Source organism: Actinoplanes oblitus, assembly GCF_030252345.1.
GTDB classification, from domain to species: domain Bacteria; phylum Actinomycetota; class Actinomycetes; order Mycobacteriales; family Micromonosporaceae; genus Actinoplanes; species Actinoplanes oblitus.
Map to the genome: position 1 here is coordinate 2229770 of NZ_CP126980.1, position 56897 is coordinate 2286666.

52 protein-coding genes (2 of these 52 running past the window's edge) are annotated in these 56897 nt (G+C 72.6%); 26 read left to right on the forward strand and 26 right to left on the reverse strand.

Features of this window, described 5'->3' with window-relative positions; translation table 11 throughout:
* From Actob_RS10215 to Actob_RS10235, 5 genes are all read left to right on the forward strand, one after another.
* Nucleotides 1–162: the final stretch of an ABC transporter permease gene (locus Actob_RS10215; RefSeq protein ID WP_284922288.1), read on the forward strand. It extends 816 nt beyond the left edge of the window; 162 of the gene's 978 nt are visible here — the last part of the coding sequence; its start codon lies beyond the left edge, outside the window; it ends in the stop codon at nt 160–162.
* A gap of 121 nt (nt 163–283) precedes the next feature.
* Nucleotides 284–1156 carry an alpha/beta hydrolase family protein gene (locus tag Actob_RS10220; protein WP_284919825.1) on the forward strand — a complete coding sequence of 291 codons (873 nt, stop codon included), beginning with the start codon at nt 284–286 and terminating at the stop codon, nt 1154–1156.
* 4 nt (nt 1157–1160) lie between these two features.
* The gene (locus Actob_RS10225) at nt 1161–1586 is read left to right on the forward strand and encodes a MarR family winged helix-turn-helix transcriptional regulator (RefSeq protein WP_284919826.1); all 426 of its coding nucleotides are present in this window, start codon (nt 1161–1163) and stop codon (nt 1584–1586) included.
* Nucleotides 1587–1693: 107 nt separating this feature from the next.
* Nucleotides 1694–2221, forward strand: coding sequence for a pyruvoyl-dependent arginine decarboxylase (locus tag Actob_RS10230; protein ID WP_284919827.1), 528 nt, complete (start codon nt 1694–1696; stop codon nt 2219–2221).
* A 172-nt stretch (nt 2222–2393) separates the two neighbouring features.
* Nucleotides 2394–2687, forward strand: coding sequence for a SelT/SelW/SelH family protein (locus Actob_RS10235; RefSeq protein WP_407653595.1), 294 nt, complete (start codon nt 2394–2396; stop codon nt 2685–2687).
* Between the two features lie 82 nt (nt 2688–2769).
* Here Actob_RS10235 and Actob_RS10240 read toward each other — a convergent pair whose 3' ends face one another.
* On the reverse strand, nt 2770–3699 hold the full coding sequence (locus Actob_RS10240; protein ID WP_284919829.1) for a diacylglycerol/lipid kinase family protein: 930 nt from the start codon (nt 3697–3699) through the stop codon (nt 2770–2772).
* Between the two features lie 157 nt (nt 3700–3856).
* A complete protein-coding gene (locus Actob_RS10245) occupies nt 3857–5014 on the reverse strand; it encodes an LCP family protein (RefSeq protein WP_284919830.1) in 1158 nt (385 codons plus the stop codon).
* A 181-nt stretch (nt 5015–5195) separates the two neighbouring features.
* Between Actob_RS10245 and Actob_RS10250 the strand changes: the two genes are divergently transcribed.
* From Actob_RS10250 to Actob_RS10260, 3 genes are all read left to right on the forward strand, one after another.
* The gene (locus Actob_RS10250; RefSeq protein ID WP_284919831.1) at nt 5196–6179 is read left to right on the forward strand and encodes a glycosyltransferase family 2 protein; all 984 of its coding nucleotides are present in this window, start codon (nt 5196–5198) and stop codon (nt 6177–6179) included.
* Nucleotides 6169–7290, forward strand: coding sequence for a glycosyltransferase (locus Actob_RS10255; RefSeq protein WP_284919832.1), 1122 nt, complete (start codon nt 6169–6171; stop codon nt 7288–7290). Before Actob_RS10250 ends, Actob_RS10255 begins: the two co-directional genes overlap by 11 nt.
* A 151-nt stretch (nt 7291–7441) precedes the next feature.
* The gene (locus Actob_RS10260; RefSeq protein WP_284919833.1) at nt 7442–8389 is read left to right on the forward strand and encodes a hypothetical protein; all 948 of its coding nucleotides are present in this window, start codon (nt 7442–7444) and stop codon (nt 8387–8389) included.
* A 24-nt stretch (nt 8390–8413) separates the two neighbouring features.
* On the opposite strand, the gene Actob_RS10265 is transcribed toward Actob_RS10260, so the two are convergent.
* The 4 genes from Actob_RS10265 to Actob_RS10280 form a co-directional block, all read right to left on the reverse strand.
* On the reverse strand, nt 8414–10072 hold the full coding sequence (locus Actob_RS10265; protein WP_284919834.1) for a hypothetical protein: 1659 nt from the start codon (nt 10070–10072) through the stop codon (nt 8414–8416).
* Nucleotides 10069–10923: a hypothetical protein gene (locus Actob_RS10270; RefSeq protein ID WP_284919835.1), complete on the reverse strand. Its 855-nt coding sequence runs from the start codon at nt 10921–10923 to the stop codon at nt 10069–10071. The genes Actob_RS10265 and Actob_RS10270 overlap by 4 nt, the downstream gene beginning before the upstream one ends.
* Nucleotides 10924–11014: 91 nt before the next feature.
* Nucleotides 11015–11185, reverse strand: a complete 171-nt coding sequence (locus Actob_RS10275; RefSeq protein WP_284919836.1) for a hypothetical protein — start codon at nt 11183–11185, stop codon at nt 11015–11017.
* Between the two features lie 109 nt (nt 11186–11294).
* The gene (locus tag Actob_RS10280) at nt 11295–12014 is read right to left on the reverse strand and encodes a cytosine permease (RefSeq protein WP_284919837.1); all 720 of its coding nucleotides are present in this window, start codon (nt 12012–12014) and stop codon (nt 11295–11297) included.
* Between the two features lie 72 nt (nt 12015–12086).
* On the opposite strand from Actob_RS10280, the gene Actob_RS10285 reads away from it, so the two are divergent.
* The 3 genes from Actob_RS10285 to lpdA all read left to right on the forward strand — a co-directional run bounded on the left by Actob_RS10285 (nt 12087) and on the right by lpdA (nt 15877).
* Complete coding sequence (locus tag Actob_RS10285) at nt 12087–12695, forward strand: TetR family transcriptional regulator C-terminal domain-containing protein (protein ID WP_284919838.1); 609 nt, start codon at nt 12087–12089, stop codon at nt 12693–12695.
* Between the two features lie 8 nt (nt 12696–12703).
* Nucleotides 12704–14272: an amidohydrolase gene (locus tag Actob_RS10290; protein WP_284919839.1), complete on the forward strand. Its 1569-nt coding sequence runs from the start codon at nt 12704–12706 to the stop codon at nt 14270–14272.
* Nucleotides 14273–14497: 225 nt separating this feature from the next.
* Nucleotides 14498–15877 carry a dihydrolipoyl dehydrogenase gene (gene lpdA, locus Actob_RS10295; RefSeq protein ID WP_284919840.1) on the forward strand — a complete coding sequence of 460 codons (1380 nt, stop codon included), beginning with the start codon at nt 14498–14500 and terminating at the stop codon, nt 15875–15877.
* 165 nt (nt 15878–16042) lie between these two features.
* On the opposite strand, the gene Actob_RS10300 is transcribed toward lpdA, so the two are convergent.
* Complete coding sequence (locus tag Actob_RS10300) at nt 16043–16657, reverse strand: hypothetical protein (RefSeq protein ID WP_284919841.1); 615 nt, start codon at nt 16655–16657, stop codon at nt 16043–16045.
* Nucleotides 16658–16821: 164 nt separating this feature from the next.
* Nucleotides 16822–19329 (reverse strand): HAD-IC family P-type ATPase, encoded by a 2508-nt coding sequence (locus Actob_RS10305; protein ID WP_284919842.1) that lies wholly within the window; start codon nt 19327–19329, stop codon nt 16822–16824.
* Between the two features lie 1455 nt (nt 19330–20784).
* Between Actob_RS10305 and Actob_RS10310 the strand changes: the two genes are divergently transcribed.
* The gene (locus Actob_RS10310; protein WP_284919843.1) at nt 20785–22044 is read left to right on the forward strand and encodes a hypothetical protein; all 1260 of its coding nucleotides are present in this window, start codon (nt 20785–20787) and stop codon (nt 22042–22044) included.
* Between the two features lie 26 nt (nt 22045–22070).
* Here Actob_RS10310 and Actob_RS10315 read toward each other — a convergent pair whose 3' ends face one another.
* On the reverse strand, nt 22071–22772 hold the full coding sequence (locus Actob_RS10315; RefSeq protein ID WP_284919844.1) for an MBL fold metallo-hydrolase: 702 nt from the start codon (nt 22770–22772) through the stop codon (nt 22071–22073).
* Nucleotides 22773–22896: 124 nt separating this feature from the next.
* On the opposite strand from Actob_RS10315, the gene Actob_RS10320 reads away from it, so the two are divergent.
* Both Actob_RS10320 and Actob_RS10325 read left to right on the forward strand, forming a co-directional pair.
* On the forward strand, nt 22897–23214 hold the full coding sequence (locus tag Actob_RS10320) for a TrmB family transcriptional regulator (protein WP_284919845.1): 318 nt from the start codon (nt 22897–22899) through the stop codon (nt 23212–23214).
* An 11-nt stretch (nt 23215–23225) separates the two neighbouring features.
* Nucleotides 23226–23828: a DUF998 domain-containing protein gene (locus Actob_RS10325; RefSeq protein ID WP_284919846.1), complete on the forward strand. Its 603-nt coding sequence runs from the start codon at nt 23226–23228 to the stop codon at nt 23826–23828.
* 60 nt (nt 23829–23888) lie between these two features.
* On the opposite strand, the gene Actob_RS10330 is transcribed toward Actob_RS10325, so the two are convergent.
* Nucleotides 23889–24287: a VOC family protein gene (locus tag Actob_RS10330; RefSeq protein WP_284919847.1), complete on the reverse strand. Its 399-nt coding sequence runs from the start codon at nt 24285–24287 to the stop codon at nt 23889–23891.
* 54 nt (nt 24288–24341) lie between these two features.
* Nucleotides 24342–25172 carry a M15 family metallopeptidase gene (locus Actob_RS10335; RefSeq protein ID WP_284919848.1) on the reverse strand — a complete coding sequence of 277 codons (831 nt, stop codon included), beginning with the start codon at nt 25170–25172 and terminating at the stop codon, nt 24342–24344.
* 195 nt (nt 25173–25367) lie between these two features.
* Here Actob_RS10335 and Actob_RS10340 point away from each other — a divergent pair, with 195 nt between their 5' ends.
* From Actob_RS10340 to Actob_RS10360, 5 genes are all read left to right on the forward strand, one after another.
* Nucleotides 25368–30551, forward strand: coding sequence for a diguanylate cyclase (locus tag Actob_RS10340; protein WP_284919849.1), 5184 nt, complete (start codon nt 25368–25370; stop codon nt 30549–30551).
* Nucleotides 30552–30633: 82 nt separating this feature from the next.
* Nucleotides 30634–31044, forward strand: coding sequence for a DUF2752 domain-containing protein (locus Actob_RS10345; protein WP_284919850.1), 411 nt, complete (start codon nt 30634–30636; stop codon nt 31042–31044).
* A 15-nt stretch (nt 31045–31059) separates the two neighbouring features.
* Nucleotides 31060–31695 (forward strand): RDD family protein, encoded by a 636-nt coding sequence (locus Actob_RS10350; protein ID WP_284919851.1) that lies wholly within the window; start codon nt 31060–31062, stop codon nt 31693–31695.
* Between the two features lie 72 nt (nt 31696–31767).
* Nucleotides 31768–32772, forward strand: a complete 1005-nt coding sequence (locus tag Actob_RS10355; protein WP_284919852.1) for a nitronate monooxygenase — start codon at nt 31768–31770, stop codon at nt 32770–32772.
* 429 nt (nt 32773–33201) lie between these two features.
* On the forward strand, nt 33202–33588 hold the full coding sequence (locus tag Actob_RS10360) for a hypothetical protein (RefSeq protein ID WP_284919853.1): 387 nt from the start codon (nt 33202–33204) through the stop codon (nt 33586–33588).
* 572 nt (nt 33589–34160) lie between these two features.
* On the opposite strand, the gene fahA is transcribed toward Actob_RS10360, so the two are convergent.
* The 3 genes from fahA to Actob_RS10375 are packed head-to-tail and all read right to left on the reverse strand — an operon-like array spanning nt 34161 to nt 37401.
* The gene (fahA, locus tag Actob_RS10365; protein ID WP_284919854.1) at nt 34161–35372 is read right to left on the reverse strand and encodes a fumarylacetoacetase; all 1212 of its coding nucleotides are present in this window, start codon (nt 35370–35372) and stop codon (nt 34161–34163) included.
* Complete coding sequence (locus Actob_RS10370) at nt 35369–36229, reverse strand: hypothetical protein (RefSeq protein WP_284919855.1); 861 nt, start codon at nt 36227–36229, stop codon at nt 35369–35371. The genes fahA and Actob_RS10370 overlap by 4 nt, the downstream gene beginning before the upstream one ends.
* Nucleotides 36226–37401 (reverse strand): homogentisate 1,2-dioxygenase, encoded by a 1176-nt coding sequence (locus Actob_RS10375; RefSeq protein ID WP_284919856.1) that lies wholly within the window; start codon nt 37399–37401, stop codon nt 36226–36228. Before Actob_RS10375 ends, Actob_RS10370 begins: the two co-directional genes overlap by 4 nt.
* Before the next feature lie 257 nt (nt 37402–37658).
* Here Actob_RS10375 and Actob_RS10380 point away from each other — a divergent pair, with 257 nt between their 5' ends.
* Nucleotides 37659–38249, forward strand: a complete 591-nt coding sequence (locus tag Actob_RS10380) for a TetR/AcrR family transcriptional regulator (protein ID WP_284919857.1) — start codon at nt 37659–37661, stop codon at nt 38247–38249.
* 504 nt (nt 38250–38753) lie between these two features.
* Here the strand turns inward: Actob_RS10380 and Actob_RS10385 are convergent.
* From Actob_RS10385 to Actob_RS10405, 5 genes are all read right to left on the reverse strand, one after another.
* Complete coding sequence (locus tag Actob_RS10385) at nt 38754–39935, reverse strand: aminotransferase class I/II-fold pyridoxal phosphate-dependent enzyme (RefSeq protein WP_284919858.1); 1182 nt, start codon at nt 39933–39935, stop codon at nt 38754–38756.
* A 143-nt stretch (nt 39936–40078) separates the two neighbouring features.
* Complete coding sequence (locus Actob_RS10390; RefSeq protein WP_284919859.1) at nt 40079–41092, reverse strand: LacI family DNA-binding transcriptional regulator; 1014 nt, start codon at nt 41090–41092, stop codon at nt 40079–40081.
* 51 nt (nt 41093–41143) lie between these two features.
* Nucleotides 41144–42262: an AI-2E family transporter gene (locus tag Actob_RS10395; RefSeq protein WP_284919860.1), complete on the reverse strand. Its 1119-nt coding sequence runs from the start codon at nt 42260–42262 to the stop codon at nt 41144–41146.
* A gap of 5 nt (nt 42263–42267) precedes the next feature.
* The gene (locus Actob_RS10400) at nt 42268–42471 is read right to left on the reverse strand and encodes a hypothetical protein (protein WP_284919861.1); all 204 of its coding nucleotides are present in this window, start codon (nt 42469–42471) and stop codon (nt 42268–42270) included.
* 317 nt (nt 42472–42788) lie between these two features.
* Nucleotides 42789–43232 (reverse strand): hypothetical protein, encoded by a 444-nt coding sequence (locus Actob_RS10405; protein ID WP_284919862.1) that lies wholly within the window; start codon nt 43230–43232, stop codon nt 42789–42791.
* Nucleotides 43233–43480: 248 nt separating this feature from the next.
* On the opposite strand from Actob_RS10405, the gene Actob_RS10410 reads away from it, so the two are divergent.
* Nucleotides 43481–45019, forward strand: a complete 1539-nt coding sequence (locus tag Actob_RS10410) for a M1 family metallopeptidase (protein WP_284919863.1) — start codon at nt 43481–43483, stop codon at nt 45017–45019.
* Here the strand turns inward: Actob_RS10410 and Actob_RS10415 are convergent.
* Nucleotides 45016–47073, reverse strand: coding sequence for a methyl-accepting chemotaxis protein (locus tag Actob_RS10415; protein WP_284919864.1), 2058 nt, complete (start codon nt 47071–47073; stop codon nt 45016–45018). The genes Actob_RS10410 and Actob_RS10415 overlap by 4 nt on opposite strands.
* A 118-nt stretch (nt 47074–47191) precedes the next feature.
* Here Actob_RS10415 and Actob_RS10420 point away from each other — a divergent pair, with 118 nt between their 5' ends.
* Entirely contained in the window at nt 47192–47725 is a 534-nt protein-coding gene (locus Actob_RS10420) for an SDR family NAD(P)-dependent oxidoreductase (RefSeq protein ID WP_284919865.1), read from the forward strand.
* On the opposite strand, the gene Actob_RS10425 is transcribed toward Actob_RS10420, so the two are convergent.
* Nucleotides 47697–48176, reverse strand: coding sequence for a DUF1707 and DUF4190 domain-containing protein (locus Actob_RS10425; RefSeq protein ID WP_284919866.1), 480 nt, complete (start codon nt 48174–48176; stop codon nt 47697–47699). The two genes, Actob_RS10420 and Actob_RS10425, sit on opposite strands and share 29 nt — an antisense overlap.
* Nucleotides 48177–48388: 212 nt before the next feature.
* On the opposite strand from Actob_RS10425, the gene Actob_RS10430 reads away from it, so the two are divergent.
* On the forward strand, nt 48389–49186 hold the full coding sequence (locus Actob_RS10430) for a polysaccharide deacetylase family protein (protein WP_284919867.1): 798 nt from the start codon (nt 48389–48391) through the stop codon (nt 49184–49186).
* Here Actob_RS10430 and Actob_RS10435 read toward each other — a convergent pair.
* On the reverse strand, nt 49183–49926 hold the full coding sequence (locus Actob_RS10435) for an alpha/beta fold hydrolase (RefSeq protein WP_284919868.1): 744 nt from the start codon (nt 49924–49926) through the stop codon (nt 49183–49185). The two genes, Actob_RS10430 and Actob_RS10435, sit on opposite strands and share 4 nt — an antisense overlap.
* The gene (locus Actob_RS10440) at nt 49923–50927 is read right to left on the reverse strand and encodes an aldo/keto reductase (RefSeq protein ID WP_284919869.1); all 1005 of its coding nucleotides are present in this window, start codon (nt 50925–50927) and stop codon (nt 49923–49925) included. The genes Actob_RS10435 and Actob_RS10440 overlap by 4 nt, the downstream gene beginning before the upstream one ends.
* An 86-nt stretch (nt 50928–51013) precedes the next feature.
* Here Actob_RS10440 and Actob_RS10445 point away from each other — a divergent pair, with 86 nt between their 5' ends.
* A complete protein-coding gene (locus Actob_RS10445; RefSeq protein WP_284919870.1) occupies nt 51014–51859 on the forward strand; it encodes a helix-turn-helix transcriptional regulator in 846 nt (281 codons plus the stop codon).
* 266 nt (nt 51860–52125) lie between these two features.
* Here Actob_RS10445 and Actob_RS10450 read toward each other — a convergent pair whose 3' ends face one another.
* Entirely contained in the window at nt 52126–52935 is an 810-nt protein-coding gene (locus Actob_RS10450) for a Midasin (protein ID WP_284919871.1), read from the reverse strand.
* 107 nt (nt 52936–53042) lie between these two features.
* Complete coding sequence (locus Actob_RS10455; RefSeq protein ID WP_284919872.1) at nt 53043–53990, reverse strand: sigma-70 family RNA polymerase sigma factor; 948 nt, start codon at nt 53988–53990, stop codon at nt 53043–53045.
* Nucleotides 53991–54078: 88 nt separating this feature from the next.
* Here Actob_RS10455 and Actob_RS10460 point away from each other — a divergent pair, with 88 nt between their 5' ends.
* Nucleotides 54079–54897 (forward strand): alpha/beta fold hydrolase, encoded by an 819-nt coding sequence (locus tag Actob_RS10460; protein ID WP_284919873.1) that lies wholly within the window; start codon nt 54079–54081, stop codon nt 54895–54897.
* 45 nt (nt 54898–54942) lie between these two features.
* On the opposite strand, the gene Actob_RS10465 is transcribed toward Actob_RS10460, so the two are convergent.
* Nucleotides 54943–55845 carry an alpha/beta hydrolase gene (locus Actob_RS10465; RefSeq protein ID WP_284919874.1) on the reverse strand — a complete coding sequence of 301 codons (903 nt, stop codon included), beginning with the start codon at nt 55843–55845 and terminating at the stop codon, nt 54943–54945.
* A gap of 306 nt (nt 55846–56151) precedes the next feature.
* Between Actob_RS10465 and Actob_RS10470 the strand changes: the two genes are divergently transcribed.
* Nucleotides 56152–56897, forward strand: partial view of a sulfotransferase gene (locus Actob_RS10470; RefSeq protein ID WP_284919875.1) — the 5' portion only. The gene runs 253 nt beyond the window's last position; only the first 746 of its 999 coding nucleotides appear in the window; the start codon lies at nt 56152–56154; the stop codon falls past the right edge of the window.

The following is a 56897-nucleotide window of genomic DNA, read 5'->3' on the forward strand; positions in this document are numbered from 1 at the left end:
ACTGTCGCCGGTGTGTTGCTGCTCGGTGTCCTCCAGAACCTGATCAACCAGAACGGCGACGTGAACAGCAACTGGCAACAGGTGATCAGCGGCGCCTTCCTCGCCGCGGTGGTGGTGGCGCAGACCTATCTGGCCCGGGCCCGGCGCACCCGATCCCCCTGAGGCGCCGGCGGCGCCTGGACCTGATCCCGGCGGCGAGCGGCCGGTGGTCGCCCGCCGCCGGGTGTGGCGGTCGACACAGCGGCGCGGAGGAGCGGCGGCGGTTGATGTTATCTTATTTCGCATGCGAAATAACGAGACGGTGCGGATCCCGGTCGCGACCGGGGGTGCCATCGTGGCCACGGTGTTCGAGCCGTCCGTCGCGGACGCCGTCCTCGTGCTGCATCCGGCGACCGCCACCCCGCAGGGTTTCTACGCCTCGTTCGCCGGCTATCTCGCGGACAACGGGATCGCCACGGTCACCTACGACTACCGCGGCACCGGTCTGTCCGGCCACCCCCGCGACCACCGCGACCTGGGCATGCGTGACTGGATCGGGGTGGACGCGCCGGCCGTCGCGGCCTGGGCCGGGCAGCGCTTCCCCGGCCTGCCCCGGCTCGCCCTCGGGCACAGCCTCGGTGGGCACGTGATCGCGCTGGGCGCGGCCGGCACCGACCTGGCCGCCTCGGTGATCGTCGCCTCGCACATCGCCGCGATCCACACCATCCCGAGCCGGATGGAACGGTTCCGGGTGCGCCTGCTGCTGCACCTGCTGGGCCCGCTCGCCGGCCGGTTCTACGGTTACGTCCCGGCCCGCCGGCTCGGCCTCGGGGAGAACCTGCCGTCCGCCGCGATGGCCGAGTGGGGCGGCTGGGCGCGGATGGACAACTACTTCTTCGACGATCCGTCGATGCGCGCCCGGGAGCGGGCCGCGAGCCTCACCGGGCCGGTCCTGGCCGTCGGCACCTCTGACGACCCGTGGTCCACACCCCGCCAGATGGACGCGCTCACCACCCACCTGACCAGCGCCGACGTGGAGCGGCGGACCTACACGCCGGCCGCCGCCGGGGTGCCGATGATCGGGCATCACGGGCTGCTGCGCCGCTCGATGCGGGAGGCGGTCTGGCCGGAACTGCTGGCCTGGTTGCACACGCACGCGGCGAAGGCGACAAGATGACCGCGTGCGCCTGCCTCGCCTGATCTTCCTGCTCTTCAACGCCGACCGCGCGGTCCGGCGCTGGATCGACGCCCGCTCCGGGGACACCGGCATCGGCGCGTCCGGCGCCGGCGTGCTCTTCTACCTCGCCGGCCACGAGAACGCCCTGATCGGGGACGTCACCGCGGCCCTCGGAGCGTCACCGTCCGGAATGAGCGGCCTGGTGAACCGCCTGGAGCGGGGCGGCTGCGTGACCCGCTCACCGGACCCGGCCGACGCCCGCGCCGTGCGGCTCGCCCTGACCCCGCGCGGGCACCAGGCGGTGAGCCGGGCCCGGGAGCTTGTCGACGACCTGAACGAGCAGCTGACAGACGGTTTCGACGAGGCCGAGGTGGCGGTGGTCCAGCGCTGGCTGGAGCACGTGACGCGGGTCTCGCTGCACCGCGGGTGACTTCCCGGTGATTCGCTAAACCCCGGCCGGGGCTCGCCGAAGGAACACGGCGTGGGCGCCCACCGGGTGCCCGCGCCGCTGTCTTACGAGCCCGTCTGAGGAGACCCATGGCTGACTCCGTCGTCTACGACCAGATCCCCGTCGTTCGCGCCATCGGGCGGGGCACCACGTCGCTCGCCGCGTTCCACGACGCACTGGTGACCATGGAGTGCGGTTTCTACAACCTGGTCCGGCTCTCCAGCGTCATCCCGCCCGGCACCACCGTCGACGCCAGCGGCAAGGCGCCGGTCCCGGTCGGCGCCTGGGGCGACAAGCTGTACTGCGTCTACGCCGAGCAGCACGCCACCCAGGTCGGCGAGGAGGCGTGGGCCGGCATCGGCTGGGTGCAGCGGCGCGACGGCAAGGGCGGCCTCTTCGTCGAGCACGAGGGCACCAGCGAGTCGTTCGTCCGCGAGGCCATCAAGGCCAGCCTCGGTGACCTGGTCAAGGGGCACGAGGACGAGTTCGACGGGCCGGACTTCGTGGTGCACGGCGTGGTCTGCGACGGGGAGCCGGTGTGCGCGCTGGTGCTGGCGCCGTACGAGACCGCCTCGTGGCGCGGCATCCGTGCCACCGACCCGCCCGGCATGAACTGACCCCGGTCCTCCGCCGCGGCTCCTCCTGCCTCGGCTGGTCCTAGTTCTCCCGTTCCACGGAAGGCCCCGCTCCCCGGCGGGGCCTTCCGGCTTTCCCGTCCGGGGTCGCTTCCCGCCCGCTCGCGGGGGCTCGGCGGTCGCGCCTCGCCGAGGGCTGGGCATACTCGTGATGGTGAGTGAGCGGACGCCTCGACTTGAGATCGAATACTGCACGCAGTGCCGCTGGCTGCTGCGGGCCGCGTGGCTGGCGCAGGAGTTGTTGACCACGTTCCCGCGGGATCTGGGTGAGGTGGCGCTGGTTCCGGGGATCGGCGGGGTGTTCGAGGTGCGGCTGGACGGCGAGGTCCTGTGGAACCGGAAGCCTGACGGGTTCCCGGACCTGCCTCAGCTCAAGCGGATGGTGCGTGATCGCGTCGCGCCCGGCCGCGACCTGGGTCACTCCGACCGCTCAGCCTCCTCCGAGTAAGAGTTAACCGAGCTAATAACCCTTACGGCGACCGATCGCCCCTGGTGGGCGTGGGCGGCTCGGGCCGTGACGGGTGACCGGGTCAGAGGTCGGGACTGTCCGGCGGGGCCATGATGCGCAGGGCGTTCGGGTCGACGGCGATCCGCATCGGGGTGCTGCCGCACGGTTCGCCGTCGACCTCGACCGCGGCCGGGCGGTCGGTCTCCAGCCAGAGCTCGCGGACTGCCAGGAACGGGCATTCGCGCAGGGTGCGGCGGTGGCCGGTGGCGGCGTTGCGGGCCGTCTCGCGCAGCAGCTCGCGGCGGGACGGGCCGCCGACCGGGTACGCCACCAGCAACCGATCGTCGGCATGCGCGTCAGCGGTGATCGGGCGCCCGGCGTGGAAGCCGCCGTTCGCCACGTACACCTGGTGGGTGTCGAACCGCAGCTCCCGGCCCTCGGCGCGGATCGTGGCGCGCAGCGGCCGGTGCCGGGCCAGCAGGCCGAGCGCGGTGATCGGGTAGGCGACCCGCCCGGCCAGCCGTTTCAGCGGCGCCGGCACGCTGGTCATCACCTCGGCGGAGAGGCCGATCCCGACGTGGTTGGTGAACGGCCGGTCCCCGGCGAGCCCCAGGTCCACGTCGATCACCTTGCCGTCGACGAGGGTGGCGATGGCGGCGTCCAGGCCGGTCGCGATCCGCACGGTCCGGGCGAAGTTGTTGGTGGTGCCCAGCGGCAGCAGCCCGAGTGCCACGTCGCGGTGCGCGAGCAGCCGCCCGGCGGTGCTGATCGTCCCGTCGCCACCGCCGGCGATCAGCAGGTCGGGGCCTTTGGCGAGAGCGTCCTCGAGCAGCGCCTCCAGGTCGTCGGACTCCTCCATGGCATACGTGCCGAGCAGCTCGAACCCGGCCGCGAGCAGCCGGCGCCGCGCGTCCTCGTAGAGCTGCCGCCCACGCCGCGACCGCGTGTTGACGACCAGGGCCGCCCGGCGCTCCCGGCGGATGTCCTCGGTGAGTCGCTGCTTGCTCCGCACTCGCCGACCCTATCCGCCCCCGGCCGCCGAACGAGCCCGGCCAACCGCCGGGCGGGTTCCGGCCAACCGCCGGGCGGGTCCCGGCCAACCGCCGGGCGGGTCCGGGCCAACCGCCGGGCGGGTCCGGGCCGGCCGCCCGGCCCGGACCCGCCCGGGATCAGTTCGCCGCGATGAACTCCGGGTGGCCCAGCAGGAAGCTGTCGATGCTGTCCTTCTTGATCGCCTGCAGCAGCTGCAGGCTGTCGCTGGTGAGCAGCTCGACACTGCCCACCCCGGGCACCGTCTTAGAGTTCAGCTTGCCGGCGTTGGTCTTGATGGTGACCAGCCGGTCCGGCTTGAGGCCGCGCATCCCCAGCGCCCAGTCGGCCAGGTCGATGCCGCCCTTGTCCACCGTCATCGACTTGCCGAACGCACTGAGCAGCGCCGGCAGCTTGGTCGGCGAGTCCAGCCCGTCCGACACCGCCTGGTTGATGATCGCCTTGAAGAACTGCTGCTGGTGCCGCTGCCGTCCGTAGTCCAGGGACTTGTCGCCGAGCAGGTCACGCTGCCGGACGAAATCGAGCGCGTCGGCCGGGCTGAAGCAGTGGTCGCCCTTCGTATAGACCTTCGGCTTGACCCCGGAGATCGACGACCGCAGCGTGCCGTCCTTGTTGATCACGAAGGGGGCCGCGGGCTTGCCGTTGGCGTCGGTGCCCCGGTGGATCGAGGTGGTCGTGGTGTCCACATACATACAGACCCTGCCGAGCACCTTGACCACGTCGCGGAAGCCCTGGAAGTCGATGATCGCCCCGGCGTCCGGGGTGATCCCGGTCAGCTCCTTCACCGTCATGGTGAGCAGCTCGAAGCCGTGTTTCAGCGCCTCCTTGCCCTTCAGCCCGCGGGTACCGAAGGCGAACGCCGCATTGATCTTCAGCTTGCCGCCGGCGAAGGACTGCGCGCCGTTGTCATAGGCCGGGATGTCGACATAGGTGTCCCGGGGCAGCGAGATCAAATAGCCGCTCGAATGATCTTTGTTGATGTGCAGCAGGATGATCGAGTCGGATCGCAGCGGTTCGCCGTTGATCTGGTCGGGACGCTGATCGATGCCGACGAGCAGCACATTCTTCGCGCCGTCGACGTTGGCGTTCTTCTTCTCCTCGATCGGTTTGGCGCCGCCGAGCAGCTCGTCCTGGCCGACCTCGGCGGTGGCCGCGGCGACCGCGAAGCGCACACCCACCGCGCCGCCGCCACCGACCACCAGCAGGGCTGATCCCAGGACCAGGGTCCAGAAAGCCCAGCGGGGGGTGCGGCGTCGACGTCTGCTGATCCTGCGCAAGAGAATCTCCTCCGGTCGGCGGTCCTTCCACCCATGAAGACGGGCTCGGCCCTCCGAAAGATTGCCGCCGGCCCATGGAATTTTTCCGAGCGACCCGGTTACCGCTCAACTTCCGTTCACTGTCGCGCCTCCGGACGTCCCTACCGTCCAGATCACCATCCCCCGCCGTTAGTGAGCTGAAATGTCCTCTCAGCCGGATGTCAGTGTCGTCATACCGACGTGTGACCGGCCCGAGCTGGCCGTCCGCGCCGCGCGCAGCGCGCTCGGCCAGACGCATCGCAACCTCGAAGTGATCGTCGTGGTCGACGGCCCCGACGACGCCACCGTGCGGGCCCTCGCCGAGATCGGCGACCGCCGGCTGGAGGTGCTGGTGCTCCCCGCGCGGGGCAAGGCGCCGAACGCCCGGAACACCGGCGCCCGGCACGCCCGCGGCCGGTTCACCGCGATGCTCGACGACGACGACGAGTGGCTGCCCACCAAGCTCTCCGTGCAGCTGGAGCTGGCCGGCCGGGCCCGGTCCGGGTCGCCGGTGGTGGCCTGCCGGATGGTCAACCGCACGCCGCGCGCCGACTCGATCATGCCGCGCCGGCTGCCCGCGCCGGACGAGCCGATCAGCGAGTACTTCACCGTCCGCAAGGGACTCTTCTACGGCGACGGCTTCATCCAGACCTCCACGCTCATGGCGCCCACCGAGTTGTGGCGCAGAGTGCCGTTCACCGTGGGGCTGCGCCGCCAGCAGGAGCTGGACTGGGCGCTGCGGGCGCTGCGCGAGCCGGGCACCGAGCTGATCTACGCGGCCGAGCCGCTGGTCCTCTGGCACCAGGACGAGAACCGGGAGCGGATCAGCCTGGAGAACCCGTGGCAGGAGCAGCTGGACTGGTTGCGCGCCAGCCGGGAGCTGTTCACCCCGCGCGCCTACGCCGCGTTCACGCTCAGCGTGCTCAGCTCGATGGCCGCGCCGACCCGGGACGGTGCGTTGTTCCGTGAGCTGCTGGCCGAGGCCCGCCGGCACGGCCGTCCCGGTGCCCTCGACTATCTCACCCACCTGCAGATCTGGGCGCTTCCGCCGGGCCTGCGGCACCGCCTGCGGGACCTGGTGGTGGGCCGCCGGTCCGCGACCCGGCCGGCCGAGACGGTCGAACAGGTCCCCGCCGATGTCGACTGAGCGCCGGGTGGCGATCTGGCGCAGCGCGATGCTGCTCGGATCCGAGACGTTCATCCGCAACCAGGGTGACGCGCTGTCCCGCTGGACCCCGGCCTACGTGGGCGCCACCCGGATCGAGTCGGCGCTGTCCCGCCCGGACGACGTGATCGCCTTCCCGGACGGCAACGGTTTCCTGCGGCTGCGGCTGACCGGGGCTTCGCCCCGGCTGCACCAGACCCTCGCTTCGGTACGCCCGGACCTGGTGCACGCCCACTTCGGCGGGGACGGCTGGCTGGTCAGCCACACGGCCGCCCGGCTCGGCGTGCCCCTCGTGGTGACCCTGCACGGACACGACGTCACCCGGCAGCCGGCCAGTCCCGGTGCCAAAGGCGTACGGTATCGCCGCAATCTGCGCACCGTCTTCCGTCGCGCGGCCCTGGTCGTCGCGGTCTCCGAGGTGATCCGGGAGCGGGCGATCCACTGGGGCGCCGACCCGGCGAAGGTAGTGGTGCACTACACCGGCGTGCCGGTCCCGGCGGCCGTCCCGATGGTCCCGAAGCGCTGGGACGTGGCGTTCGTCGGCCGGTTCGTCGCCAAGAAGGGCGTCGACGACCTGCTCACGGCGCTCGCCCGGATCGCGACGCCCCGCCCGCGCGCGCTGTTCATCGGTGACGGCGAGCTGATGCCGGCGATGCGCGCCCGCGCCGAGGAGTTGCGGGTGGACGCCACGTTCGTGGGCAGCGAGTCACCCGCGGCGGTGACCCGGCACCTGTCCGAGTCCCGGATCCTGGCCTGCCCGTCGAAGACCGCCCCGGACGGCGACACCGAAGGCCTGCCCACCACGGTCATGGAGGCCGGCGCGCTGGGTCTGCCGGTCGTCGCCACCCGGCACAGCGGCATCCCGGAAGCGGTCCTCGACGGCGAGACCGGCCTGCTCACCCCGGAGGCCGACCCGGTCGCGCTGGCCGCCGCGCTGACCCGCCTGCTCGGCGACGCGGAGCTGCGCCACCGCCTCGGCGCCCAGGCCCGCCGCCGCATCGGCACCCGGTTCGACCTGGTGGAGCAGAACCGCCGCCTGGAGGATCGCTATGACCAGGTGACCGCTGACGCCACGCTGACCAGCCAGCACTGACACCCGCTGGGCCGGCCCGCCGCCCGGTCCCGGTCGCGCTTCCGGCTTGTGGGTACGCCCGGAGTGGCGCCCATCCCACCCGCCTCCCGGGACCTCAGATCAACTCGCCTCATGCCGATACGCTGCCCCAACGGGAGCATGGGAGAGCGGCATGATCTGTACACACTGCGGTTCCACGGCGGTTCCGCCGACCGGCGTCTGCCCGGCCTGCGGTCACGCCAACCCGCCGGCCACCAGCCAGACCGACCCGCGGTACCCACCGACGACGGCGATGCCCACCGCCCCGTACGGAGTGCCCGCCGACCCGTTCACCGGCCCCACCACCGGCGATCCGTTCGCCGCCCCGCCGGTCACGGCGGACCCGCTGAGCGCCAACCCGCTCCCGCCGCTCGGCACGCCGCCGGCCGCCGCCCCGCCGTTCGGTACGCCGTCCAGTGCCCCGCCGGCCCCGCCGTTCGGCGCGGCGCCGCAGGCCGCGCCTTATGGCAACCCGGCACCGGGCTATCCGCCCGCGCCCCACAGCCCGCCGCCGGCCTATGACCCGTCCGCTTCCTCCGGCGCGCCCGCCCAGCCCTATGGCACGTCGGGGACTCCGCCGCAGCCTTATGGGGTTTCGGGGACTCCGCCGCAGCCCTATGGCGCGCCGGGGACCCCGCCGCAGCCCTACGGCGCTCCACCGCAGCCCTACGCCGCGCCCGGCCAGCCGTATCCGCCGGCTCAGGCCTACCCGGGCCAGCCGCCATACGCCGGCCAGCCCTACCCGGGCCAGCAGCCCTATCCCGGCCAGCCCTATCCCGGCCAGCAGCCTTACCCGGGTCAGCAGCCTTACCCGGGTCAGCCCTATCCCGGTGTGCAGCCCTACGGTCAGGGCTACCCGCCCTACGCGGCGTCCCAGGGCAACACCCTCAGCGTGATCGCGTTCGTCCTCAGCGGCATCGCGGTCTTCCTGCTCCCGCCGGTCTTCGGCGGCGTCGCCCTGATCCTGGCCCACCGCGCCAAGCGCCGCGGCGAGCGCCTGGCCCAGACCGCCACCAAGGTTGCCATCGTCTGCCTGATCGTGGGCATCATCTTCGGCATCTACGTCCGCACCTCCAGCTGACCTCCGCCCCGCCGAGGGCGGTGGTCAGTCGTCGGTGCGAAGGCGGCGAAGCGCGGCCCGGGCCACCCGCTTGCCGGTGCGCAGGCCACCGGCGACAGCGGTGGCGGCCCGGCCGGGAGCGGTCACCTTCAACGCGGTGATGATCCGGTTGGCCCGGATCAGCTCCGCGTCCCGCTGGGCCACCCGCCGCTCACACCAGTCGACCTGAGCCCGGGCCTCGGCCAGTTCCCGCCGCAGCCTGTCCCGCTCGGCCACCGTCTCGCACAGTGTCGGCACCTCGGCGGGAGGGGAGCCAGCGGGTCGTCCGTTCGGACTGGGCCCGGGGTGTTGACCGGCGGGGCCGGTCGGTGCCGGCAGCCCGGCCAGGTCGGCGAGCAGGCCGGTGACCTCCGACTCGTCGGCGGGCGTCGGCCAGAGATGACCGAGTCCCTCGTCGAACATGGCCCTGGCCAGCCGCCGCAGGGCCCCGGCAGGCGTCCCCGAGTCGGGATAGCCCAGCTTGTCCCCCGGATCGGGGTATTCGCCGGATCCGGGTGTTCCGGTCGAATCGCGCGGATCCGTCGGGGCGGGCGAACTCATCGAAGCGGCATCGCCTATCGATCCCGCCGGTCCGGTGGGCAGGGCGTGCAGGCTCCCGTCCGGACTCACGACGATCTCATCGGCGCCGATATCGGCCAACGCGCTGCTCTGCCAGGCCGCGAGCAAGTGGCGCATGGCGGGCCGGTCGTGGCCCCGGCACGCGGTGACGAGCGCATCGTGCAGACACCGACCGGCCGGCAGCGTCGCCGCAGCGCCGGAGTGCACCCACCCGCGAGCTGGGTCGTGAAACACCCGGACCGCCGGCGATCGCCCGGCCGGCGGGGTGATCAGCGCGTGGGGGAGATCCGGGGTGGGACTGGAACTCGCAGCGGGGGCCGGGCGGGTGGCGACCACGAACCACGCCGGGGCGGTGCCCATGGCCAGGCCGGACCGGAGCAGGCGGACGGCGATCGGGCGCGGGTCGGCCAGCAGCGGCGACCTCGGGACCAGCGCCCGGCGCATCGTCGACTGGAGGAACCCGAGCATCGCCGGATCGTCCAGCAGTTCGGTGCTGAGCAGGGCGGACGGTGCGGCCGGTTCCGGGAGGGCGGCGTAGCCGCGGTCCACCTCCAGGCCGGCGGAGCGCAGCGACTCGGCGAGCCCCGGCAGGCTGACCGGGCGGGTCGGGTCGTCCTCGGCCGGGGCGGACCAGTCGGCCGGGCCCGGCTCGGCCGGGAGGGCGACCAGCCGGTGCAGGCCGGCCGGGTTCGCCAGGCCGAGCAGCAGACGACCGCCGGGGCGCAGCACGCCCAGCACCCGGGACAGCGCCTCCGCCCAGGGCAGGTCGCCGGATTCGGTGGTGCCGGCCGCGTCGAGCCCGCCGAGGGCCAGGACGGTGTCGAACTCCGGCTCGGCGGCCAGCGTGGCGAGGCTGCCACACCAGACCCGGTGGTGGGCGAGGGGCTCGGCGTCGCGCGTACCCCGTACCAGAAAGGTCAGCTCGCGGGCCGTGAGCTGAGCGACGATCTCGGGTGCGTGCGGCCCGATGACAAGCGTCCTGCCGTGCGTCGCGGCAGCGAGCGCGGCCAGTGCCGGGCCGTGCGCACCGGAGCCCGGTGGCTCGGCCCAGTGCGGCATCTCGCCGCCGATCAACCGCACGCTCATCGCGCGACTCCTTCCGGTGTGGACACGCGGGCGCCGGGATCCGGCCAGTGGAAGAGGTGGCGCAGTTCGGCGGGGGAGAGCAGCCGGTCGGCGCCCAGCTCCGCGACGGCGATCGGGCGCGCCACCTCCGGATCGATCCGCGGGCCGTGCAGCGCCGCCCACTGACGTTCGACGCGGGTCTGGCCGCCGAACGAGGACCGCTCGCCCTCCAGCCGCATCGGGTCGCCGTAGACCGCCGGCTCGCAGCCCGCCAGGATGCCGTAGAAGATCGCGCTGCACAGCCGGTTCGACGCCACCCGGCGATGGCGGCGCTGCTCGGCGAGCTGCCGGGCGAGGAAGCGCGGGTCGAGATCCCGGTACCAGCCGCCGCGGTAGCCGTGGCAGACCACCCGGAAACCGGCCCGCTCATATCGGCGGCGCAGGCGCGGCGAGCGGTACTCCTGCCAGTAGAGGCAGACCGTGACCGGGCCGTCCTCGGTCGCCCGGATCTCCTCGATCAGCCCGTCGTGGTCCCCGACGACGTGCTGCCCTTCCCAGCCGTGGAACGGGTAGTAGATGGTGCCCTCGCGCGGCCCGGTGTCCGTGATCGGGTCCATGGCCAGCAGGTACGCCCACGGCGCCCCGATCACGTGCACCGGCCGCCGCCCCAGGGACCAGGCCCGGCGGCGGGTCGGCTCGCTCCAGACGAACAGCGGGATGCCGGGAGTGAACTCGTGGTCCGGGGCCATCCCGTCGCCGATGTTCCAGCCGTGCTGCAGGTATCCGCGGATCTCGTGGACCTCGGCCGGGTCGAGTCCGCAGTACCGGGCCAGCACGTGGGAGTGACCGTAGTAGTGGTTCGCGTGGTGCACGGTCGCCGATCACACACCGTCCGGGCATACAGCCGGCGAACTCGCCGTGACCACGGAGCTACGCGGGCCGGGAATTCCTGGGTGGCGGCGCCTACGCGGCCCGCGAACCCCGGGGGAACCCGACTCGGCCGCGCATCAGCAGCGGGTACAGCACGCCGGTGACCAGGATGCCGACCGGCAGCGACAGGTCGACGCCGGCCAGGGCGCGGGCGACCGGCCCCAGGTAGAGGTCGGTGTCCGCGCAGAGGGCGGCCGCGCCCATGCCGGCGACCAGCGCGACGGCGCCGTGCCAGTTGACACCGGCGGAGTACCAGAACGGCGAGCCGGGCGTCTCGTCGCCGAGCTGTACGCGGTCATCGCGTTGTTGGCGATCAGCCCGAGCACCACCGCGAGCAGGAAGACCGGGTAGAACCAGGCCGGCAGGACGCGATCCCGGCCATCCAGGCGGCGGTCAGGGCGCTGCCCGACAACTGCTCGGCCGGCCGCCAGTCCCAGTTGGTGTGCGCCACCACGAAGCCGCCGAGGATCGCGAACGCGGCCGCCAGGATCGCCGAGAACGGCTGGTAGAGCCGGGTGATGGTGGCGTGCCCGTAGACACTCAGGGCCAGCGTCACGGCGGCGATCACGATCACCAGCACCACCTGGCCGGCGGTGCCCGGCTCCCAGCCCAGCACGCCGGACAGGGCGAACGCGGCGAGCGCGGCGGCCGCCAGGTTCAGCGCGATGTACGAGACGCAGAGCAGCCACCCGGTGACCGCGATGTTCACCCGGTTGCCGCGTACCCCGAACATGGTCCGCGAGACCACCTCGCTCGGCGTGCCGGACGACGTGCCGCTGACCGCCAGGATGCCGATCAGCACCCAGAACAGGTTGCCGAGCACCGTGATGACCAGGCCGCTCTGCCAGCTCAGCCCGAGCAGCCCGGTCAGCATCCCGCCCAGGGTGAGCGAGACGTAGCTGACGTTCGGTGCGGCCCAGAGCGCGAACAGCTCGCGGGGCCGGCCATGCCGTTCGGCGTCGGGGACGAACTCGATGCCGCGTTGTTCGATCTGCCCCGCGCGGTCACCCGGCAGCGTATCGGTGGACGTCATGGGACCTCCGCAGGAAGCTATTGGTCAAGCGCTCAATTGCTTATTGGTCACACACCCAATAGCCTGTGGTGCATGACGTCAAGCCCCTCTCCGGCACGGACCCGTAAAACCGCTGAAGATCGGCGCGCCGAGATCGTCCGCGCGGCCGGTGGGGTGGCGCTGGCCGAGGGCCTGGAGAGCGTCACCCTCCGGCGCGTCGCCGACGAGCTCGGCGTCCGTCCCGGCCTGATCAGCCACTACTTCCCGGCCGCCGAGGAGCTGGTCGCCACGGCGTTCGGCGCCACCGCCTCGGCCGAGCTCGACGAACTCCTCCCGCCCTCGGACGCCGCGCCGCTGGAGCGTTTCCGGCGGTTCTTCGGAGCCGCTATCGGCGAGATGTTCGACGACGTGAGCCGTCTGTGGCTCAACGCTCGTCACCTCAGCCGCTATCGCCCGGTGCTGTCCGCCGAGGTGAACCGTCAGCAGGACAACTGGCACGGGCGGCTGACCGCGGTGATCGCCGACGGGATCGCCGCCGGGGAGTTCGGCGCCGGGGACGCCGCGGTGGCCGCCACCCGCATTCTGGTCGCGGTGGACGGTGTCAGCACGTACGTCAATGTCGGCGAGATCCCCCCGGAAGCCGCCGCCTTCGCCGTGATGACCGCCGAGCGTGAGCTCGGCCTGCCCCCCGGATCGCTCTAGGGGTCGTGGTGACCGACCTCGTCCTGCTCAACGGCCGTCTGCTCGACCCGGTGACCGGCCTTGCCACGAGGTCCGCGATCGCCGTCGCGGGCGGCGACATCGTCGCGGTGGGCGACGATCTTTCGGTACGCCCCTCGATCGGTCCCACCACGACCGTCCTCGACCTGCGCGGCGCCGTCGTCACGCCGGGCCTGATCGACGGGCACTGCCACCCGGTCTCCGGCGCCGACCTGACCCGCGGCGCCGACCTCTCGCACTGCACCGACCTGGCCGCCTTGCGCGCCGAGCTGGACCGCGCCCGGCGCGCCCTGGCCCCCGGCGAGTGGCTGCACGGCTGGGGCCTCGACCCGAACATCTTCGGCGACCTGCCGATCAGCGCCGCGACGGTGGGCCCGGTCCTGGACGGGGTGCCCGCCGTGCTGCGCCTGTTCGACGCGCACTCCACGCTCGCCAGCCACCGTGCCCTGGAGCTGGCCGGCGTCACCGGGCCGCGCCGGTTCGACGAGGCCGCCGAGGTGGTCTGCGACGAGCACGGCCGCCCGACCGGGCTGCTCCTCGAGGAGCCGGCCAGCATGCTGGTCGAGGAGGCCGCGCCCAAGCCGACCGACGAGCAGTTCCGGGCCCGGGTGGCCGAGGTGCTGCGCGGGATGGCGGCGTCCGGGCTCACCGGCGGCCACATGATGGAGGGCGACGAGGCCGAGCGGGCGGTGCTGCGGGCGCTGGACGAACGCGGCGAGCTGCCGCTGCGGTTGCGTCTCGCGCCCTGGTGCCGGCCCGGTGACGAGCCCGGCGCGCTGATCGCGGCGCAGGGCGAGGGCGACGCGCTGTGGCGGGTCGACGGGGTCAAGCTCTTCATGGACGGGACCATCGACAACGGCACCGCGTGGCTGGACCGCCCCGACTGCCACGGCGAGTCGGTGCACGCGTACTGGCCGGATCCCGCCGTCTACACCAAGACCGTCGCGGCTTTCGATCAGGCCGGGGTGCCGACCGCGACCCACGCGATCGGCGACGCGGCGGTGCGGCACGTGCTCGACTCCCTGGCGGGCTCACGACGGATCGGGCATCGGATCGAGCACCTCGAAACGCTGCCCGACGACCTGCTGCCGCGGTTCGCCGAGCTGGGCGTGACAGCGTCCATGCAGCCCACCCACTGCTGCGAGTTCACCCGCGCCGACCACACCGACAACTGGTCACGCCGCCTCGGCGAGGACCGTGCCGCGCGGGCCTGGCGCTGCCGCGACCTGTGGGAGGCCGGTGCCACCGTGGTGCTCGGCTCGGACTGGCCGATCGCGCCGTACCCGCCGCTCGGCGTGATGGCCGGCGCCCGGCACCGCCGCCCGGCCCGCGACCTCAGCCGGCCGCCGCACGGGCCGGACCAGGCGCTCACCCCGCTTCAGGCGTTGCGGGGGATGACTGTCAACGCGGGCTCGGGCCGGCTGTCGGTCGGCGACCGCGCCGATCTGACAGTGCTCGCCGACGACCCGTTGCGGGTGCCGGATCAGGACCTCGCCGCGCTGCCGGTCCGTCTCACCGTCACCGCCGGCCGGATCACCCACCGGGCCGCCGACCTCTGAGCGCTGACTCGCCGGTTATCCCTCCCGGCGATTCGCCGGCGCACCCCTCCGCTGACTCGCCGGCTCACCCCCGCCGGTGAGTCGGCCGGAGGGGCGGTGTGGCCGGGGCGTCCAGACGGCGTCCCGGCCACCACCCGCCGCACCCGGCACCCGCTCCGGTGGGACCCCGATGAATACCCGGACAAGGCCGCCCGCGGCCGGTCCACTGCGGACTAGGGTCGCAGCATGGCCGAACATTTCGATCTTGTCGTGCTGGGTGCCGGGCCGGGCGGTTACGTCGCCGCCATCCGGGCCGCCCAGCTCGGGCTCTCCACCGCCGTCGTCGAGGACAAGTACTGGGGTGGCGTCTGTCTCAACGTCGGCTGCATCCCGTCGAAGGCGCTGCTGCGCAACGCCGAGCTGGCGCACATCTTCACCCACGAGGCGAAGACGTTCGGCATCGACGGGAAGGTCACCTTCGACTACGGGGTCGCGCACCGGCGCAGCCGGGCCGTGGCCGACGGCCGGGTCAAGGGCGTGCACTACCTGATGAAGAAGAACGGGATCACCGAGATCTCCGGCCGGGGCGTCTTCACCGACGCGAACACGCTGCGGGTCGGCGACCGGCAGGTCACCTTCGACCACTGCGTCCTGGCCACCGGGGCGAGCACCCGGCTGATCCCGGGCACCACCGTCACCGATCGGGTGGTCACCTACGAGGAGCAGATCCTCGACCCGGAGCTGCCGCGCAGCATCATCATCGTGGGCGCCGGGGCGATCGGCGTGGAGTTCGCGTACGTGCTGCGCAACTACGGCGTCGAGGTGACCATCGTCGAGTTCCTCGATCGCATGCTGCCGCTGGAGGACGAGGACGTCTCCAAGGAGCTGTTCCGGCAGTACCGCAAGCTCGGCGTCGACGTGCGGGTCGGCACCCGGGTCGAGGGCATCGAGGAGCACGGCGAGTCGGTCCGGGTCACCGTCTCGCGCAACGGCAAGACCGAGACCCTGGAGGCCGACAAGGTGCTCCAGGCGATCGGCTTCGCGCCCAACGTCGAGGGCTACGGACTGGAGACCACCGGGGTCGAGCTCACCGACCGGGGTGCGGTCGCCGTCGACGAGCGCTGCCGGACGAATGTCCCAGGCTTCTTCGCGATCGGCGACGTCACCGCCAAGCTGATGCTCGCCCACACCGCCGAGGCGATGGGCATCGTGGCGGCCGAGACCATCGCGGGCGCCGAGACGATGCCGCTCGACTACCGGATGATCCCGCGGGCGACCTACTGCCAGCCGCAGGTGGCCAGTTTCGGCTGGACCGAGGCGCAGGCCCGGGAGCAGGGCTTCGACGTCCGGGTGGCGAAGTTCCCGTTCACCGCGAACGGCAAGGCGCACGGCCTCGGCGACGCCACCGGCTTCGTCAAGATCCTCAGCGACGCGGAGCACGGCGAGTTGCTCGGCGCGCACCTGATCGGGCCGGACGTCACCGAGCTGCTGCCCGAGCTGACCCTGGCCCAGCAGTGGGACCTCACGGTCACCGAGGTGGCCCGCAACGTGCACGCCCACCCGACCCTGGGTGAGGCGGTCAAGGAGGCGATCCACGGCCTGGCCGGCCACATGATCAACTTCTGACGCCCGCTCGCACGTCCCGGGGCCCGCTCACCGAGCGGGCCCCGCGCGTTGTCCCGGCCCCGGGTGGCGGCCTGTCTCCGCGCGCCGGCCCGGCACCGCGCGGCACTGGTCCGGTTTGCTGGTGGGACCGGTGAGGGGCACGCGGTGGCGTGCCCGGTCGGGGCCTCAGGCGCGGTCGAAGTGCTGGACCAAGGCGCCGAGGCCGAGGGCCAGGGCCGGGCCGGGAAGCCGGAAATCGGGCCCGTAGCGCCGGCCCGGGTTGTCGCGGTCGATCAGGTCGCACCAGAGGGCCGACACCGGATCGTCGGGCGGCGGCCAGGGGACCGGCCCGCGACCAGGATCGGCGGAGGGCAGCGGACCGGGCGCCGGAGTGGGCGCGGCGGGCGTCAACTGATGGCCGGCGGCGTGCAGCAGGCCAGCGAGGTCGTTCTGCTGGCGCAGGCGCTGCTGCTCGAAGATCTTGCTCCACTGCATCAGGGAGAGCGAGCCTTCGAGCGAGTCCGGGACCGTCTCGTCGAGCATCGGCAGGGGGCGGGCGGCGGCCCAGGCCGCGAGCTGGGCGCCGGTCACCGTGTCCGGGTCACCGTCCCGGCTGCGGGCCAGCGCGTAGGACAGCAGAGCGGTCGTCTCCACCAGCAGGTGCTGGACCGGGACCGGGCCGGGTGGGTCCAGCCACCAGTGTTCCGCCTCCAACAGGTCGGCGGTGTGCCGGGTCGCCACCCGCCACCAGCCCTCGTCGCCGGCGGCCAGGGCATCGGTGTACGACCACAGAAAGGTCACCCTTCCGTGCCTACCAGCGCCACTAGACACGAGTCAATCACGCGAAGGCGTGGCGGCTGCCCGGCAGCGGGACGGCCTCGGCGGGGCCGGTGCGGGCGGCGGCTGGGCGTACCGGAAAGCGCACGCGACCGGGAGCACGGCGGACCGGTAGCCGGCGGCGGACCTCAGCGCCGCAGGTTGTGGACGCCGAGGGCGCGGTCGAGCAGCTTGAAGCGGAACGCCGCGGTCAGGGCCAGGAACCAGATCAGCAGGGCGAGCGGGACGATCGTGGCGACGATGCGGGTCGGGCCGATCAGGCCGAAGTAGGTCCACAGGACCGGGACGTTGAGGACGGCGAGGAAGGCCAGGATCAGGCCGCCGACCAGGATGGCCGGGCGGCGGTCGTCGGTGGGCGCGGTCCAGGCGGCGAACAGGCGGTTCGGCGGGGCCAGGAACAGGATCAGGATGAACGAGGCGAAGCAGAAGAACGTCGACAGGCCGGTCTGCGCGGTGATCGTCGCGGTGGCCGCGGTGAAGTCGGCGTCGACGCCGTACTGGAGGCCGGTGTACCGCTCGAAGACGTCGATCACCTCGGCCGGGGTGCGTCCCGAGTTGAAGCCGAGCGTTATCGCCTCGTAGAGCGCGGTGTAGACCGCGGTGCCCACGCCGGCCGTGACGATCGAGGTGGGCAGGACGAACCGGGTCATGCTGATGAACGACCGCCTGTCCGGCGGGACCGGCTCGGCCCAGAAGGTCAGGAAGAACGTCGGCACCCCGACGGTGAACAGGGTCAGCCCGACCTGGGTCGGCGAGTAGGGGAAACCCAGCCCGAGCATGGTCACCGCCAGGATCACCAGGCCCTGGCTGGCGACCCGGGCCAGGAAGACGTACAGCGACATCCCGATCCCGTTGATGATCTTCCGGCCCTCCTCCCGGGCCGGTGGCAGCACCGCGAACGAGTCGTCGACCAGCACGATGTCCGCCACGCCCCGGGTGACCGCGCTGCCGCTGCGCATCGCCACCCCGACGTGCGCCTGCTTGAGCGCGCGGGCGTCGTTCACCCCGTCGCCGATCATCGCGACGTACCGGCGCTGGCGGCGCAGCGAGCGCACGATCCGTTCCTTGTGCTCCGGCGCCACCCGGCCGAACACGGTGGTCCGGGCGACCATGGCGTCCAGCTCGGCGTCGTCGAGGCCGTCCAGTGCGGCACCGCTGACCGGCTCGCCGACGTCCAGGCCGGCCCGGTCGGCGATCGCGGCGACGGTGTGCGGGTCGTCGCCGGAGAGCACCTTGAGATCCACCCCGCCGCAGCGGAACCGGCGGATCGTGCCGGGCACCTCCGCGCGCAGGTCGTCGCCGAGCGCGATCAGGCCGTACGGCTCCAGCATCGGCAGTTCCGGCTGCTGCCCGGCGTCCCGCAGCGGCGCGCCGGTCTCCTCGGCCCGGGCCAGCAGCAGCACCCGCAGGCCCCGCCCGGTCCGCTCGGCGACCAGCCCCTCCGGCAGCGGCCCGCGCAGCCGGCCGGCCAGCGCGTCGGGCGCGCCGAGCACCCAGGTGTCCTCGTCGGTGACCAGTCCCGACCAGCGCAGCGACGACGCGAACGGCACCTCGTCGCGTACCTCCCAGACCGGGCCGCCCAGCTCGGCGGCGATCGCTGTGGTGGTCAGGTTGGGCGTGGTCACGTTGTGCGCGAGGCCGCCCAGGGCGTGGGCGACCTCGGCGTACTCCCGCTCGCCGATCGGCACGATCTCGTCAACGGCCAGGTCGCCGGTGGTCAGCGTGCCGGTCTTGTCGGTGCAGACCACGTCGACGTTGCTCATCGACTCGACGGCGTTGACCTGCTGCACCAGCGCACCCTGCTGACCGATCCGGACAGCGCCGGCCGTGTAGGCGAGGGCGATCAGGAAGAACAGTCCGTAGGGCACCAGCCCGGACAGCACCGCGGTGATCTGGACGACCCGCAGCAGGGTGAAGCCCTCGATCGCGGCCTGCGCCAGGATCGCGCCGCTCATCAGCGCCACCAGGACCATGACCAGGCGTACGACGAACTCGATCCGGCGCTGCAGCGGGGTCCGGTCGGTGGTGGCCCGGCGCGCCTCAGCGGTCAGCCGGCCGGCGTGGCTGTGCACCCCGACGTCCCTGGCCAGCTGGTGCCCGTCGCCCGAGACGCACAGGCTGCCTGACCGCAGATCGTCACCGGGTTGCTTGGCCACCGGGTCGGATTCGCCGGTCAGCAGCGACTCGTCCGCCTCGACCTCGCCGCCGGGCAGCAGCGGGCCGTCCACCACGATCTGGTCGCCGGCCGCGATCCGCAGCACGTCGCCGCGCACCACGCGGTCCGGCTCGACCGCCAGCTCGGTGCCGTCGCGCACCACCACGACGGCGTGCTGGTCGAGCAGCCGGAGCCGGTCGAGCTTGCGCTTCGCCCGGATCTCCTGAGCCGCGCTGATCATCGCGTTGATGAGGCCGAGGCCGACACTGATCAGGGCGTCGCTGTACCGCTGCAGGGTCAGCAGGGCCACCCCGATCACGAACAAGATGATGTTGAAGAACGAGAAGACGTTGGTCCGCAGGATCTCCGTGTAGCTCCGCGAACCGCCCTTGACCTGGGTGTTCGCCTCCCCGCGCCGCTGCCTGGCGGCTGCTTCCGCCGCGCTGAGCCCCGTGGGCGGCGCCGCCAACACCTGCTCCATCTTTCGATCGTCCCATCCCAAACAACCCCAAAAACCCCATTTCCCGGTACGCCCGTGATCCCCGCCCGCCCGTCCCCGCCGCCCGCTCCCGGCTGCCCCGTCCCTGCCGCCCCACCGTCTCCAGCTGCCCCGCCTCCAGCTGCCCCGCCTCCAGCTGCCCCGCCCCTGCTGCCCCGCCGCTCTGCCTAGCCCCCTGCTGCCCCGCCTCCAGCTGCCCCGCCCCCTGTTGCCTCGCCCCCTGTTGCCTCGTTTCCAGCTGCCTCACCCCCTACTGCCCTGCCCCCTGCGGCCCCGCCCCTGCGGCCCCGCCGCTCCCGGCCGCCCCACCCCGGCCGCCCGCCGCGCCTGGCCATTCCCGCAGTGACCCTCCCGCTCATTGCGGCAAGTGCCCCGGCGACCGCACCACCCCCACGCCCAGCCGGGTGGCCCAGCTGGCGCCCACGGTGGTGTCCCGAGCCGGGAGGGCACCGCCACGCCCAGCCGCGACTGTCTGGCTGGCGCTCATGGTGGTGTCCCGAGTCCGGAGGCCACCGCCACGGCCAGCTGGGACCGTCTGGCTGGCGCTCATGGTGGTGTCCCGAGCCGGCAGGCCACCGCCACGCCCGGCCGGGACCGTCTGGCTGGTGCTCACGGTGGTGTCCCGAGTCGGGAGGCCACCGTCACGGCCGGCCGGGACTGTCTGGCTGGCGGTCACGGTGGTTTCAGTGCTTCGGAGACCACCGCCACGGCCAGCCGGACCGTCCAGCTGGCGTTCACGGTGGTGTCCCGAGCCGGGAGGCCACCGTCACGGCCAGCTGGGACCGTCTGGCTGGTGCTCACGGTGGTGTCCCGAGTCCGGGGGCCATTGCCACGGCCAGCCGCGACCGCTGGCTGGTGCTCAGGGTGGTGTCGGCGTCCCGGAGGCCACTGCCATGGCCAGCTGGGAGTGTCTGGCTGGTGCTCATGGTGGTGTCCCGAGTCGGGAGGCCACCGTCACGGCCAGCCGGGGTTGTCTGGCTGGTGCTCACGGTGGTGTCCCGAGTCGGGAGGCCACCGTCACGGCCAGCCGGGGTTGTCTGGCTGGTGCTCACGGTGGTGTCCCGAGTCGGGAGGCCACCGTCACGGCCAGCCGCGACCGCTGGCTGGTGCTCACGGTGGTGTCCGGAGTCCGGAGGCCACTGCCACGGCCAGCCGCGACCGCTGGCTGGTGCTCAGGGTGGTGTCGGCGTCCCGGGGGCCACTGCCATGGCCAGCTGGGAGTGTCTGGCTGGTGCTCACGGTGGTGTCCCGAGCTCAGAGACCACCGCTACGGCCAGCTGGGACTGTATGGCTGGCGCTCGCGGTGGTGTGGGTGCTCCGGGGCCACCATCAGGGCGGCCGGGTGATGGGTCGTGCTGGGTGGTTGGGTCGGATGCGGAGGGTGGGGAATGCGGCGAAGGCGGTGGTGGCGCTGGCTGGCGTGGCTAGGGTGAGGGAATGCAGATTATTCGGCATAAATCGGTTAAAGCGGCACTAAGTATTCCGGTCGCTGTGGGGCTCTTCGCCGGGGTGGGGCTGACCGCGCTGACTCTCGACCTGGGGCGGACCCATCGGGCGGCCGCGGCGTCGACCCGGGCGCCGGCCAAGGACATCGCCATCGCTCAGCTGATGGCCGACGCGGCTGCGCCCTCGCTGCTGGTCACTGCCGCGTCGGCTGCTGACGGGCCGGCTGCTGGCGGGCCGGACACGCGGCGGCTCAAGGACGCTCTGCTGGTGCAGACCGACCTGCCGCACGGCTATGCGCCGGTGCCGGACGCGTTGAAGGCGTTCGCCGACACGGGCTCCACGATCGGCGCGTGCGACCACCCGGCCGGACCTGGCGCGAAGCCGGCTGTCAGCGGGCCGGCAGGGCCTGGCCAGGACCCGGCTGCCAGTGAGCCCGCCAAGCCTGGCCAGAAGCCGGCTGCCAGTGAGCCCGCCAAGCCTGGCCAGAAGCCGGCTGCCAGTGAGCCCGCCAAGCCTGGCCAGAAGCCGGCTGCGAGTGAGCCCGTCAAGCCTGGCGTGAGGCCCGGTGGCAGTGGGCCGGCCGGACCTGGGATGAAGCAGGTTGGAAGTGGGGCCGCTGGGGTTGGCTTGCCGGTGCAGGCCGAGCCGCGAATTGCGGTGTCTCCGACCGGGAAGCTGGAACCGACCGGAAGGCCGGAACCGACCGGAAGGCCGGAGCCGACCGGGAAGCCCGAGCCGACCGGGAAGCCGAAGCCGATCGGGAAGTCCGAGCCGACCGGGAAGTCCGAGCCGACCGGGAAGCCGGAGCCGACAGGGGAGCCGCAGCCGACCGGGAAGCCGGAGCCGGTCGGGGGGACCGTGCGGACCGCGTTCATGAAGGGGGCTAGCGGGCCGATCCTGATCGAGGCGCTCAACCCGGCCGGTGACCGCGCCGCCCGGGACATCGTCGCGCAGGTCGCCGGCTCGCCGCGCCGCTGTCCCACCTACGACCAGGGGACGCCCGGCTCGCCGGACGCGCTGCACATGACCACCCAGCCGCTCGGAGTGCCGCGGCTGGGCAGCGCGTCGGCGGGCGTGCGTTTCCAGGTCGACATGACCAGCCCCCTCGTCACGGTGCACGGAAAGATGGTCGTGGTCGCCGTCCGGGGCGTCGCGCTCACCATTCTGCTCGCCAATCTGGAGGAGCCGGACCAGCACGAACTCGAGGCGATCACGCGGTCCGCCGTACGCAAGCTCAAGCAACAGAAATAATCGCGGACCGCGAGTGAACGGCGGCGTCAGAGCGACGCCGCCAATTTCTGCAATGCCTCCTTCGCGCCTGAGGTGAGTGGTTCGCCGTGCCCGGGCAGAATCGCCTTGATGTCGAGGCCGGCCAGTTTCTTCACCGAGGCGATCGCGGCCGTCTCGTCCGCGGTGAACTGCGGGTCGGAGCCTTCCAAACCGTTTTGGGTACGCAGTGCGTCGCCGGCGACCAGCGTGCCGGTTGACGTGTCGAGGATCGAGATGTGCCCGGCCGTGTGCCCCGGCGTGTTGACCACCCGCAGCCCGAAGACGTCGTCGCCCTCGTCGAGCGGCTTGATGTCGGCGTCCGAGACGATGTTCCCGGCATCCCCCGCGCCGGCGTAGAAAGCGCTCTTGACCTGCGGGAATATCTCGTCCACGCTGCCCGCGTGATCCGGGTGGTAGTGCGTGATGATCACGTGCTTGACGGCGGCCCAGTCGGCGCCCGCCGCCTTCAGGCCGGTGTGGATCGACTCGGCGGAGCCGGGCGTGCCGGTGTCAATCACGGCCACCTCCTTGCCGCGGAGCAGCAGATAGGCCGAGACGAAGCCGAGATTGACGCGTTTCCAGCCGGCCGGGAAGGCATTATTCGCGGCGCTTCCCGCGCTGGCCGGCGCGTTCCCGGTCGGCGCCGCCTCCGACGGCGGTGCCGAGCTGGAACAGGCGGTGACGGTGTTGTAGACGGCGAGCCCGAGCACCCCGGCCCCGCTGGTGACGAAGAGACGTCTGCTGATCCGATGAGTGGTCATCTCTACTGCTTAGCGCAATCGCCCGGGAACCGGCAGCTATGCTTCGGCATTTACCTCTGCCTATAGTGCTGAGATGCCGGTCCAGCGCCTGGTGGGGCACCTGTGCGAGCTGGGATTCTCTCCGTACGAGGCACGCTGTTACGCCGGGCTGCTCGGCGCCGGCGCGCTGACCGGTTACGCGGTCGCCAAGCGCACCGGTGTTCCGCAACCCAAGGTGTACGAGACCCTGCGCCGCCTGGTCGCCCGCGGCGCCGCCGAGCAGTTCCCCGGCCCGCCGACCCGGTTCACCGCCGTCGACCCGAAGCTGGTGCTGGACCGGTTGGCCAGCGCTCATGCCGCCTCGATAGCGGGTGCGCGGGCGGCGGCCGCCGACGTGGACGGCACTACCTAAGATCGACAGCCGTGTCCGTGAGTCCGCTGGCGATCGTCGCCGCCCTGCTGCTTCTCGTCTATCTGGCCATCTTCGCGGCCCTGCACCTGACGTACACCGGGTACAGCGCGATCCGCAACGCGGTCAGCGACTACGGCGTCGGCCGCACCGCCGGCCAGTTCCGCGTCGCGGTGATCGCCAACAGCCTGGGCATCCTGGCCCTGACCGGGGCGCTGGCCGGGGAGTTCGGCCGCCGCCCGGTCGCCACCGCCGACTACGTGATCCTGCTGCTGATCCCGGTGACCCGGCTGGCGATGGCGTTCTTCCCCACCGACGTCCCGGGCGAGCGGGTGACCACCATCGGGCGGATCCACCTGCTGCTGGCGATCGCGTCGTTCACCTTCGTCTACCTGTCGGTGGCGAACCTGACGCCGTACCTGAGCGACATCGCCTCGGGGGTGACGGGTCACCTGCTGGTCGGCCTGCGGTGGCTCACGGCGGCCGGGCTGGCCGGGGTGGTGGTGACGATGGTGGTCCCGGCGCTGCGCCGGGTGTTCGGGCTGGCGGAGCGGATCTTCCTGCTCAGCAGCAACCTGTGGTTCTTCGTGGTCGCCCTGGAACTCGCGGTCCGCTGACCGCGGCCGGCCCGGCCGGGCGCGGGCCCCGTCGTCCGGGATCCGCGCACCGGACCTCGGTCAGGTGGCCGGGTGGGCGGAGCGTTCGGCGTCGGAGCGCTCGACGCAGAACTCGTTGCCCTCGGGGTCGGCGAGCACGACCCAGCCGGTGCCGTCCGGCCTGCGCTGGTCGGACACCAGGCGGGCGCCGGCGTCCCGGAGGCGGGCGACCTCCTCGTCGCGGGTGCGATCGGTGGGTTTGACGTCCACGTGCATCCGGTTCTTCACCGTCTTGGCGTCGGACACCCGGACGAAGAGCATCAGGGGGCCGGTGCCGGCCGGCGGGATCACGCAGGCCTCCGGATCGCCCGGTTGATCGTCATCGCTCAGCGGGTTGCCGGTGACCAGGCTCCAGAACCGCGCCAGGTCGTACGGGTCGCCGACGCAGTCGACGGTGATGTGGTTGACGACAGAAGTCACAGTCTCTCCAACGGCCGGCCGCTCGGGATCTGGAGAGTATCGAGGATCTTCACATCACAGGTTGGTGGGGCTGAAGTGCATGTAGTCCTTCAGTGAGTGCCACCGGCCACCCCAGGCGAAGCCGTTGGTGGTGAAGGCCAGTTCGGCGCCGTTGTCGTGGATCATGCCGGTGCGGTAGGGGAGGCGGGGGATCCAGGGTTCGCTGTGCGGCGGGTCCAGGTAGGTGCCGCGGATCATCGGGTTCTGGCGGGGGTTGACGTCGATGGCCAGGCCGTACGCGTGCTGGGACCACTTTGTCGTGCCGGCCACGTTGCGGCACTCGTAGCCGCTGGTCAGGACGGTGCGGTCGGGGAAGCTCAGGGCGGGGGCCATGCCCACGATCGGGAAGTGCCAGGCGTAGAGCAGGCCGAACGCGCGCTGGGTCGCCGGGACGATCGAGTGATGGACGATCAGGTTGCCGTCGCGGACCACGCCGTCGAAGTCCAGGTACTTCACCCAGACGCGGCGCAGGTCGGTGGCCGGGACCGGGCACTTCTTCAGCGGGTCGCCGTTCGCCTCGGTGGCGGTGACCGGCTCGACGCGGCTGGCCCAGGCCGGCCACTCGCGGCCGGTGCCGGACAGCAGGATCGCGGCGTCCGGGTGCGGCTCCTGGCCCGGGGAGAGGCCGTTCCAGCGGCGCAGGTCGGCGACCCGGAGATGGTAGTGGCCGGCGATCGTGGCCAGGGTGTCGCCAGGACGAACGATGTGCCCGGGCGGCAGCGGGGACGCGGTCCGGCCGGCCACCGCCGGTGCGAGAACGATGTGCGCGGGCGGCAGCGGGGTCGCGGCCCGGGCGGGTACCGCCGGTGTGAGCAGGAGGGCGGCGGCGAGCAGACGGGTCAGCACGAGATCAGGTTCCGGCTCGGGCGGCCGCCGCGCAGCCGAACGGCGGGAGTTCGACACGGACGGGGCGGGCCGGTCGCGTACGCGAGAACCGGGGTTGTGGTGAATGGTGGGACAACTCGGTGGCGGGAACGTTCAGGTTCCCGGGTATCCGGTCGATCAGCAAAGGTGCAGACAAGAACGGAATGAGTGCGTGCGGTGACGGATTTCCCCCAGGTGCGCCCCGACGGGCCACGCGCCGCCGAGCTGACCGGCCTCCAGGTCGTCGACGAGCTCGGCCGTGGCGCGTTCACCATGGTGCACCAGGTGCGGCGCGGCGGTCACGAGTACGCGCTGAAGCGGCCGCTCGCCGACGCCGGTGAGGCCGCCGAGATCCGTACCGCGTTCCAGCGTGAGGCCGCCCTGCTGGCCTGCATCGACGACCCCGGCGTGGTGGGCGTGCACGCGGTCGGCGAGGTGGACGGCGTGCCCGGCCTGGTGCTCGAGCACCTGTCCGGCGGCGCCCTCTCCGACCTGCTGCTCTACGGCGTGCTGAGCCAGGAGCGGACCGTCGAGCTGGCCGCCCAGCTGGCCCGTGGCCTGGCCGCCGCGCACCGGGTGGGCCTGGTGCACCGGGACATCAAGCCGGACAACATCATGATCGCCAAGGACGGCCGGGCCAAGCTGATCGACTTCGGTCTGGCGCAGCTCGGCCGGGACGCCGCCGACGAGTCCGAGCAGGCGGTCGGCACCTTTCTGTACGCCTCGCCGGAGCAGTCCGGGATGCTGCGCCGCCCGGTCGACGGCCGCTCCGACCTGTACTCGCTCGGCGTGGTGCTCTTCGAGTGCCTGACCGGGCGGCTGCCGTTCGAGGCCGACGACGTCGGCGAGCTGCTCCGCCTGCACCTGGCCGCCCCGGTCCCGGACCTCCGGGAGAGCCGGCCCGATATCGACCCGACGCTGGCCGCCGTGGTGCACCGGCTGCTCGCCAAGGACCCGGACGACCGCTACCAGGACGCCGTCGCGCTGCTCAGCGCGCTGCGGCACTGCCCGGGCGGCGCGGCCGCCGAGGAGCCTGCGGCCGGTCGCTGGCCGATGTGCGGCCGGGACACCGAGGCCGACCGGCTGGCCCGCCGCTGGGAACGTGCCCGGGCCGGGCTGGGTGGTGTCGTGGTGATCCACGGCGCGCCCGGATCCGGCCGGACCCGGCTCGCCGAGCACGCCGCCGGGCTGGTGAGCGCGGACGGCTGCCCGGTGCTCTGGGGTACCTGCCGCCCGGACGAGGCGGCCCCGCTCGCCGTCGTCCGCGAGGCCGTCCAGGCCTCGATGACCCGGGTGCACCGGCTGCCCGCCGAGGCCCGCGCGGTCGCCGAGAACAACATCGCTGAGGCGGCCGCGGCGGCCGGCGTCGCCCAGGTGATCAAGCTGTTCGGCGACTTGGGCCTGCTCACCGCGGCCGGCCCGGCCGCCGGAGGCGACGAGCACGTGTTCGCGGCCGGCGCGGCCTTCCTCGGCGAGCTGTCCCGTCGCGCGGACGGCATGATCCTGGTGATCGACGACGCCCACCTGGTCGACGCGGCGACCCGCCAGCTGCTCGCCGCGCTCGCCCCGGACCTGCCGCACCTGCCGCTGCTGGTGCTGCTGACCGACACCGGCGACGAGAGCGACCTGGACCTGGCGGTGCCCGGCACCCTGGAGCTGACCTGCACCCCGCTGCCGCCGCCGGTGGTGGCCGAGGTGGTCGCCTCCCGGCTGCCCGGTGCCGAGGTGCCGATCGAGCTGGCCCGGCACGTCACGGTCCGCACCGACGGCACCCCGCTGGCCGTCGTCAGCTACCTGATGCGGCTGCTCGACGCCGGCCTGCTCGGCCCGCTCTGGGGTACCTGGCGGCTGGACACCGCCGGCGCCGACGCGCTGCCCACTGCGGCCGGCATCCGGGACCTGCTCGCCGCCCGGCTGGACGGCCTGGCCGAGCCGATCCTGGAACGGCTGACCGCGGCCGCCGTGGCCGGTGTCCGGTTCCGGCCCGAGGGCCTGCCCGGCAGCACCGACGAGCAGACCCTGACGGCGCTGCGGGCCGGCCTGGACCGGCACGTGCTGGAGGTCCGCCCCGGCGGCTGGTACGCCTTCGTCCACCCCCAGCTGCGCGACAACCTCCTCGACCGGCTCGACGCCGAGCGGCTGCGCCAGTGCCACGCCAAGCTGGCCGCCGCCCTCGCCGAGCTGCCGCCGGAGCTGCGGGACGAGGCGCACGCGTACACCGTGGCCCGGCACTACCAGCGGGCCGGTGACGCCGCCCCGGCGGCCGAGCGGCGGCGCAGCGCGGCGGTGGCCGGTCTGCAGGCCCTCGCCGACCAGGCGCCCGGCGACGCGATCGAGTACCTGACCGCCGCGATCGACGACGACCCGGCGCCGGGCACTGCGCTGCTGCACCCGCTCGCCCAGGCCTACCTGCGGGCCGGGCGGGTCGCGCAGGCGGACGAGGTCCTCGAGCGCGCTCTCGCCACCGAGACGGACCGGTTGCAGCGCGCCCGCCTGTACACCACCCGGATCGAGCTGCACCACACCGTCTGGAACGACGCCCAGGCCCTCGAAGCGAGCCGGAACGCGCTGACCGAGCTGGGCCGGCCGCTGCCCGCCAACGGGCTGCTCCTGATCCTGTCCACGCTGGCGTACGCGTTCGCGGGCGGCTTCGTCAGGCGTACCCGGCTCGGCTTCGGCACCGCCGCGGGCCAGCGGCGGGAGACGCTCACGGTGCTGACCGCGGTGCTGGACGCCGGTGGCTACGCCGCCCTGGTCGGTATGCGCCTGCGGGATGGCATCGTGCTGGCGATGCGCGCGCTGTGGGCGGTGAACCGGCTCGGCCCCAGCCGCGAATACGCCCACGTGTACGCGCTGATCGGCTACGTCACCTCGGTGGTCAAACTGCACGGCGTCGGGACGCGGTGCCTGCGCCGCGCCGCCCGGATCGCCACCGAGCTGGACGATCCCGCGCTGATCGCCTACATCGAGTGGATCCACGGCTGCGCGATGCTGTTCGGTGGGTACGACGACGGCTCCACCTGGGAAAAGACGATCACCAAGAACGCCCGCTGGTACGAGCCGGCGCAGACCCTGCCCGGGCACGCCTCCCAGGGGCTGCGCCTGCTGCTGCGCGGCTACACCGCGGAGGCCGAGCGGGAGTACGAGCGGGGCCTGCGCGCGCTGGCCGACCCGGCCCAGGCGATGGGCACCTCGCTCGGCATGCTGGGCGTGATGGTCCCGGCCTACCAGGGCCGGACCGGCGAGGCCGCGACCGCTCTGCAGAAGATGCGTGAGGCTTTCCCGCCCGGTACCGGCACCCGGGTGCAGCGGGCCAACATCCTCACCGCCGCCGCCTGCGCGCTGCTCGAACAGGGCGAGGTCGGCGAGCCGTTCGACCAGGTGATGGCCGAGTTCCGGGACCTCGGGCTGCGGCGCGGTGACATGATGGCCCAGCACAAGTGGATCTTCGTGTTCCACAGCCACGCCAAACTGATCCGGCTGCGCTTCAGCACCGACGAGGAGCGGGCCGCCCGGCGGGCCGACGCCGCCGCGGCGATCCGGGAACTCGGCCGGGCCGGTGGCACCCCGCTGACCCGGCTGGTCCACGCGATGTGCAAGGCCTCGTTCAGCCAGATCAACGGCGACCACGAGCGCAGCATCAAGCTGGCCGACGAGGCGGAGAAGGTGGCCCGGGCGCTGGACGCCCCGCTGGCCCAGTGCGAGCTGTACCGGATCCGGGCTCGCGCGATGCGTGCCCTGGGCCAGATCCACGAGTCCGAGCGGCAGGCCCGCGCCGCCCTCACCCTGACGGCGTTCTACGGCTGGGAGCCGCGCCGGCGACAGACCCGTACCGAGTTCGGCGTGGACGAGGGGGCGAGCACCCACCGGCGTACGGTCGCGGATCGCCGCGGCGGCGCGGCCGGTAGCGGCCGCAACCGCCGGCTGGAGGCGTTGCAGCAGGTCAGCACCGCCGCCGCCACGGTGCTCGACCCGCAGCAGCTGGCCCAGGTCGCGCTCGACGAGACGCTGCGCATCCTGGGCGCCGAACGGGCGCTGTTCTTCCTGCTCGACGAGGCCGGCGAGCCGGTCCGGTTCGCCGGGCGGGACGCCGACGGCGAACTCACCGACACCACCGGGTACGGCGCCACGCTGGTCCGCCGGGTCGCCGAGTCCGGCGAGGCGGTGGTGGTCACCGGCACCGAGCAGGGCGCCGCGCTCGGCTCGCGCAGCGCGGTGCAGCACGGGCTGCGCAGCATCCTGGTCGCCCCGGTGCAGTTCAAGGGCCGGCTGATCGGCGTGGTCTACCTGGACAGCCGGCTCGCCCGAGGGATCTTCACCGACGACGACGTCGAGGTGCTCACCGCGGTCAGCAGCCACGTCGCGGTCTCCCTGGAGACCGCCCGGGCCGCCCAGCTGCACCTGGCCGTGCAAGCCGCCCAGCAGCAGCAGGCGCTCGCCGAGATGCTGCGGGCCAGCCTGGCCGAGCTGACCGGGATCCTGGAACCGGACCGGCTGCTGCGCCGGCTCAGCGGCACCCTGCAGACCTCGCTCGGCGCCGAGTCCGGCTGCCTGGTCACCCCGGACGGCGAGGTGCTGGAACCGGAGGAGGTGGCCGGGGCGCGGCTCACCACGGAGGAGACCGCGCTGCTCGGCGGCCTGTCCGAGCCGGCCCTGCTGGACCCGGCCGGCACCGGCGGGCTGCGGGAGCGGCTACTGGCCGGCTATCCGGTGGCGCTCGCGGTGCCGCTGGACGGCCGGGACGGGCGGGCCGGGGTGGCGCTGCTCGGCGGCGTCACGCTCGACGACACCAGCCGGCAGGTGGCGGCGGCGCTCTCCTCGCAGGGGATGACCGCGTACGACAACGCCCGCCTGTTCACCAGGGTGCAGGAGCTGGCCACCACCGACGAGCTGACCGGGCAGCACAACCGGCGGCACTTCTACGCCGTGGCCGGGGCGCTGGTGCAGGCCGCCGCGCGCAACCGGCGCCCGCTCGCCGCCGCGATGCTGGACATCGACAAGTTCAAGAGCGTCAACGACACGTACGGGCACGGCGTGGGCGACGAGGTGATCCGTACCGTGGCCCGGCGGATCCGGGCCGTCCTGCGGCACTCCGACGTGCTCGGCAGGTACGGCGGCGAGGAGTTCGCGATCGTGCTGCCCGACCACGAGGGCGAGGCGATCGAGCTGGCCGAGCGGGTCCGTGTCGCGGTCGGCGGCGAGCCGGTCAAGACCCAGGCGGGACCTCTTCCTGTCACCATCAGCATCGGCCTGACCCGACTGGGTGATGGCGACGCCGCCCTGGACGACCTTCTGGCCCGCGCGGATCACGCCCTCTACCGGGCAAAGGAAGCGGGCCGCAACCGGGTGATGGCCGACTGAGCCGAGGATGCGCAGGTGAAGGGGGTCGCGAGGCATCGACGTGACCCCTTATCATCTGTGCGCCCTTCCTTGATCACGAGGTATGCCGTTGCGAAACTTCTCCGTGCCAGAGCGGATCGGTGGCTTCGGCGTGCTCGCGGCCGGCTTGGCCGTGGTGTGGCCCGCCGTCACGACCAGCAGCGGGGTGGGCCTGCCCTGCCCGTTGCGGACGCTGACCGGCGTGCCGTGCCCGGCGTGCGGCTTGACCACCGCGGCGGTCGCGCTCGTGCGTGGCCAGGCCGCGGCGGCCTTCCACGCGAACCCCGTGATCTTCGGTCTGGCGGCTCTCGCGGTCGCCGTCGGCCCGCTCGTGGCGTTCCGCGCCGCGGGTGTGCTGGCCCCACCGAGGCCGTTGTCGTCCGCCGGGCGGCGACGGATGGGATGGTGGGCCGGACTGCTGGCGACGGCGAGCTGGCTCTTCCAACTGCACCGGCTCGGCGTGAGCTGGGCCTGATAAAAGGACTTCGACATGTCATACCCTCCCCCCAACGACCCTTACGGTCAGGGCCAGCAGCCGCCTTACGGCCAGGGTGAGCAGCCGCAGTACGGGCAGCAGCCGCAGCAGCCGTACGGCCAGCCGCAGTACGGGCAGCCCCAGCAGCCCTATGGCCAGCCGCAGCAGCCGTACGGCCAGCCCGCTCCGGGTTACGGCCAGCCGGCTTACGGCGCGCCCGGCTACGGCCCCGGCATGCCGGTCGGTTACGCGAGCTGGATCGCCCGGGTCGGCTCCTACCTCATCGACGGCCTGGTCACCGTCCCGTTCACGATCCTGGCCGTGACCATCGGCCAGGGCAAGGACGAGTACGGCCTGCCCACGGTCAACGCGGCGTACTACATCTTCCTGCTGCTCGGCATCGTCGCCTCCGGCTACAACCGGTGGTACCTGGCCGGCACCACCGGCCAGAGCTGGGGCAAGAAGGCCCTCGGCCAGAAGCTGGTCGACCAGAACACCGGCCAGACCATCGGTGCCGGCAAGGCGTTCCTGCGTGACCTCGCGCACGTCGTCGACGTCATCACCTGCTACATCGGCTTCCTGTGGCCGCTGTGGGACGAGAAGAAGCAGACCCTGTCCGACAAGATCTGCAGCACGGTCGTCGTTCGCTGACGTTCCGCGTCGAAGCCCCGCCGGTGCGCGCACCGGCGGGGCTTTTCCGTACGGCGGCGGTAGGTTGGCCGGATGCGGGACTTGTTGCGGCCGATAGTGGTCGCGCCGATGGCGGGCGGTCCGTCCACCGCCGACCTGGTCATCGCCGCCGGCCAGGCCGGCGCGCTCGGCTTCCTCGCCGCCGGCTACAAGACCCCGGAGGCTGTCGAGGCCGAGGTCCGCTCGGTGCGAGGTGCCTGTTCGGGGTACGGGGTGAACCTCTTCGTCCCGCTGCCACCGCCCCCTGACGTGGCGGCCGTCGAGCGGTACCGGGAGGCGTTGCGTCCCGAGGCGGAGCGGTACGGGGTGGACCTGCCGCCGGTCCGGCTGACCGACGACGACCACTTCGCCTCGAAGGTGGAGATCGCTGTGGAGTACCGGGTTCCGCTGGTCAGCTTCACCTTCGGGGTGCCACCGGTGGAAGCGGTGCGGGCCTTGCGGGCGGCCGGATCGGCGGTTCTGATCACGGTGACGAGTGGTGAGGAGGCGCGCCGGGCGCTTGCCGTCGAGCCGGACGGGCTGATCGCTCAGGGCGGCGAGGCGGGCGGGCACTCCGCGACGTTCAGCCCGGCGGCCTATCGCGGCGACCGTGGCGTGCGGGCGGTGCTGGCCGAGGTGCTGACGGTCACCGACCTGCCGGTGATCGCGGCCGGTGGCGCGGGTGCCCGCGGCGCCGTCCCCGGCCTGCTGGCGGCGGGCGCCGCGGCGGTTCAGTGCGGCACCGCCTTCGTTCTCGCGGACGAGGCCGGCACCCGGCCGGCCCAGCGTGCCGCCATGCTCTCGGGTGAGCCCGCGGAGACCGTGGTGACCAGGGCGTTCACCGGGCAGCCGGCGCGGGCCCTGCGGAACCGTTTCGTGGCCGCGTACTCTTCGCTGGCGCCGGTCGGTTATCCGGCGATCCACCACCTGACCGCTCCGATCCGGGCGGCCGCGGCGCGCCTCGGTGACGCCTCCGCCCTCAACCTCTGGGCCGGCGTGGGCCACGCCGGCGCCCATGCGGCTCCCGTCGCGACCCTGGTCGACCGTCTCCAGGAGTGATCCCGCGCCGGCCTGTCTCGCTCCCTTTGCCGCTCGACTGCCGGGGGCTGGGCAGCCGTTCGATCGTCGGGCCGGACCCACCCCGGCGCCCCGCATGCCGTGCCCTGCATGCCGTGCCCTGCATGCCGCGCCCCGCATGCCGCGCCGCGCACGCCGCGCCCCGCATGCCGCGCCGCGCAGGCCGGGCTCCGCGAAGGCCCGCCCTTCTTGATCGGTGACTCAATATTGCGGCCGCTGGATGAAAATGAACTACATTAACGGTCGTTAATACTTAACATATTGTTCTCTCCGGGGTGCGATATTCTTCCCGGGTTTCGGTGTAGGTTCGATTCGTGTCGAGATGGGCCGGGCGGATGAAGAACCGTTCGCCGGTGATCTGCATCAGCGTCGCGGGAGATCCTCGCGGCGATTCAGAAAAGGATCTGTGAAATGCGTAGTGCGCTGCTTGCCGCCGTCATCCCGGCCGTGCTCGTTCCCGGTGTGGCACAGGCCGCGCCGTGTCCCACGACCGACGTGCTGGGGACCTATGCGTTCGGACGTGCCGCGGCCATCGGTGCCGCCGGTGAGGCGGCCGGGCTCTGGTCGGACCCGGCGATCCAATCCGGCATCGCCGGTGACGACCTGGTCATCACCTATACCCCGCGCTACACGCCGTTCGCCACCGAGCGTCAGGTCTACACCGCGCTGTACAACGAGGTGGCCTACCCGGATGCCGAGTGCGACCGGGTCGGCGCCGACGGCGTGGCCAAGCACGTCTGGGTCTCCTACCGCTGCCGCACCGGCGTGGCGCCGAACTACACGCTGCTGGTCCGCTGACGCGCACCGGCGTGCCGCGGAACCGCACACCCCAGGCCCGCTGACGCACCGGCGTGCCGCGGAACCGCACACCCCAGGCCCGCTGACGCACCGGCGTGCCGCCGAACTGAACACTTCTGATCCGCTGACGCCACCGTTCGCGGATCGGCCCGCCGTGCCCGTCATTCCGTGTGCCGTTTTACCGCGGGGCCTCGGAAAGCGTTGTGATATCACGCCTTCCGAGGGGTTTCGGGTGCGAAGGGCTCGATGAGCTTTGCTGGGGGGAAGCCCGGTTTCCGTCGCCGCGAGGGGCGGCGGAAACCGGGCATCTAATCGTTTGCGGGAGAGGGCCGGCCGATTTCCGCAAGGCCCGGTGGCCGGAATGAGACCGATGCGGCGAGCGGCCGCCCGCCCCGGACGACGGGGGAGCGGCCGTCCGGCCCGTGGACGACGGGGAGCGTCCGCCCGCCCCCGGACGACGGGGAGCGTCCGCCCGCCCCCGGACGACGGGGAGCGTCTGCCTGCCCCCGGACGATGGGGGAGCGGCCGCCCGGCCCCGGACCGCCGGTAGGACCGGTCGTCCCGGGTGCCGGCTATCCGGCGGGAACCACCCGTCCGGTCACCTCACCGAAGGAGAGCCGGGAGCCGTCCGGCGCCGGAGCCGTCGCGGTGATGGTGACCTCGTCGCCGTCCTCCAGGAACGAGCGGGTGGAGCCGTCGGGAAGCTTGAGCGGCTCCTGACCGTTCCAGGACAGCTCGATCAGGGAACCCCGCGAGTCCGGGGTGCTGCCGCTGACGGTGCCGGAGGCGTAGAGGTCACCGGTGCGCAGGGCGGCGCCGTTGACGGTCATGTGGGCCAACTGCTGGGCCGCGGTCCAGTACATCCCGGCGAACGGCGGGCGGCTGATCACGGTGCCGTTCAGCCGGACCTCCAGGGAGAGGTCGAGGCCCCACGGCTGGTCACCGTCGGCGAGGTACGGCAGCAGCGGTTCGTCGCGGGCGGGCGGCTCGACGCGGGCGGCGGACAGCGCGGCCAGCGGCACCACCCACGGGGACACCGAGGTGAGGAAGGACTTGCCCAGGAACGGGCCGAGGGGAACGTACTCCCAGGCCTGGAGATCGCGGGCGGACCAGTCGTTGACCAGGCAGACCCCGAAGACGTACGACGGGAAGTCCCGGGCGGCGACCGCGGTGCCGAGCGCGGACGGCATGCCGACGACGAAGCCCACCTCGGCCTCGATGTCGAGCCGGCGGGACGGGCCGAAGACCGGCGGCTCGTCGGGGCGGCGGGACTGGCCCCGCGGGCGAACCACCGGCGTGCCGGAGAGCCGGACGGTCCCGGAGCGGCCGTGGTAGCCGATCGGTAGGTGCGTCCAGTTCGGGGTGAGCGGCGGCGAGCCGGGCCGGAACATCCGGCCCAGGTTCTCCGCGTGGTCCCGGGAACTGTAGAAGTCGACGTAGTCGGCGACCTCGATCGGCATGCGCATGGTGACCGAGGAGCGCGGGATGAGGTGTGGTGTCACCCGCTCCCGATGGGCCGGATCGGTCAGCCAGGCGGTGATCATCGCCCGGGTGGCGGCCCAGGACTCCGGGCCCTGTGCCATGAACGCGTTCAGTGAGCCGGTGGCGTGCACCGGGTCCCCGGTCAGCCCGGCCAGGTCCAGTACGTGATCACCGATCGCCACGCCGGTGCGCGCCGCCTCCGACGTCGCCGATCCGGGGGCGGCCGGAGCCGTGGTGAAGATGCCGTAGGGCAGGTTGGCCAGGCCGAAGCCGGTGTCCGAGGGCAGGTCGAGCCAGGTCATGGGGTGATTGTCTCCGGAAGCAGGCCGAGGTGGACGAGATCGTGGATCGGGTCGCCGATGTCGCAGGTGCCGAACGAGGTGAAGACCGCGCGGGCCCGGCGGGCCCGGGCCGGGGACCAGGTCAGCAGCTCGGCCGCGATCTCCGCGGCGTCGGTGCGGGCCAGGTGTTCGGCGGCGCGGGACGGTTCGTCGGCGGCGAGTAGGACGTTCAGGAAGCCGTGATGGTGGAAACCGGTCACCGGGTCGGTGTGCCGGATGGCGTGATGCAGGCCTGCCGTGCACTTGAACGCGATGCCCCGGTCGACGCACGCCCGGATCGTCGCGGCGAGCTCGGCGATCGGCGGGAACAGGTCGGCGCGCACCCCGCCGGTGCGGAGTTTGGCCCGGCAGCCGGTGCCGGCCAGCGCGTCGAGCACCTCGTCACGCGCTGCGGTGCGCGGCACCTCCACCGCCACGGGCAGGCCGGGCGGAAGGCAGTCGGCTGCCGTGCGTACCGTCAATCGCGCCTGCGCGGCATCGACCGCGACGGTGGCCTCGACCGCGGCCAGGCGCAATCCCGGGTCCCGCGCGATCGTGCCGGCCGCGGCCGGCAGATCGGCGGCGGCGGCGATCAGCGCGAGGTCGAGCGGTGGTCCGGACCGATCGAGGTGTACGCCCACCTCGCCCAGCCTGGCCGCCGGCAGCACGAACGGACCCGCCAGAGTGCCGCGCCGCCGCAGGAAGGCCGGCACGGCCGTGGCCATCGTCGCGTTCCCCGGTGGGAAGAGCGCCGCGTCGTCGAAGAAGCGCGTGAACAGCTCGCCCGTGGCCGCCGGGGGACGCGTGGCGGGATCGGGCTGGGCGTGCGGGGCGGTCATGCGGCGGGGCCGCGGCCGGACCAGGACCAGGCGTAGCGGCCGTCGTCGGCGGCCAGGCCGGCCTCGCCCAGGTCGAGCGGGCGGAATGTGTCCACCATGACGGCGGTCTCGTCGAAGAACTCGACGCCGAGGGAGCGCTCGACGGCGCCGGGCTGCGGGCCGTGCGAGTGGCCGCCGGGGTGCAGCGAGATCGAGCCCTTGCCGATCCCGGAGCCCTTGCGCGCCTCGTAGTCCCCGTCCACGTAGAACATCACCTCGTCCGAGTCGACGTTCGAGTGGTAGTAGGGCACCGGCACGGCGAGCGGGTGGTAGTCGACCTTGCGGGGCACGAAGTTGCAGATCACGAAGTTGTTGCCCTCGAAGACCTGGTGCACCGGCGGCGGCTGGTGCACGCGACCGGTGATCGGCTCGAAGTCGGCGATGTTGAACGCGTACGGGTACAGGCAGCCGTCCCACCCGACCACGTCGAACGGGTGCTCCGGCACGACGTGGATCGACCCGCCGCCGCGGTGCTTGATGTAGACCTCGACGTCGGTGCCCTCGGCCAGCATCGGCTCGACCGGCCCGCGCAGGTCGCGCTCGCAGTACGGCGCGTGCTCCAGGAACTGCCCGTAACGGGAGAGGTACCGTTTCGGCGGCGCGATGTGCGAGCTCGCCTCGATCGCGTAGACGCGCAGCGGCTCGGGGCCGGTCGGGATCCACCGGTGCGTGGTGGTCCGCGGGATGATCACGTAGTCGCCCTGGCCGACGGTGAGCGCACCGAACACCGTCTCCACGGTGGCGGCGCCCCGCTCGACGTAGACGCACTCGTCGCCCGTCGCGTTGCGGTAATAGGGCGACGGCTCGGTGGCGACCGCGTAGCGGATCCGGACGTCCGCGTTGCCCAGGACCAGGCGACGCGAGGTGACCGGGTCGGCCTCCTTGTAGACCAAATCGTGCAGTTTCAGGTGCCGCGGGACCAGCGGGAGGTTCGGGGTCAGGGTCTGGTCGGGGAGCTCCCACGGCCGGGCGTCGACGATCGCCGAGGGGATGCCGCGGTGGTAGAGCAACGACGAGTCGGAGGAGAATCCCTCCTCGCCGACCAACTCCTCGGCGTACAGCCCGCCGTCGGGACGACGGTGCTGGGTGTGCCGCTTCGGCGGGATGCTGCCCACCTGCCGGTAGAACGTCACGCTTTCGACCTCCAGAGGTTCCTGCGGACCACCTCGGCGGATCTCGCCGCAGTGGTCCAGGACCACACAGCCGTCACCAGGGGTGGTGGTGGCGACTCCATGTGCTACGGAATTTACGGAGCCGTAACAGGGCGCACAAGGGGACGCACCAATTCGCCCCCGGCGACCGGGCCGGTAGCCTGGCCGCTTGCGTGGTGCCTCCGGGAGCGCCCCGCTAGCCGGCCCGCGGCACGCACGGAGCGCTCGAGGAGGAGACCGTGCCGAAGATCGTTGATCACGACCAGCGGCGTTCCGAGATCGTCGAGGCCTTTCTCACGGTGGTGGCCCGGGACGGGCTGTCCGCCGCCACCACCCGGGCGATAGCCGCCGAGCTGAACATCGGTACCGGCGGGCTGTGGCACTACTTCGACGGGTTCGACGAGGTGGCGGCCGGGGCGTACCAGCGGATCACCGAGCGGACCAACGATCGGATCACCGCCGCCACGGCCGGGCTGCGCGGGCTTGACGCGTTCTACGCGATGATCCGGGAGATCCTGCCGCTGACCAAGGAGACGCTCGACGAGGCGCACGTGGTGGTCGGCTTCTGGGGCCGGCTGGCCGCCAACGCCAAGATCGAGGAGACCCAGGAGGACCTCGGGGACCACTGGGGCGGGCTGATCGCCGGGTTCTTCACCGAGGCGATCGAGGACGGGATCCTGGACCCGGCGACACCGATCCCGGACGTGATCGACGTGCTGCTCACCATCTGCCTCGGACAGCAGGTGAACGCCGTCATGGCGTCCCCGATGGTCGACCCCGGCCGGCAACTCGCCATGATCGACCACTGCCTGCGCCCGTGGCGCCGTTAGCCCCGGCGGTCGCTTCCGGCGGCGGCCTGATGTCAACCCCATTTCCGGTACGACTCGGAGTCCCGTGGCGGTCGGCTCGCGAGGCCCGCCTCCCCGCCCGGCCGCGACGCGTGTCGTGCGGGTCCGCCGGCCGTCCCGGTCAGATCCGACGACCGCGGTGCCGGTGCGGCCCGTCGGCACGATCGCCCGTCCCGCGGGGTGACTGGCGGTCCACCGCCGCGCGCGGATCCGACCTGCGACGGTTGGCATATTCGACCTCCGCGGAGACCGTGAGCGGCGGCGGACCCGCACGACGCGCGCCGCGGTCCGGAGTGGGGTCGGCCTCGCGCACTGACCAGGCACGGTGCGACAAGTCGTACAAAATCGGTTTTTAAGAGAAGGCGGCCCTCAGGCGCGTGGCGGACGGTGAGCGGGCTGGTCGTGCGAGGACCCGCAGCGGGCTGGCGGGTGGAAGCGGCCGGTCGTGCGAGGACCCGCAGCGGGCTGGCGGGCGGAAGCGGCCGTTCATGGCCTGGCGAGCGTGCGGAGGAACTCGCCCAGGCGGTGCAGGCCTTCCTGGAGGTCGGCCCGGGAGGCGGTGTAGGAGAGGCGGACGTGGGTGTCGGCGGTGGCGGCACCGAAGTCGCGGCCCGGGGTGACCGCGACGTGGGCCTCGTCGAGGGCCCGGCGGCAGAAGTCCCAGGCGGTCAGGCCGGTCGCGGAGACGTCGAAGTAGATGTAGAAGGCGCCGTCCGGCGGGACCGGGACGGGCAGGCCGATCTCGGCCAGGCCGGCGAGGGCGATCGCGCGGCGGGCGGCCAGTTCCTGGCGGCGGGACTCGCAGACGGCGAGCGACTCCGGGGTGAAGCAGGAGAGGGCGGCGATCTGGGCCGGGGTGCTGGCGCAGAGGAAGTAGTTCATGGCCAGGCGTTCGACGGCCGGCACCAGCGCGGGCGGCAGGACGCACCAGCCCAGGCGCCAGCCGGTCATCCCGAAGTACTTGGAGAAGCTGTTGATGACGATGGCGTCCGGGTCGGCGGTGAGGATGGTGCGGGGCGGGGTGCCGTCCGGCGACGGGTCGGCCAGGTCCAGGTAGATCTCGTCGACGATGCGCCAGGCGCCGCGGGCCGCGGCCCGGTGGCAGACCTCGACCAACTCGCCGAAGGGGATCGAGGTGCCGGTCGGGTTGGCCGGGCTGGCGACCATGACGGCGCTGGTGCGCCCGGTCCAGGCGCTGTCCACGGCGGCGGTGTCCAGCTGGTACCGCGAGCCGGGCGTGGTCGCCACCGTCACCACCCGGCCGCCGAAGGTCTCCACCAGCCGGCGGTTGCAGGGGTAGGACGGGTCGGCCAGGATCACCTCGTCGCCGGGGTCGGTGGTCGCGGCGGCCGCGAGCAGCAGCGCACCGGACGCGCCGGGGGTGACGGCGATCCGGGCCGGGTCGACGGTGACGCCGTGCCGATCACGGTAGAAGCCGGCGATCGCCGCGCGCAGCGCGGGCAGGCCGAACGCCGGGGTGTACGGCAGTGGCCGCCCGTCCATCGCCTCGCGCATCGCCTCCCGGACGGCCGGTGGCGCACCGAAGTCGGGCTCGCCGAGACCGAGCCGGATCACGCGGTGCCCGGCGGCCTCGAGGGTGCCGGCCCGTTCGCCGAACGCCATCGCGTGGAACGGCTCGACGGACTGGGCACGCTGCGACAACTTCATGGCGGCAGCATGCCATCCGGGGTCGCGGCGGCGGTCGCTGACGCGCGGTGCCCCCGGCCGGCGAGGCCGGCGGTGTGCGGTGTTCCGGGCGGCCCGGCTGAGGGCGTGCGGTGTTCCCGCGCGGCGGACGCCGATGGGTGGGATCAGGCGGCGGTCGTCGACTCGCGGGGGATGAGGCGGCACGGGAGCTGCTCGACGCCGGAGCCGAGCCGGCCGTCGAACGCGGCCAGGAGGCGCTCGGCGGCGACCCGGCCGAGCGTCTCCAGGTTCATGTCGATGCTGGACAGCGGCGGGGTCGAGCTGGTCGTGAAGATCTCCCAGTTGTCGAAGCCGAGGACCGCCACGTCGCCGGGGACCTCCAGGCCGGCGCCGTGCAGGGCGTCGATCACGCCGCGGGCGATCTGGTCGGAGCCGGCGAAGATCGCGTCCACCGCGGTGCGCTGGGTCAGCAGCATCCGGGTGGCGCTCCGGCCCCACGCCTCCGACCAGGCACCGAACAGGACCCGGTCGCCGGCCAGCCGCAGACCGTGCTCGGCCAGCTCGTCGCGGGCGCCGCGGGCCCGGTCCTGCGCCGCGCCGTAGGACGGGTCGCCGGTGATGTGCGCGATCCGCCGCCGGCCCACCTCGACCAGGTGCCGGATCCCCAGCCGGCCGGCCGCCACGTTGTCGCTGACCAGGGAGAGGTCGTCCGGGTCGGCGGACGGCGCGTACGCGTAGACCACCGGCACCGGCAGGTCCCGCCCGATCGACGGCCGCGGGTCGGGCCGGGCGCCCACCACGATCAGCCCGTCGACCCGGCGGCTGAGCAGGGTACGCAGGTGATGCCCCTCCCGGATGGCGTCGCCACGCGCGTCGCAGAGCAGCACGCTGGTCCGGTCCGCCCCGAACGCGTCCTCGGCGCCCATCAGGATCGGGATGGACAGCCGGCCCTCCAGGTCGGAGGTGAGCAGCCCGATCATCCCGGTGCGCCCGGCGACCAGGCCACGCGCCAGCGTGTTCGGCGAGTACGCCAGCATCTCGGCGGCCTTGCGCACCGCCTCCCGGGTGGCGGCGGAGACGTGCTCGCGTCCGTTGAGGGCCTTGGACGCGGTCGCCACCGACACCCCGGAGAGCCGGGCGACGTCGTGGAGCGTGGCGGGACGCTGCTCTGCCGGCACTCGAAGCCCCCTTCGCCTGTCCCTAGGCAACACAGGGTAGCGCCATGCGTACTACTGAGCGTCGATGTACCCGGCCGTCTCGTCCTCCGCCACCGCCGGTTCCGGCACCGGATCGCTCAGCTGCTCGCGCAGGTAGTTCCAGACGACGGCGACCAGCGCGGCGACCGGCACGGCGAGCAGGCTGCCGACGATGCCGGCCAGGTTGCCGCCCAGCGTCACCGCGAGCAGCACCACCGTCGCGTGCAGGCCCAGGCCACGGCTCTGGATCATCGGCTGGAAGACGTTGCCCTCCAGCTGCTGTACCAGCAGGATGATGCCGAGCACGATCAGCGCCTTCACCCAGCCGCTGAAGACCAGGGCGATCAGCACCGCGACCAGGCCGGCGAAGACCGCCCCGACGATCGGGACGAACGCGGTGATGAAGGTCAGCACCGCGAGCGGCAGCACCAGCTCGACGCCGGTGATCCACAGGCCGAGGCCGATGAACACCGCGTCGAGCAGCCCGACGAACGCCTGCGAACGCACGAACGAGCCGAGCGTGTTCCAGCTGCGGGCGGCGATCTCCGGCAGGTCGGTGCTGAGCCGGCCCGGCAGCTGACGGCCCAGCCAGGGCAGGAACCGCGGCCCGTCCTTGAGGAAGAAGAACATCAGGAACAGCGCCAGGATCGTGGTGACCAGGCCGTTCACCACGGTGCTCACCCCGGTCAGGGTGGCGTTCGCGATGCTGCCGACGCTGGCCTGCAGCTTGTCGATCGCGCTGTTCAGGCCGCTGTTGACCTGGTCGTCGCTGATGTGCAGCGGGGGACCCGCGGCCCAGTCCCGGACCGTCTGGATGCCGTCCACCACGCCCTGCCCGAGCTTGCCGGACTGCGCCGAGACGGGCACCGCGATCAGCACCACGATGCCCGCGATCAGAGCCAGGAACAGTACGGTGACCAGCGCCGCGGCCAGCGCCGGCGGCCACCCGTGCCGGCGCAGGAAGCGCACCGGCGGCCAGGTGAGCGTGGTCAGCAGCAGGGCCACCACCAGCGGCCAGAGGATCGACCAGGCCATCCCCAGCAGCCGCAGCAGCACGTAGGTGAGCAGCAGGATCAGCAGGGTCTGCGCGGAGACCCGGGCGGCGGTGCGCATCGCTGCCCGGGTTCTGGTAGTGCTCAATACGGGCCCCATGTTGATCACCTTACGGTGAACCACGTCTCCCGGGATTTCTTCCACTCCGGGTGGGCCAGATCCTTGGCCGGCGAGCCGTCGCCGTACAGGTCGGCGGCGCCGGCGTCGGTGAGCAGCTGGGCCCGCGCGCCGGTCACGGCGAGGTCGGGCACCGCGACGATCGCCTCCCAGGCGCCCGGGTCCGCGGTCGGCAGCGTCCGGAGCAGCACCGGGGCGTGCGCGGCGACGCCGTCCCAGGAGTAGAGGGCGTACGGGCGCGCCGGAGGCGTCCCGGCGGTAGAGGCGCAGGACGTTCGTCTCGTCGTCGGCGGCGATCAGATAGTCGTCGCCGGCGTCGATCGCCGCCGAGGAGTCGCTGGCGCCGGTGAGGTAGCGGGTGTCGGTGGCGTTCCCGACGGCGGCCGAGGCGGCGTAGTGCAGCGTGGTGGTGGCGGACTTGCCGTGGTGTCCCGATAGAGCCCGGCCGACCCCTTTTCGCTGCCGAACCACACCCGGCCGTCGGCCAGCTGCACGGTTCGGGTGTTGTTCAGCGCGTCGGTCCCGCTCGCCAGCACGGTTCCGGAGCTCGCGCCCAGCTGGGCCAGCACCAGGCCGCCCCGCGGGGTGGCGGTCGCGCCGTGGCCGCCCCCGGCACCGCCGAGTACCCGGCGAGCGTGACGTACCGCCCGTCGCTCGACCGGGCCAGCGCATCGACCGCTGCCGAGTCGCCCTCCAGCGTGAACGGCCGGTTCGCGCCGGACGCGGCGGTCGGCAGGGCGATCGCGGTGCCGTCCGCCGCACCCGTGCCGGTGATCCGGGTGAGCGTGACACCGGTGGCCGCCGAGGTGACCTTGACCGTGGCGAGCAGCAGGCGGTCGGCGGCGGGGCCGCTGGCGGCCTGCGCGGTGGCGGTGACGGTGAACGCCGTACCGGCCGCGATGGTGACAGCGGCGGCGATCGCCAGTCGCCGTCCGATGTGGTGCTGGAGCAAGATGGCGCCCCATCTGGGGGAGGGTCCTTGTCGTCGACCGCAGTTGATCGATGACCGGCGAACCGGCGGACAACGGGAAATGGCCGCCTGGAGAACGACCGCGGAGTGTTCGAGGAAGTGAGCCGGCCGGGTTGATGGGTGCCGGGAGGGAGCCGTCCGGGGTCGGTTGATCGGTCAGGGTTGATGAGTCGGTCGGCGGGCCGCGAGGGGGATGCGAATCCACAGTGGTCGGCGTAGCGTCGGCGGCCATGAGCGACTTGATAGAGAAACGTCTCTCGAAGCTGATCGCGGCCGGCGCCACCGCGCTGGTCGTGGTGGCGGGCACGGCCGCCCCCGCGTATGCCGGCGGAGGAGCTGCCTCCCCAGGATCGGCCGGTCTCGGTGACCGGCTGTACCCGCTGCTCGGTAACGGCGGGTACGACGTGCAGAACTACGACCTGCGGATCCGGTACCCGCAGAAGGACCCCAAGCAGCAGGTCAGCGGCGACGTGACGATCACCGCGGTGGCCACTCAGAACCTGTCCCGCTTCGATCTCGACTTCGGCGGCGACGGCGTCGGCAAGGTGTCGGTGAACGGCAAGCCGGCCCGGTTCACCCGCGACGGCGACGAGCTGGTCATCACGCCGGCGCATCACCTGACCAAGGGCAAGCGGTTCTGGGTCACGGTCAGCGGTTTCACGGCGACTCCGATCCCGGCCAACGCCGACTCGCCGGCCGGCTTCGTCACTACCCCGGACGGCACCATCATGGCCGGGCAGCCGGACCAGTCGCACCAGCTGTTCCCGAGCAACGACCACCCGCGGGACATGGCGACGTACACCATCTCGATGACCCGGCCGGCCGGTTGGGCCGCGGTCGCCAACGGGGTGCACCTGCGCGACCGGACCAGCGGGACCACGGTGACCTCGGTCTACCGGGAGACGAAGCCGATGGCCAGCGAGCTGATCCAGCTCGCGGTCGGCGACTTCACCGTGCACCAGCGCCCGTCGGTGGGCGGGGTGCCGATCCGCGACGTGGTGCCCACCCGGCTCGCCGCCGACCTGCTGCCCAAGGCCGACGTGGAACGCGAGCAGCTGGCCTGGATGGTGAGCAAGGTCGGCAAGTACCCGTTCGAGAAGTACGGCTCGCTGGTGATCGACGCCGACCTCGGCTTCGCGCTGGAGACGCAGACCCTGTCGCTCTACGACACCGGGCTGTTCTCCTACCCGAAGTTCGTCCTGGACCCGATCATGAACCACGAGCTCTCGCACATGTGGTTCGGGGACAGCGTCGCGCCGTACGAGTGGAGCAACGTCTGGCAGAGCGAGGGCCACGCCACCTGGTACGAGCTGACCTACGCCGTGGAGCACGGCCAGTTCAAGGACTACACCGGTTACGCCGACCTGGAGTCGTACTTCAAGAACGTCTACAGCAAGGGTGACCAGTACCGGAAGGACTACGGCCCGGTGGCCCACCCGCTGCGGTCCGACTCCATCTGGGACGTCTTCAACCCCAACGTGTACGACGGCGGAGCGCTCGTCCTGTACGCGCTGCGGCAGAAGATCGGTGTCCGGAAGTTCGAGGCCCTGGAACGTGCCTGGGTCTCGGTCTACCGCGGCAAGTCCGCCTCGACGTCGGACTTCATCGCGCTCGCGTCGAAGGTGTCCGGCCAGAACCTGCGCGGTTTCCTGGGTGACTGGCTCTACGGCACCAAGACCCCGCCGATGCCCGGCCACCCGGACTGGACGGTGACGCCGCCGACCGCCGCCTCCGCCAAGGCCTCCGCCACGGCGAGGACGCTCCGCTAGCCGACCATCTGCTCCGCGAAGGCCACCAGGCGCTGCGCCATGGCGTCGTCGGTGACCAGGAACTGAAGACCGATTTCCTGCTGGCCGGGGGAGTCGACGACGTTCACCACCCGTGCGGGCACGGTGAGCATGCCGTCGGTGACCCCGGTCAGCTCGGCGTCGACGGTGGTGCCCTCGACGAACGGGGGCGGGCCGGAGACGATGCAGCGCAGCCCGCCGGCGCTGAAGTTGATCAGGACGGCCTGCATCGCCGCCTGGCCCGCCCGGCGCAGGGCCACCTTGCCGGCCGCGGCGATCCGCTCGTGCTCGCGCCGCTCCAGGCGACTGGCCAGGTCGGTCATCTCGTCGACCCGGCCCAGCGTCGCGGTCATCTGGGCGGAGAGCCGGTCCATCAGCGCGCCCTGGTCGGCGGCGACAGTGCGCAGCGAGCTGGCCGCGTCGCCCACCCCGCCGATCCCCTCCAGCATGGTGGTGATGGTCTGGGACATCGCGGTGGTCTCCCGGTGCAGGTCGTCGATGGTCCGGGTGATCTGGTCGGTGGACTCCGCGGTGTGCATGGCGAGCTGCTTGACCTCGTCGGCCACGACGGTGAAGCCGTACCCCAGGTCGCCGGCCCGGGCCGCCTCGATCGTGGCGTTCAGCGCCAGCAGCCGGGTCTGCCGGGCGATGCCGGTGACCAGGGCCACCGTCGCGGCCACCTGGCGCAGGCTGTGCTCCAGCGAGGAGATCACCTGCTCGGCGTCGTGCGCCTGGCCGACGATCGCGCTGGTCGCCGTGTCCGCCACGCTGATCCGCTGGTCGATCACCTCGGCCGCGGTACGCACCTCGGCCACCTTGTCGGTCACCTGCCGCAGCTCCTCGGCGATCACCGTGGTCGACTCGTCGATGATCTCCTGGGTGCGCCGCCGGAACTGGGTCTCGGCCTGCCGCTGGTGCAGGAACCCGGCGCGCAACTGCTGCTCGCGGGCCACCTCGGCGGCGACCAGGGCGGCCTCCTGGTCCTGCAGCCGGGTGCGAGCCACCACCAGGGCCCGGCCGATGTCGCCCATCTCGTCGCGCCCCTCGGGCAGTGGACGGGGCGCCAGGTCGGCGCGGGCGATGGCGGTCACCGCGTCCACCGTCTGCCGCACGTCGTGGCTGGTCCGCCAGAGCACCCCGGCGGCGCACCAGAGGGCGAACAGGAAGCCGCCGAGCGAGGTGCCCAGGACCAGACCGCGCTCCAGCGAGTTCTCCGCGGTGCGCGCGCTGAGCAGGTCGGTCAGGGCACTGTTCAGCGGGCGTACCGTCGCTGTCGCCGCGGCCGCGACCTCGGCCGGATCGGCCGGTCCCGGCGCGTCGAGCGTCTCGGTCAGGTGCTTGTCCAGCACGCTGATGGTGTCGGCGAGGGTCTGCACCGGGGTGAGCCGGTCGGCGAGCCCGCCGCTGTCGGTGTGCTTGGCGGCGGTCGTCACGTCGTTGCGCAACGCGTCGGCGACCCCCTCCAGCCGGCCGGCCAGCACCGCCTGGGCGGCGGTCGCCTGCCGGGTGCTGAGCCCGGCCGCCGGGTGCGCCGCCGCCAGCGCCGCCAGCAGCGCCTGGGGTACCTGCACCACCTGGGCGTCCATCACGTAGAACGAGTCCAGGTCGGGGTCGAGGATGAGGTTCGAGTTGTTGCCGAGCGCGGCGATCAGCGCGGCCAGCCCGGCGGCCATGGCGCTCGGCGTGTCGCCGGACTCCGGCACCTTTCGCATCTCGTCGCCGAGTTCCAGATCCGGGTGCGCGTCGACCGCCGCGCGGATCGCGTCCAGGTCGGGCCGGCGCCCGGCGGCGGTGTCGGCCAGCGCGGTCAGGGCCGGCCCGAGCACCGCGACGCCCTGCCGCTCCTTCTCGGTGAACGCCAGGTCGTGGCCCTTCTCCGCGGTGTACATGCCGGTGGCCAGGCCGCCCGGCACGAGCAGGACGAGCACCAGCAGGCCGAGGCGCATGCCGGTGCGCAACCGGTCCGTGATCGCCAGGACCGGCCGTAGGAACAAGGGCGGCGAGCTCAGGGTCAGGCCTCCCGTCTGATTCGCCATCTGTCGGTATTTTGCCGTTTTCCCCCGTCCCTGCGGCGGGAAGTCCGAAACCCACGCCGTTGCCTTTCTTTACTGAGCCGCAGTAGCGTGATCGCCGTCACTACCGAGGGAGTGCTGAATGAGAGTGGCGGGCCGGACCCTGGTGGTGATCGGCGCGGGTGGCGGGCTCGGCCGGGCGGTCGCCCTGGAGGCGGTCCGGCGCGGCGCCCGGGTGGCCGCCGCCGACAGTGACCCGGTGGCGCTGCGCGAGACCGCCCGCCAGGTGGTCGCCCCGCAGCAGCTCTCCACCCACCCGGTACGGGTGACCGACCGGCGGGACGTCGAAGCGCTTCCGGCCGCGGTGATCGAGCGCTGGGGGCGGGTGGACGGCGTGATCGACGACGCCGGGACGCTCTTCCGGAGTTTCCTGCCCCTGCTGCGCAACCGGCCGGAGGCACATCTGGTGCACCTGGCGGCGACCGGCGTGCCGCACGTCGGCGGCAACATCCGGGTCACCGTGCTCGTTCCGGCCGGCCCGGAGCCGGCCGGGGACGAGGCCTACCGGGCGGCCTGCGACCTGCTGGACGGCATGGAGCGCAACGCGAGCCGGGTCCGGCTCGGCGCGGCCCGCTGGTGGGACCGGGTCAGTAAAGCTCCCCGAAGAACAGCATGAGCAGCAGCGCCACCTGGAAGAGGACGCCCGCCGAACCGCAGACCAGGCCGGTGATCGCCATACCCCGCTCGTTCGGCACCCGGGGGGCCGGGTCCTTGAGCGCGAGGACGCCGAGCGCGATGGCGGCGGCGCCGAGCAGACCGCCCAGCGGCATCCCCAGGCACGGGATCAGCGGCAGCGAGAGAATGCCCAGGATCATCGCGAGCAGCGGCATCTTGCTGCCCTGGTCGGCTGCCGGGGGCGGTGCGGCGACCGGGTAGGGCGTCAGCGGCATCGGCAGGTCGTGCACCACAGTGGAGAGTTCGCCCCAGGAGCGCGACGCGTACGCCTGCCGGGACCGCTCGCTGAACTCCTCGATGGTGAGCCGGCCCTCGGCGGTCGCGGCGCTGAGCTGCGCCACGATGGCCTCACGGTCGGCATCCGAGACGCGTACGTGCGGCGAGCGATACATGCGGAAAAGGCTACCGGCGACCCGCCCCGCCCGCGTCCACCGGCCGGGGCGTTCTCCACGACGCGTGACCTTGGTAACGGTCTGCGCCTGATTTGTACCGGGTCAATCCCTTATGTGGCGCGGCCGTCGCCCGACTGACTTGACAGCATCCGAGAGAATCCGGGGACGTCGATGCCGGGCATACGGGGGTAGACCATGGCGAAAGTAGCTCCATGCTGAACCGCCGCGCCTTCCTGCGTACCACCCTGGCCGGCGCCGCGGGTGTCGCCGTCGGCGCGGCCGGCATGAAGGAGATCCCGCACCTGCTCGGCCTGGACCGGCCGCCGGTGGCCGGTGGCTACGCCGCGGCCGCCGACGTGCTCGACGCGGTGCACCACCCGGGCGTCGCGGTTCGCTACTACGTCGAGACCACCGAGCCGGTGGTGGCGTTCACCTTCGACGACGGGCCGGGACCGCACTGGACCCCGCAGGTCCTCGACGTGCTGGAGGAGGCCGGCGTGCCGGCCACCTTCTTCATGGTCGGCCGCAACCTGGCGAAGAACGCCGACCTGGTGCGCGGCCGGATGGACCGGCACGAGATCGGCAACCACACCTGGGCGCACGACGACCTGGCCACCCTCGACCTGGCCGGCGTCACCGAGTCGCTGCGGCGCACCGAGGACGAGATCCACAAGCAGTTCAACCGGCCGGTCACCCTGCTCCGCCCGCCGTTCGGGCACATCGGCGGCTCCACCATGCTGGCCGCCGACTCGATGGGTTACGACGTGGTCCTCTGGTCCAAGGCCATGCGCGAGCTGATGTACAAGGGCGACCCGGAGGGCCAGGCCCGGGACATCATCGACTCAGTGCGGCCCGGCTCGATCCTGCTCGCCCACGACGAGGGCGACGACCGGCGGCTGGTGACCATCCGGGGCCTCGCGACGATGTTCGCGGGCCTGCGCCAACGCGGTTTCCGGATGGTCACCGTCTCCGAGATGATCGCCGGGGCGAAGAAGCCGTCCGGAGCCTAGGCCAGGAACTCGCCGATCCGGTCCGGCCAGGTCCGTACGTCGGCGGAGGTGGCCGAGACGTGCAGCCGGGCGTCCGGCAGCACCTTCGCCAGCAGTTCGGCGCTGGCCACCGGGTGCCCCGGATCGGTCTCCCAGGCCAGGATCAGCACCGGCTGGGTGATCGCCCGCAGCGCCTCGTCGCCGGGCAGGTCGGTGCGGGCGGCGCCACGCATCACCGCCGGCAGCAGCGGCTCCGGCACGTCGGCGTCGAACTCCCAGGCGGGCACGTCGGCGAAGATCTCCGGGCGCGGGAAGCCGCGCATGATGGCCACCCAGGCGTTCTTGCCCTTGGCCTCCACCCCGGCCGCCCCGGACTCGTACGCCTGCCGCGACGCCACCCGCCCGTCCCGCACCGTCGGCGGGATCATCAGCACCAGGCGGCGGAACCGCTCCGGCTGCCGGGCCGCCGCCCAGAGCAGCGTGCCGGTGCCCATCGAGGACCCGGCCCAGTCCACCGGCTCGTCGCCGGCCAACGCCAGCAGGTCACCGGCCAGGCGGGGCCAGGTGTAGAGCTCCGGGTCCGGCTCGCCCGGGGAGAGGCCGTGCCCGCGCTGGTGGTAGCGGCGGATCCGGCGGGTGCCGGCGAGCCGGGACCAGTCGAGCAGGCCGAGCCGGTCCTCGACCCGGGGGCTGAAGAAGATGCCGTGCGAGTAACCGAGCAGCGGCCCGGTACCGAACTCCTCGACGAAAAGATCAGTCACAGGCCGAGGCTATGCCAGATCTCGTCGCGATCGGCATCGGTCAGTGTCAGGTTGGCGCCGGGAAGCCAGCCGGCGATCTGCTCCGGGCGGCGAGCGCCGACGATGGCACCCGTCACGCCCGGCCAGGCGAGCACCCAGGCCACCGCCACCGCGGCCACCGGTACGCCGTGCCGGGCCGCCACCCGGCGCAGCGCGTCCACCGTCCGCAGGTTCTCCGCCAGCCGGGTGGTGAAGTCCGGATGCTCGCGCCGCCAGTCGTTCGCCGGCAGCGCCGCCACCCGGGCCGCGTCGAACGTGCCGGTCAGCAGCCCGGAGTGCATCGGCTGGTAGACGATCACGCCGGTGCCGTTCCCGGCGCTCCAGGCGATCTGGTCGGCGGCGTCCCGGACCAGCGCGGAGAACGGCGGCTGGATCGCGTCCACGTGCGCCACCTTCTCCGCCCGGGCCAACTCGGCGACCCCGTGGTTGGACAGGCCGATCGCCCGTACCTTGCCCTCGGTGCGCAGGTCCGCCATGGTCTGCCAGTACTCCTCCAGCTCGGTGCCGCCGACCGGCTCGGACCCGTCGTCGGCACCCCAGGTGAGCAGCCGGCCGTCGCCCGGCCAGTGCACCTGGTACAGGTCGATGTGGTCGGTCCGCAGCCGGCGCAGCGAAGCCTCCAGCTCGCGGCGTACCGAGGCCGCCGTCATCAGCCGCCGCGGCGGCGCGTCGCGCCGGACCGGCTCGTCCCAGACCAGGCCGGTCTTGGTGAACAGCAACGGGCGGTCGGCGGGCGGCAGCGCCGCGACCGCCCGGCCGACCACCTCCTCGGAGTGCCCCAGGCCGTACGCGGCGGCGGTGTCGATCCAGTTGATCCCGGCGCCGACCGCCGCGTGGATGGTGGCGATCGAGTCGGCGTCGTCCTGCGGGCCCCAGGCGTACTGCCAGTCGGTGCCGCCCATCACCCAGGCGCCGAGTCCGGCCGGGGACAGGTCCATGCCGGTCAAACCGAGTGTCGTCATGACAGCGATCGTGATCCGGTCGCGGCGAGCCAGCCAGGGCATGACGTGACCAGGCACCGCGGTCGGCGGGCGGGGATACTGGCGGCATGATCCTGGACCGGCGCGCCGAGTTGGGGGAGTTCCTGCGCTCCCGGCGGGCCCGGCTGAACCCGGACGAGCTGGGCCTGCCCAGCATCGGCCGGCGCCGGGTGCCCGGGTTGCGGCGCGAGGAACTGGCCCGGCTGGCCGGCGTGAGCGTGGACCACTACGTGCGCCTGGAGCAGGGCCGGACCCTGCACTTCTCGGAGTCCGTGCTGGACGCGGTGGCCCGGGCGCTGCGGCTCGACCCGGTCGAGCGGGACCACCTGTACCGGCTGGCCCGGCCGTTCTCGCCCGCCGACCCGGGCCGGGAGCAGCGGGTGCGGCCCGGGTTACGGCGCCTGCTGCGGTCGGTCGGCGACGTGCCGGCTTACGTCATCGGTCGCGACGCCGACGTGCTGGCCTGGAACGACCTGGCCGCCGCCCTGCTCACCGACTTCGGCGCGCTCGCCCCGGAGCAGCGCAACATGGCCCGGCTGGTGCTGCTCGACGAGGGCATCCGCCGGCTCTACGTGGACTGGCCGGCGAAGGTCCGCGACGTGGCCGGCTTCCTGCGCCTTGACGCGGCGCGGCACCCGGCCGACCCGCGCACCCGGGCACTGATCGACGAGCTGCGGGCGGCCAGCCCGGAGTTCCGCGCGGCGTGGGCCGAGCACCGCCTCAAGGACAAGACCCACGGGACGTATGAGTACCAGCACCCGGTCGTCGGGCCGCTGACCCTCGGCTTCGAGGCGCTGCGCCTGCCCGACGACCCGGACCAGGCTCTGGTCGCCCACACCGTCGCCGAGGGCTCGCCGTCCGAGACCGCGCTGCGCCTGCTGTCCACCTGGCGCGCCAGCCTGGTCCCCGGATGACGGATGGTTGGCTTCGGTCAAATCATCATTTTGTACGACTTGGTGTCGCGTACCGATCGGCACGCGAGACCGCTTCCGCTCCGGACCGCAACGCGTGTCGTGCGGGTCCGTGGGTGGTCCGGGACGGGCAGCGAGCCCGCACGACACGCGTTGCGGTCGTGCGGGGCGGCGGGCCTCGCGGGCCGACTGGCACGGGACACCAAGTCGTACCGGAAAAGGATCCGGCGGAAACGGCGACGCCGCGGCAGCGAGGATGGTCGGGGAGTCTAGGCCTCGCCCGCGTCGCTGTCGGAGTCGTCGGCGGGGACGTCGTCGCTCGGGGCGTCGTCGGGGATCTCGGCGTCGGCCGGGTCCTGCGGGTCGGTGCCGGCGGTCAGCTCGTCCAGGTCGCCGGCACCGTCACCGTCGCTGTCCTCGTCGGCGTCCAGGATGCCGTCGCCGTCGGTGTCGTCGCTCTCCGGGTCGTCGTCGAGCAGGAACTCCTGGGCGTTGCTGAGCCCGTCGCCGTCCAGGTCCTCCTCGCCGTCGGTGACCTCGTTGTCGTCCGAGTCGGCGGACCGCGGGTCGTACCCGAGGCGGTACTCCTGCACGTTGCTGAGGCTGTCCTCGTCCGGGTCCTCGTCGCCGTCCACGATGTCGTTGCCGTCGGTGTCCGCCCTGCGCGGGCTGTAGCCGAGTTCGAACTCCTGGGCGTTGCCGAGCCCGTCGTCGTCCGGGTCGGCGTCCGCGTCGTCCTTGCGCGGGTTGAGGCGGTTGGTCACCTCCCACCCGTCGGTCATCCAGTCCCGGTCGGTGTCCGCGTTGCGCGCGTTGGTGCCGGCCTTGTACTCGGCCTTGTTGTTCAGGCCGTCCCGATCCTTGTCCGCCTTGGCGTCGTTCGACCTGGGGTTGAGTCCGTTCGCCTTCTCCCACGCGTCGGGCATGCCGTCCCGGTCGGTGTCCTTGGTCGCCGCGGCGGCGGCGCTCGTCGAGGCGCTCTGCGCGCCGGCCGCCATCGCGGCGCCGGACATCGACAGCATGGTCGCGGTGGCAGCGGCGGCGGCGATCGCGACGGAGACGGTACGGCGGAGCTTCACGGTGGGAGCCTTTCCGGAAACTTACGGGGAGTCACCACCGTAGAGCCGCGAGTGACGCCGTGGCGGCTTGCGACCCGATCCACCCCGCACCCGCTCCCGTCCGGCAACTAAGCGAGGCGGGGCGGCAGCCCGAAGAGCGGGAACAGCCGATCCGTGTCCAGGAAGTTGGTGGTCGCCGCGATCCGGTCCCCGCGCGGTTCCAGGACGATCAGCGACCACGGCGTGTGCCCGGCGGCACCCGGCCGGTACTGGCCGAACGCCGGCTGCCCGTTCGCCGCGACCGGGAGCAGCCGGGAACCGCGGCAACCACTGCCCGTGCCGGACATCCAGGCGACGATGTCGGCGTGCCCGCGCAACCACAGCGGCAGCGGCGGCATGGACAGCGTCGCGTCCTCGTGCAGCAGGCTGGTCAGCGCCGGCAGGTCGTAGGCCTCGAACGCGGACACGTACCGGGCCAGCAGCGACAGCTGATCGGCGGAGAGCGGCCCGGCCGGTGCCGGATCCACAGTGGCCAGGGTGGCCCGGGCCCGTTGCAGGGCGCTGTTCACGCTCGCTACCGAGGTGTCCAGCAGCGCCGCCACCTCCTGGGCCGACCAGGACAGCACCTCGCGCAGGATGAGCACGGCCCGCTGCCGGGGCGGCAGGTGCTGCAGCGCCGCCACGAACGCCAGGCGAACCGAGTCCCGCGCGGCGACCACGTCGGCCGGGTCGGCGCGCTCCGGCAGCACCCGGGCGTCCGGCACCGGGCCCACCCACACCTCGTCGGGCCGCGGCTCGCCCGGGTCGGTGCTGCTCCCCGGCCAGGCCGGCCCGAGGTCCATCGGGCGGACCCGGCGCTGCGCGCTGCTCAGCATGGTCAGGCAGACGTTGGTGGCGATCTTGTAGAGCCACGACCGCAGCGCGGACCGGCCCTCGAACGCGCCGAACCCGCGCCACGCCCGGACCATCGCGTCCTGCACCGCGTCCTCCGCCTCGAAGGCCGAGCCCAGCATCCGATAGCAGTATCCGGTCAGCTCCGGACGGAAGACTTCGAGCTGCTCCGCGACGTCGTTCACGCCAAGAAAAATAGTCGACCGGGGACCGGTGAGTCGCTGCCGCGAGCCCGGTCCTACCGATGACGACCGTCACCGAGAGGAGCCGACGATGAGCGGGACCGCCGCCAACCCGGGCAACGGGCAGTACGCCGACGTCAACGGGATCAAGCTGTACTACGAGACGCACGGTGCCGGCCGGCCGCTGGTGCTGCTGCACGGCGGGCTCGGCTCCGGCGAGATGTTCGGCCCGGTGCTGCCCGCGCTGGCCGAGCGCCACCGGGTGATCCTGGTCGACCTGCAGGGACACGGCCGGACCGCGGACATCGACCGGCCGATCGACGTGCGGCTGATGGCCGACGACATCGCCGCCCTGATCGGGCACCTCGGCCTGGACCGGCCCGACGTGGTCGGTTACTCGCTGGGTGGCGGGGTGGCCCTGCAGGTGGCGATCCGGCATCCGGAGCGGGTGCGCCGGCTGGTCCCGATCTCGGCGGCGATCGCCCGGCGCGCGATGTACCCGGACATCCTGGCCCAGCAGGAGCAGATGGGCGCGGCGGCCGCCGCGTTCCTCGAGGACACCCCGATGTACGCGCTGTACCAGCGGGTCGCGCCCCGGCCGGAGGACTTCCCGCGCCTGCTCGACAAGATCGGCGCGGCGATGGCCGCCGACTTCGACCTCACCGAGCAGGTACGCGGGTTGCGAATGCCCACGCTGGTGGTGGCGGCGGACGCCGACATGGCCCCGCCCAGCCATTTCGTCGAGGTGTTCGGGCTGCTCGACGGTGGCCGGCGGGACGGCGGCTGGGGTGGCGAGGGACGGCCGAAGGGTGGGCACGCGCTGGCCCTGCTGCCCGGGCTCACCCACTACGACATCTGCGTGTCGCCGCTGCTCGCCACGGTGGTCCTCGACTTCCTCGCCAAGGACTGAGCGATGCGCCGGGCGGTGACCCGCGGTCACCGCCCGGCGCGCCGGTCAGGACAGCGTCTTGGCGAAGTGTTCGAGGGACTCGCCGATCAGTGGCGCCAGGTCGGCCCCGGTGAAGCAGTGGTCCGCCCCGGGAATGATCCGCAGGGTCACCGGCGCGCTCAGCGCCGCCAGCCGGTCGTACAGCTCCTCGCTCTGCGCGGCGGGCACCACCCGGTCGTCGGCGCCGTGCATCAGCAGGATCGGCGGGGTGTCCCCGGAGACGTAGGTGACCGGGCTGGCCGCCGCCGACTCGTTCGGCAGTGTCTGCACCGGGCCGCCGACCAGCAGACTCTCCGGGGCGTCCGGCGCGTCGTGGTCCTGGACGCCCTCCGGGTGGCTCTGCGCGGCCATGCTCAGGAGATTGCCCGGGGCGTACCAGAGGACCGCCGACTGCACCGCGTCCGAGACGCCCAGTATCCCGTTGCGCCCGGCCAGCGCGGGATCCGGATCGTCACCGGTCAGGGCGACGAGCGAGGCCAGGTGGCCGCCGGCCGACTCGCCCCAGACGCCGAACCGGGCCGGGTCCAGGCCCAGGTCGCCGGCGTACTCCCGCAGCCAGCGCACCGCCGCCTTGACGTCGTGCAGCTGGGCCGGGAAGCACGCCTCGCGGCTGAACCGGTAGGTCACCCGGGCCACGGCGAACCCGGCCGCGAGGATCCGGGTGGTGATGTCGCCGGGGGCCAGCCGCGGTCCGTCGCTCTTGTTGCTGCCGAACAGCCAGGCGCCACCGTGGATCCAGATGATCAGTGGGCTGGGCCGCTCGACGGCCACCGGGCGGAACAGGTCCAGGGTCAGCGGCCGGAAGCCGGGGACCTCTGCCACCACGACATCCCGCCAGCCGACCCGGTCACCTTCGGCGACGGGCGTGGGCGGTGCATATCGCTGCGGTTCGTTGAATTGTGCGGTCACGACCTCACCTCGTACCAGAAATGTCCTCGGAGCCAGGGCCGGAAACTGTGCGGGGTACCGGAAAGATGCCGCCGGCCTGGGCAAATGCGAGACGCGGAGCGCCACATTCTTTTTCGGTACACGGGCTTTTTCGGTACGCGGGCCCGCCCCGGCCGCGCGGTGGGCATGCGCCCCGTCGCCACCGCCCACGGTACGGCGCCGCCGGCGCACCCATCGACGTTGGTCTCCATCCGCCACCGCAGCACCGTGACAAAACGGAAATGTCGGTTTAAAGCACGTCACGGGTGTGTCACCGGGTCGTTGATCGTGAGCGTGGATACGACGACGCGACTGGTGAAGGTCATGTACATCGCCGGGTGGGGCCGGAGCGGCACCACCATCGTCGACAACATCCTCAACAGCTACGACGGCGTGTTCTCCACCGGCGAGCTGTTCTACCTCTGGAGCCGCGGCCTCCTCGAGGGGCGCAAATGCGGATGTGGTGTGACGCTTCCCCGCTGCGCGTTGTGGGGTGACATTCTCGACGTCGCTTTCGGGGCCGATCGGCCGGATCCGCGACGCGTCGCCCAGCTCCAGCGGCAGGCGATCCGGGTGCGGCACACCCCGGCGCTCACCGGCCCGGTCGCCGGCCCGGAGGCGGAGGAGTACCGGCAGGTCACCCACCGGCTCTACGGCGCGATCGCCGAGGTCACCGGAGCGCGGCTGATCATCGACTCGTCGAAGATCCCGTCGGCGGCCGCGCTGCTGCCCGGGATGTCCGGCGTGCGGCCCTACCTGCTGCACATGATCCGCGACCCGCGGGCTGTCACCCACTCCTGGATGCGTACGGTTCCGCAGGTGGACCGGAGGAAGCCGGCCATGATGCACCGCGAGGCGCCGGCCGCCAGCACCATGCACTGGCTGATCCGCAACGCGCTCGCCGAGCGGCTGGCCGGCGCGTACGACGGGCGGTACCGGCTGCTGCGGTACGAGGACTTCGTGGCCGAGCCGCGCGCGACGATCGAGGGCCTGCTGGACTTCGCCGGGGTGGACGCCGGCGGCGGTCCGTTCCT

What these genes read in the sequence shown, in the direction of transcription:
- Actob_RS10220 (WP_284919825.1), top strand. Translation starts at nt 284, where the DNA reads ATGCGAAATAACGAGACGGTGCGGATCCCGGTCGCGACCGGGGGTGCC.
- Actob_RS10230 (WP_284919827.1), top strand. Translation starts at nt 1,694, where the DNA reads ATGGCTGACTCCGTCGTCTACGACCAGATCCCCGTCGTTCGCGCCATC.
- Actob_RS10250 (WP_284919831.1), top strand. Translation starts at nt 5,196, where the DNA reads ATGTCCTCTCAGCCGGATGTCAGTGTCGTCATACCGACGTGTGACCGG.
- Actob_RS10255 (WP_284919832.1), top strand. Translation starts at nt 6,169, where the DNA reads ATGTCGACTGAGCGCCGGGTGGCGATCTGGCGCAGCGCGATGCTGCTC.
- Actob_RS10260 (WP_284919833.1), top strand. Translation starts at nt 7,442, where the DNA reads ATGATCTGTACACACTGCGGTTCCACGGCGGTTCCGCCGACCGGCGTC.
- Actob_RS10265 (WP_284919834.1), bottom strand. Translation starts at nt 10,072, where the DNA reads ATGAGCGTGCGGTTGATCGGCGGCGAGATGCCGCACTGGGCCGAGCCA.
- Actob_RS10275 (WP_284919836.1), bottom strand. Translation starts at nt 11,185, where the DNA reads ATGGGCGCGGCCGCCCTCTGCGCGGACACCGACCTCTACCTGGGGCCG.
- Actob_RS10280 (WP_284919837.1), bottom strand. Translation starts at nt 12,014, where the DNA reads ATGACGTCCACCGATACGCTGCCGGGTGACCGCGCGGGGCAGATCGAA.
- Actob_RS10285 (WP_284919838.1), top strand. Translation starts at nt 12,087, where the DNA reads ATGACGTCAAGCCCCTCTCCGGCACGGACCCGTAAAACCGCTGAAGAT.
- lpdA (WP_284919840.1), top strand. Translation starts at nt 14,498, where the DNA reads ATGGCCGAACATTTCGATCTTGTCGTGCTGGGTGCCGGGCCGGGCGGT.
- Actob_RS10305 (WP_284919842.1), bottom strand. Translation starts at nt 19,329, where the DNA reads ATGGAGCAGGTGTTGGCGGCGCCGCCCACGGGGCTCAGCGCGGCGGAA.
- Actob_RS10310 (WP_284919843.1), top strand. Translation starts at nt 20,785, where the DNA reads ATGCAGATTATTCGGCATAAATCGGTTAAAGCGGCACTAAGTATTCCG.
- Actob_RS10320 (WP_284919845.1), top strand. Translation starts at nt 22,897, where the DNA reads ATGCCGGTCCAGCGCCTGGTGGGGCACCTGTGCGAGCTGGGATTCTCT.
- Actob_RS10345 (WP_284919850.1), top strand. Translation starts at nt 30,634, where the DNA reads ATGCCGTTGCGAAACTTCTCCGTGCCAGAGCGGATCGGTGGCTTCGGC.
- Actob_RS10350 (WP_284919851.1), top strand. Translation starts at nt 31,060, where the DNA reads ATGTCATACCCTCCCCCCAACGACCCTTACGGTCAGGGCCAGCAGCCG.
- Actob_RS10355 (WP_284919852.1), top strand. Translation starts at nt 31,768, where the DNA reads ATGCGGGACTTGTTGCGGCCGATAGTGGTCGCGCCGATGGCGGGCGGT.
- Actob_RS10360 (WP_284919853.1), top strand. Translation starts at nt 33,202, where the DNA reads ATGCGTAGTGCGCTGCTTGCCGCCGTCATCCCGGCCGTGCTCGTTCCC.
- fahA (WP_284919854.1), bottom strand. Translation starts at nt 35,372, where the DNA reads ATGACCTGGCTCGACCTGCCCTCGGACACCGGCTTCGGCCTGGCCAAC.
- Actob_RS10370 (WP_284919855.1), bottom strand. Translation starts at nt 36,229, where the DNA reads ATGACCGCCCCGCACGCCCAGCCCGATCCCGCCACGCGTCCCCCGGCG.
- Actob_RS10385 (WP_284919858.1), bottom strand. Translation starts at nt 39,935, where the DNA reads ATGAAGTTGTCGCAGCGTGCCCAGTCCGTCGAGCCGTTCCACGCGATG.
- Actob_RS10395 (WP_284919860.1), bottom strand. Translation starts at nt 42,262, where the DNA reads ATGGGGCCCGTATTGAGCACTACCAGAACCCGGGCAGCGATGCGCACC.
- Actob_RS10410 (WP_284919863.1), top strand. Translation starts at nt 43,481, where the DNA reads ATGAGCGACTTGATAGAGAAACGTCTCTCGAAGCTGATCGCGGCCGGC.
- Actob_RS10415 (WP_284919864.1), bottom strand. Translation starts at nt 47,073, where the DNA reads ATGGCGAATCAGACGGGAGGCCTGACCCTGAGCTCGCCGCCCTTGTTC.
- Actob_RS10420 (WP_284919865.1), top strand. Translation starts at nt 47,192, where the DNA reads ATGAGAGTGGCGGGCCGGACCCTGGTGGTGATCGGCGCGGGTGGCGGG.
- Actob_RS10425 (WP_284919866.1), bottom strand. Translation starts at nt 48,176, where the DNA reads ATGTATCGCTCGCCGCACGTACGCGTCTCGGATGCCGACCGTGAGGCC.
- Actob_RS10430 (WP_284919867.1), top strand. Translation starts at nt 48,389, where the DNA reads ATGCTGAACCGCCGCGCCTTCCTGCGTACCACCCTGGCCGGCGCCGCG.
- Actob_RS10440 (WP_284919869.1), bottom strand. Translation starts at nt 50,927, where the DNA reads ATGACGACACTCGGTTTGACCGGCATGGACCTGTCCCCGGCCGGACTC.
- Actob_RS10445 (WP_284919870.1), top strand. Translation starts at nt 51,014, where the DNA reads ATGATCCTGGACCGGCGCGCCGAGTTGGGGGAGTTCCTGCGCTCCCGG.
- Actob_RS10460 (WP_284919873.1), top strand. Translation starts at nt 54,079, where the DNA reads ATGAGCGGGACCGCCGCCAACCCGGGCAACGGGCAGTACGCCGACGTC.